Origin of the sequence: Corynebacterium sp. Marseille-P4611 (genome assembly GCF_916618765.1) — a bacterium.
Lineage (GTDB): Bacteria > Actinomycetota > Actinomycetes > Mycobacteriales > Mycobacteriaceae > Corynebacterium > Corynebacterium marquesiae.
In genome coordinates, this window is record NZ_CAKAKD010000001.1 from 1,364,759 (window position 1) to 1,421,877 (window position 57,119).

55 protein-coding genes (2 of these 55 running past the window's edge) are annotated in these 57,119 nt (G+C 61.2%); 35 read left to right on the top strand and 20 right to left on the bottom strand.

The annotated features are described in order from the left end of the window. The 6 genes from LG376_RS06640 to LG376_RS06665 form a co-directional block, all read left to right on the top strand. A protein-coding gene (locus LG376_RS06640) for a M20 family metallopeptidase (RefSeq protein WP_225746572.1) crosses the window boundary here: on the top strand, positions 1 to 314 show its 3' portion. It extends 1,063 nt beyond the left edge of the window; 314 of the gene's 1,377 nt are visible here — the last part of the coding sequence; its start codon lies beyond the left edge, outside the window; the stop codon is at positions 312 to 314. A 42-nt stretch (positions 315 to 356) separates the two neighbouring features. Continuing rightward, on the top strand, positions 357 to 1,604 hold the full coding sequence (locus LG376_RS06645) for a sensor histidine kinase (RefSeq protein WP_225746573.1): 1,248 nt from the start codon (positions 357 to 359) through the stop codon (positions 1,602 to 1,604). Further along, positions 1,601 to 2,212, top strand: a complete 612-nt coding sequence (locus LG376_RS06650; RefSeq protein WP_225746574.1) for a hypothetical protein — start codon at positions 1,601 to 1,603, stop codon at positions 2,210 to 2,212. The genes LG376_RS06645 and LG376_RS06650 overlap by 4 nt, the downstream gene beginning before the upstream one ends. Next, positions 2,209 to 2,874, top strand: a complete 666-nt coding sequence (locus LG376_RS06655) for a response regulator transcription factor (protein WP_225746575.1) — start codon at positions 2,209 to 2,211, stop codon at positions 2,872 to 2,874. The genes LG376_RS06650 and LG376_RS06655 overlap by 4 nt, the downstream gene beginning before the upstream one ends. Positions 2,875 to 2,940: 66 nt before the next feature. After that, on the top strand, positions 2,941 to 4,152 hold the full coding sequence (locus LG376_RS06660; RefSeq protein ID WP_225746576.1) for a sensor histidine kinase: 1,212 nt from the start codon (positions 2,941 to 2,943) through the stop codon (positions 4,150 to 4,152). Further along, positions 4,149 to 4,802 carry a response regulator transcription factor gene (locus LG376_RS06665; protein WP_225746577.1) on the top strand — a complete coding sequence of 218 codons (654 nt, stop codon included), beginning with the start codon at positions 4,149 to 4,151 and terminating at the stop codon, positions 4,800 to 4,802. The genes LG376_RS06660 and LG376_RS06665 overlap by 4 nt, the downstream gene beginning before the upstream one ends. 6 nt (positions 4,803 to 4,808) lie before the next feature. Here the strand turns inward: LG376_RS06665 and LG376_RS06670 are convergent, their stop codons facing one another. Next, positions 4,809 to 5,189, bottom strand: a complete 381-nt coding sequence (locus tag LG376_RS06670) for a hypothetical protein (protein WP_086588306.1) — start codon at positions 5,187 to 5,189, stop codon at positions 4,809 to 4,811. A 173-nt stretch (positions 5,190 to 5,362) separates the two neighbouring features. Here LG376_RS06670 and LG376_RS06675 point away from each other — a divergent pair, with 173 nt between their 5' ends. The 3 genes from LG376_RS06675 (at position 5,363) to thpR (ending at position 7,499) form a co-directional block, all read left to right on the top strand. Continuing rightward, positions 5,363 to 6,745: a YeeE/YedE thiosulfate transporter family protein gene (locus LG376_RS06675; RefSeq protein WP_225746578.1), complete on the top strand. Its 1,383-nt coding sequence runs from the start codon at positions 5,363 to 5,365 to the stop codon at positions 6,743 to 6,745. Between the two features lie 85 nt (positions 6,746 to 6,830). After that, positions 6,831 to 6,953 (top strand): hypothetical protein, encoded by a 123-nt coding sequence (locus tag LG376_RS12595; protein WP_005324145.1) that lies wholly within the window; start codon positions 6,831 to 6,833, stop codon positions 6,951 to 6,953. 3 nt (positions 6,954 to 6,956) lie between these two features. After that, positions 6,957 to 7,499 (top strand): RNA 2',3'-cyclic phosphodiesterase, encoded by a 543-nt coding sequence (thpR, locus tag LG376_RS06680; RefSeq protein ID WP_225746579.1) that lies wholly within the window; start codon positions 6,957 to 6,959, stop codon positions 7,497 to 7,499. Here the strand turns inward: thpR and LG376_RS06685 are convergent. The 6 genes from LG376_RS06685 to LG376_RS06710 all read right to left on the bottom strand — a co-directional run bounded on the left by LG376_RS06685 (position 7,496) and on the right by LG376_RS06710 (position 14,876). Then, complete coding sequence (locus tag LG376_RS06685) at positions 7,496 to 9,187, bottom strand: FUSC family protein (RefSeq protein WP_225746580.1); 1,692 nt, start codon at positions 9,185 to 9,187, stop codon at positions 7,496 to 7,498. The genes thpR and LG376_RS06685 overlap by 4 nt on opposite strands. A 67-nt stretch (positions 9,188 to 9,254) precedes the next feature. Continuing rightward, positions 9,255 to 10,709, bottom strand: a complete 1,455-nt coding sequence (locus LG376_RS06690) for an ABC transporter ATP-binding protein (protein WP_225746581.1) — start codon at positions 10,707 to 10,709, stop codon at positions 9,255 to 9,257. Continuing rightward, entirely contained in the window at positions 10,706 to 11,527 is an 822-nt protein-coding gene (locus LG376_RS06695; RefSeq protein ID WP_198491899.1) for an ABC transporter permease, read from the bottom strand. The genes LG376_RS06690 and LG376_RS06695 overlap by 4 nt, the downstream gene beginning before the upstream one ends. Next, entirely contained in the window at positions 11,527 to 12,495 is a 969-nt protein-coding gene (locus LG376_RS06700) for an ABC transporter permease (protein ID WP_225746582.1), read from the bottom strand. Before LG376_RS06700 ends, LG376_RS06695 begins: the two co-directional genes overlap by 1 nt. Then, positions 12,492 to 14,072 (bottom strand): ABC transporter substrate-binding protein, encoded by a 1,581-nt coding sequence (locus LG376_RS06705; protein ID WP_225746583.1) that lies wholly within the window; start codon positions 14,070 to 14,072, stop codon positions 12,492 to 12,494. Before LG376_RS06705 ends, LG376_RS06700 begins: the two co-directional genes overlap by 4 nt. Positions 14,073 to 14,111: 39 nt before the next feature. Beyond that, positions 14,112 to 14,876: a GntR family transcriptional regulator gene (locus tag LG376_RS06710; protein WP_049378517.1), complete on the bottom strand. Its 765-nt coding sequence runs from the start codon at positions 14,874 to 14,876 to the stop codon at positions 14,112 to 14,114. A gap of 202 nt (positions 14,877 to 15,078) precedes the next feature. Between LG376_RS06710 and LG376_RS06715 the strand changes: the two genes are divergently transcribed. Then, on the top strand, positions 15,079 to 15,615 hold the full coding sequence (locus tag LG376_RS06715; protein WP_225746584.1) for a hypothetical protein: 537 nt from the start codon (positions 15,079 to 15,081) through the stop codon (positions 15,613 to 15,615). Here the strand turns inward: LG376_RS06715 and LG376_RS06720 are convergent. From LG376_RS06720 to LG376_RS06735, 4 genes are all read right to left on the bottom strand, one after another. Continuing rightward, complete coding sequence (locus LG376_RS06720; RefSeq protein WP_225746585.1) at positions 15,612 to 16,631, bottom strand: LLM class flavin-dependent oxidoreductase; 1,020 nt, start codon at positions 16,629 to 16,631, stop codon at positions 15,612 to 15,614. The two genes, LG376_RS06715 and LG376_RS06720, sit on opposite strands and share 4 nt — an antisense overlap. Before the next feature lie 185 nt (positions 16,632 to 16,816). After that, on the bottom strand, positions 16,817 to 18,217 hold the full coding sequence (brnQ, locus tag LG376_RS06725) for a branched-chain amino acid transport system II carrier protein (RefSeq protein WP_225746586.1): 1,401 nt from the start codon (positions 18,215 to 18,217) through the stop codon (positions 16,817 to 16,819). Positions 18,218 to 18,419: 202 nt separating this feature from the next. Further along, entirely contained in the window at positions 18,420 to 19,550 is a 1,131-nt protein-coding gene (locus LG376_RS06730; protein ID WP_225746587.1) for a MalY/PatB family protein, read from the bottom strand. Between the two features lie 52 nt (positions 19,551 to 19,602). Further along, a complete protein-coding gene (locus LG376_RS06735) occupies positions 19,603 to 21,513 on the bottom strand; it encodes an ABC transporter ATP-binding protein (protein ID WP_225746588.1) in 1,911 nt (636 codons plus the stop codon). Positions 21,514 to 21,702: 189 nt separating this feature from the next. Between LG376_RS06735 and LG376_RS06740 the strand changes: the two genes are divergently transcribed. Continuing rightward, complete coding sequence (locus tag LG376_RS06740) at positions 21,703 to 22,251, top strand: hypothetical protein (protein ID WP_225746589.1); 549 nt, start codon at positions 21,703 to 21,705, stop codon at positions 22,249 to 22,251. After that, on the top strand, positions 22,248 to 22,784 hold the full coding sequence (gene idi, locus LG376_RS06745; RefSeq protein ID WP_225746590.1) for an isopentenyl-diphosphate Delta-isomerase: 537 nt from the start codon (positions 22,248 to 22,250) through the stop codon (positions 22,782 to 22,784). The genes LG376_RS06740 and idi overlap by 4 nt, the downstream gene beginning before the upstream one ends. On the opposite strand, the gene LG376_RS06750 is transcribed toward idi, so the two are convergent. Continuing rightward, entirely contained in the window at positions 22,785 to 24,083 is a 1,299-nt protein-coding gene (locus tag LG376_RS06750) for a carboxylesterase family protein (protein WP_225746591.1), read from the bottom strand. Positions 24,084 to 24,121: 38 nt separating this feature from the next. Between LG376_RS06750 and LG376_RS06755 the strand changes: the two genes are divergently transcribed. Both LG376_RS06755 and LG376_RS06760 read left to right on the top strand, forming a co-directional pair. Then, positions 24,122 to 24,337 carry a hypothetical protein gene (locus tag LG376_RS06755; protein WP_198491888.1) on the top strand — a complete coding sequence of 72 codons (216 nt, stop codon included), beginning with the start codon at positions 24,122 to 24,124 and terminating at the stop codon, positions 24,335 to 24,337. Then, complete coding sequence (locus LG376_RS06760; protein ID WP_198491887.1) at positions 24,330 to 24,569, top strand: hypothetical protein; 240 nt, start codon at positions 24,330 to 24,332, stop codon at positions 24,567 to 24,569. The genes LG376_RS06755 and LG376_RS06760 overlap by 8 nt, the downstream gene beginning before the upstream one ends. 37 nt (positions 24,570 to 24,606) lie before the next feature. On the opposite strand, the gene malQ is transcribed toward LG376_RS06760, so the two are convergent. Further along, entirely contained in the window at positions 24,607 to 26,730 is a 2,124-nt protein-coding gene (malQ, locus tag LG376_RS06765) for a 4-alpha-glucanotransferase (RefSeq protein ID WP_225746592.1), read from the bottom strand. A gap of 94 nt (positions 26,731 to 26,824) precedes the next feature. On the opposite strand from malQ, the gene LG376_RS06770 reads away from it, so the two are divergent. The 3 genes from LG376_RS06770 (at position 26,825) to LG376_RS06780 (ending at position 31,471) form a co-directional block, all read left to right on the top strand. Then, the gene (locus LG376_RS06770) at positions 26,825 to 28,657 is read left to right on the top strand and encodes a long-chain fatty acid--CoA ligase (RefSeq protein WP_225746593.1); all 1,833 of its coding nucleotides are present in this window, start codon (positions 26,825 to 26,827) and stop codon (positions 28,655 to 28,657) included. Between the two features lie 253 nt (positions 28,658 to 28,910). Continuing rightward, the gene (locus LG376_RS06775) at positions 28,911 to 29,591 is read left to right on the top strand and encodes a hypothetical protein (RefSeq protein ID WP_005324183.1); all 681 of its coding nucleotides are present in this window, start codon (positions 28,911 to 28,913) and stop codon (positions 29,589 to 29,591) included. Between the two features lie 344 nt (positions 29,592 to 29,935). Continuing rightward, positions 29,936 to 31,471 (top strand): hypothetical protein, encoded by a 1,536-nt coding sequence (locus tag LG376_RS06780; RefSeq protein WP_225746594.1) that lies wholly within the window; start codon positions 29,936 to 29,938, stop codon positions 31,469 to 31,471. A gap of 222 nt (positions 31,472 to 31,693) precedes the next feature. On the opposite strand, the gene LG376_RS06785 is transcribed toward LG376_RS06780, so the two are convergent. From LG376_RS06785 to LG376_RS06795, 3 genes are all read right to left on the bottom strand, one after another. Further along, entirely contained in the window at positions 31,694 to 32,566 is an 873-nt protein-coding gene (locus LG376_RS06785; RefSeq protein WP_225746595.1) for a hypothetical protein, read from the bottom strand. 228 nt (positions 32,567 to 32,794) lie between these two features. Continuing rightward, positions 32,795 to 33,853, bottom strand: coding sequence for a CNNM domain-containing protein (locus LG376_RS06790; protein ID WP_225746596.1), 1,059 nt, complete (start codon positions 33,851 to 33,853; stop codon positions 32,795 to 32,797). Further along, positions 33,853 to 35,247 carry a hemolysin family protein gene (locus LG376_RS06795; protein WP_225746597.1) on the bottom strand — a complete coding sequence of 465 codons (1,395 nt, stop codon included), beginning with the start codon at positions 35,245 to 35,247 and terminating at the stop codon, positions 33,853 to 33,855. Before LG376_RS06795 ends, LG376_RS06790 begins: the two co-directional genes overlap by 1 nt. A gap of 147 nt (positions 35,248 to 35,394) precedes the next feature. Between LG376_RS06795 and hemW the strand changes: the two genes are divergently transcribed. The 8 genes from hemW (at position 35,395) to LG376_RS06835 (ending at position 43,873) form a co-directional block, all read left to right on the top strand. After that, positions 35,395 to 36,534, top strand: a complete 1,140-nt coding sequence (hemW, locus tag LG376_RS06800) for a radical SAM family heme chaperone HemW (RefSeq protein ID WP_225746598.1) — start codon at positions 35,395 to 35,397, stop codon at positions 36,532 to 36,534. 398 nt (positions 36,535 to 36,932) lie between these two features. Then, the gene (gene hrcA, locus LG376_RS06805; RefSeq protein WP_023020999.1) at positions 36,933 to 37,982 is read left to right on the top strand and encodes a heat-inducible transcriptional repressor HrcA; all 1,050 of its coding nucleotides are present in this window, start codon (positions 36,933 to 36,935) and stop codon (positions 37,980 to 37,982) included. A gap of 69 nt (positions 37,983 to 38,051) precedes the next feature. Next, complete coding sequence (gene dnaJ / locus LG376_RS06810; RefSeq protein WP_225746599.1) at positions 38,052 to 39,206, top strand: molecular chaperone DnaJ; 1,155 nt, start codon at positions 38,052 to 38,054, stop codon at positions 39,204 to 39,206. Then, complete coding sequence (locus LG376_RS06815; protein WP_225746600.1) at positions 39,206 to 39,964, top strand: 16S rRNA (uracil(1498)-N(3))-methyltransferase; 759 nt, start codon at positions 39,206 to 39,208, stop codon at positions 39,962 to 39,964. Before dnaJ ends, LG376_RS06815 begins: the two co-directional genes overlap by 1 nt. A 23-nt stretch (positions 39,965 to 39,987) precedes the next feature. Next, complete coding sequence (locus LG376_RS06820) at positions 39,988 to 40,968, top strand: PhoH family protein (protein ID WP_225746601.1); 981 nt, start codon at positions 39,988 to 39,990, stop codon at positions 40,966 to 40,968. Continuing rightward, the gene (ybeY, locus tag LG376_RS06825; protein WP_005326445.1) at positions 40,965 to 41,582 is read left to right on the top strand and encodes an rRNA maturation RNase YbeY; all 618 of its coding nucleotides are present in this window, start codon (positions 40,965 to 40,967) and stop codon (positions 41,580 to 41,582) included. The genes LG376_RS06820 and ybeY overlap by 4 nt, the downstream gene beginning before the upstream one ends. A 51-nt stretch (positions 41,583 to 41,633) precedes the next feature. Next, positions 41,634 to 42,482, top strand: a complete 849-nt coding sequence (gene pdxY / locus LG376_RS06830; protein WP_225746602.1) for a pyridoxal kinase PdxY — start codon at positions 41,634 to 41,636, stop codon at positions 42,480 to 42,482. A gap of 374 nt (positions 42,483 to 42,856) precedes the next feature. Beyond that, positions 42,857 to 43,873: a formamidase gene (locus LG376_RS06835; RefSeq protein WP_225746603.1), complete on the top strand. Its 1,017-nt coding sequence runs from the start codon at positions 42,857 to 42,859 to the stop codon at positions 43,871 to 43,873. A gap of 84 nt (positions 43,874 to 43,957) precedes the next feature. Here the strand turns inward: LG376_RS06835 and LG376_RS06840 are convergent, their stop codons facing one another. After that, the gene (locus LG376_RS06840; RefSeq protein WP_225746604.1) at positions 43,958 to 44,347 is read right to left on the bottom strand and encodes a hypothetical protein; all 390 of its coding nucleotides are present in this window, start codon (positions 44,345 to 44,347) and stop codon (positions 43,958 to 43,960) included. Between LG376_RS06840 and LG376_RS06845 the strand changes: the two genes are divergently transcribed. The 4 genes from LG376_RS06845 to LG376_RS06860 all read left to right on the top strand — a co-directional run bounded on the left by LG376_RS06845 (position 44,346) and on the right by LG376_RS06860 (position 47,194). Next, on the top strand, positions 44,346 to 44,549 hold the full coding sequence (locus LG376_RS06845; RefSeq protein WP_225746605.1) for a hypothetical protein: 204 nt from the start codon (positions 44,346 to 44,348) through the stop codon (positions 44,547 to 44,549). The two genes, LG376_RS06840 and LG376_RS06845, sit on opposite strands and share 2 nt — an antisense overlap. A gap of 118 nt (positions 44,550 to 44,667) precedes the next feature. Further along, complete coding sequence (gene era, locus LG376_RS06850) at positions 44,668 to 45,705, top strand: GTPase Era (protein ID WP_225746606.1); 1,038 nt, start codon at positions 44,668 to 44,670, stop codon at positions 45,703 to 45,705. A 6-nt stretch (positions 45,706 to 45,711) separates the two neighbouring features. Further along, entirely contained in the window at positions 45,712 to 46,428 is a 717-nt protein-coding gene (gene recO / locus LG376_RS06855) for a DNA repair protein RecO (protein WP_225746607.1), read from the top strand. 10 nt (positions 46,429 to 46,438) lie between these two features. Beyond that, entirely contained in the window at positions 46,439 to 47,194 is a 756-nt protein-coding gene (locus tag LG376_RS06860; RefSeq protein ID WP_005324214.1) for an isoprenyl transferase, read from the top strand. 72 nt (positions 47,195 to 47,266) lie between these two features. On the opposite strand, the gene LG376_RS06865 is transcribed toward LG376_RS06860, so the two are convergent. Together LG376_RS06865 and LG376_RS06870 are read right to left on the bottom strand one after the other, a co-directional pair. Then, a complete protein-coding gene (locus LG376_RS06865; protein ID WP_049378544.1) occupies positions 47,267 to 47,686 on the bottom strand; it encodes a Fur family transcriptional regulator in 420 nt (139 codons plus the stop codon). 73 nt (positions 47,687 to 47,759) lie between these two features. Beyond that, a complete protein-coding gene (locus LG376_RS06870) occupies positions 47,760 to 48,050 on the bottom strand; it encodes a helix-turn-helix transcriptional regulator (protein ID WP_049378545.1) in 291 nt (96 codons plus the stop codon). A gap of 184 nt (positions 48,051 to 48,234) precedes the next feature. On the opposite strand from LG376_RS06870, the gene LG376_RS06875 reads away from it, so the two are divergent. The 3 genes from LG376_RS06875 to LG376_RS06885 are packed head-to-tail and all read left to right on the top strand — an operon-like array spanning position 48,235 to position 50,566. Next, entirely contained in the window at positions 48,235 to 49,614 is a 1,380-nt protein-coding gene (locus tag LG376_RS06875) for a glycine--tRNA ligase (protein WP_005326454.1), read from the top strand. Between the two features lie 2 nt (positions 49,615 to 49,616). Next, entirely contained in the window at positions 49,617 to 50,126 is a 510-nt protein-coding gene (locus tag LG376_RS06880; RefSeq protein ID WP_225746608.1) for a hypothetical protein, read from the top strand. Beyond that, positions 50,126 to 50,566, top strand: coding sequence for a hypothetical protein (locus tag LG376_RS06885; RefSeq protein WP_225746609.1), 441 nt, complete (start codon positions 50,126 to 50,128; stop codon positions 50,564 to 50,566). Before LG376_RS06880 ends, LG376_RS06885 begins: the two co-directional genes overlap by 1 nt. 103 nt (positions 50,567 to 50,669) lie before the next feature. On the opposite strand, the gene LG376_RS06890 is transcribed toward LG376_RS06885, so the two are convergent. Further along, positions 50,670 to 52,688, bottom strand: coding sequence for a TPM domain-containing protein (locus tag LG376_RS06890; protein ID WP_225746610.1), 2,019 nt, complete (start codon positions 52,686 to 52,688; stop codon positions 50,670 to 50,672). Positions 52,689 to 52,742: 54 nt separating this feature from the next. Between LG376_RS06890 and LG376_RS06895 the strand changes: the two genes are divergently transcribed. From LG376_RS06895 to LG376_RS06905, 3 genes are all read left to right on the top strand, one after another. Continuing rightward, the gene (locus LG376_RS06895) at positions 52,743 to 53,318 is read left to right on the top strand and encodes a YdcF family protein (protein WP_225746611.1); all 576 of its coding nucleotides are present in this window, start codon (positions 52,743 to 52,745) and stop codon (positions 53,316 to 53,318) included. 48 nt (positions 53,319 to 53,366) lie between these two features. Then, positions 53,367 to 54,659 carry a deoxyguanosinetriphosphate triphosphohydrolase gene (locus LG376_RS06900; RefSeq protein ID WP_225746612.1) on the top strand — a complete coding sequence of 431 codons (1,293 nt, stop codon included), beginning with the start codon at positions 53,367 to 53,369 and terminating at the stop codon, positions 54,657 to 54,659. A 347-nt stretch (positions 54,660 to 55,006) separates the two neighbouring features. Further along, a protein-coding gene (locus LG376_RS06905; RefSeq protein ID WP_225746613.1) for an immunoglobulin-like domain-containing protein crosses the window boundary here: on the top strand, positions 55,007 to 57,119 show its 5' portion. It continues 1,154 nt past the right edge of the window; only the first 2,113 of its 3,267 coding nucleotides appear in the window; it begins with the start codon at positions 55,007 to 55,009; the stop codon falls past the right edge of the window.

Sequence of the window (57,119 nt, forward strand, 5' to 3'; positions counted from 1 at the left end):
CCACCTTGTGGAGCCAGATGTTTGGCACTGAAAACGTCCAGCCGTTCGATGCCCCGATGATGGCCTCCGAGGACTTCGGCTATGTCCTCGCGCAGGTGCCGGGCACGTTTATGTGGATGGGCACGGCCAATCCGGACAAGCCCGAAAATCAGCGCGAGTGGAACCACTCACCGATGATGCGTTTCGATGACTCGGTGTTGGGAATGCAGTCCGCGGCGCTAGCGGCCGTGGCGTTTGAACGCTTGGCCACCGAAAATGAGCATCCGTCCGCGCAGACGAAGGCCATGCGCGATGCGGCCGGGGTGCAAAAATAATTCATCCCTAGGGACTATGGCCGCCGGCTTAAGCTTGAGGCCATGATCAGAACGAAGTGGAGCACGGCGGGCATTGTGGCTGCCTGCGCGGTGGCGAATTGGCTCATCGGCATGGTGCTGATGAACCTCGACATTGAGGAGTATTCGCCGTCGTTTGCGGAGTATGGACCCTATATCTGCACCGGGTTTGCGGTGGGCGTGCTGGGTATTATCGCCCTGCCCTTTGCCCTGGAGCACCAGCCGCGCGAGCTTTCCGACGTCGACTATGCCGGCTCCACCCGCAGCTTCATCGCTGGCTGCATCGTGCTGCTGGGGTCGAGCTCCTATTTTGGCGCGGCAAGTGGACTCGTGGCTTTTATTTCCATGGTCTCGCGCCGCTCGACCTCGCGCTCGGTGGCCGCAGTGGCGTGCTTCGTGGCGGCATTTGCGATTGATACCATCTTCAACCCCTATATGAACTGGCACGAGATCGGGTGGGTTGGTGCCATCTTCGTCGTGGTCGTGATGGTCGCGGGGTTATTGGTGGGCCAAAAGCGCGCCAATCTGCGCGAAAAGCGGTGGCGAGTGGAGCAACAAGCCCGGATGAATCGTGAAGAGATGCGCGTCAGGGTAGAACGCGCGCGGCAAGAGGAGCGCGAGAGTATCGCGCGGGATATGCACGATACACTCTCGCATCGGCTGAGCCTCGTGGCCATTCATGCGGGTGCGCTGAGCTACCCGCGTGAGGGCGTGCCGGCCGAGTTCACAGACGCAGCGCGCACCATCCGCACGGAGGCCCAGAACGCGGTCGAGGATTTGCGCACCGTCCTAAGCGCCTTGCGCGAAGACCTTTCCCAGGATCCACGCAGCGGCTTAGAGGAGCTGGTCGCGGCCGCGCGCGAGGCCGGCACGGAAGTGACGGTGACCTACGCTGACGGTGCCGGCCCGGATATTTTTACTGGGTTGTCCACGATGGCGCAGCACGCCGTGCACCGCGCAGTACAAGAAGGCCTGACGAACGCACGCAAGCACGCGCTCGGTCAGCCGGTAAGCATCACGGTGCGCGAGGCGGCCGGCGCGGTGGACATCGAGATGCGCAACCCAGTCCCGCGCGGGAAGGCAGGAGCCGACACGGACGGTGTCGAGGGAGGCGCAGGTGGCTACGGTCTAGTGGGCCTGCGCGAGCGTGTGGAGCTTTCCGGCGGGCGCATGAGCATCGCGGCTAACCAGGGAAGTCCGGAAGGAAAGGAAGGCGAGGAATTCAGATGGAGTATCCGGCTACCGCTAGCGCACAAGGAGGCTGCGCAATGAGCGAGATGAGTTGGCAACTGCGCCATCCCGAATACGGGCTCATGCGCATCGACCTAGAAGAAACCACAGCCCGCGAAGGATGGACGGGAAAGTACCTAGACTTTAAGCGCAGTCTTTTTACCTCCACCGTTGACGGAACTTCGCGCAAACTCAGCTATACCGATACCGATGACTCGGCCTATAGCCTGGAATTCCTGCGCGGACACTGCGATGATAATGCGCCCGAAGACGCCGACCGCATCGAGCTGGTGGAGCGCCGCGGTTATGTCGTGCCGGAGTTTCGCGGGCAAGGCGCGAGGGCGATGTTTGCGGCGGTGGGGAAGGTGGACGTCGATAAGCGCCTGCATCGGGTGAACTTATGGACGGTGCTCCTGCAGGCTGCGCTGACATTCATTGCGGCCACGCTAGTTATCGAATTTTTCCCCAAATTCTTCGAAAAGCTAAACGATATTCTCGTTCCCTCGTTCCTCAACGGCGTAGTGGTGGGCCACGCCAAGATAGTGCCGGTAGCACTGGCAATGTTCATGGCACTTACAGTGGCGTATACGCCCCTCGCGTCGCAACTGTGGCGCGCGCGGTGGAATCAACCAGTGGGAAAGGGAGCATGATGGCCGATGCCCTGCGCGTAGTGCTCGTTGATGACGAGGCTCTAGTCCGCAGCGGCCTGCGCCTGCTGCTATCCAACGCGCCGGATATCGAGGTCGTGGCCGAGGCGAGCAATGGCCGAGACGCGGTGGCTACCGTGCTCGACGCGCAGCCCGATGTGGTGCTAATGGATATTCGCATGCCGGTCATGGATGGCATCGCGGCTGTGGAGAAGATTCTGTCCGTCCAGACAGTGCCGATCATCATGCTCACGGCCTTCGATACCGATTCCTTCATCCTGCGGGCCCTGCGCGCCGGGGCGGCAGGGTTCTTGCTCAAGTCGACGCCGCCGGAATCGCTCATGGCGGCTGTGCGCGCGGCCGCGGCGGGGCAGCCGTTGTTGAGCCCGCAGGTCGTCGACAAGCTGGTGGGCATGCAAAGCCCCGCGCTTTCCGACGCCCATTCGCACCACGCCCGCACCGCCCGCAACCACCTAGGTAGGCTTAGCTCCCGCGAGCGCGAAATCGCCGAGCTGGTGGCCCAGGGCTTGAATAATCAGGAGATTGCCGACCGGCTCGTGGTGTCCATGGCCACGGTGAAGTCTCATATGCAGCACATTTTGAAAAAGATCGGCGGCACGAGCCGTGTGCATATTGCGATCATGGTCTTGGAAGCGCGCGGCTAGGGCCGAAGTATCCTCCCTGCGGGGGATACCGCGCGGGCGGCGGGTCGGCTTAAACTGGTGCGCGTTATGAAGTTATTCCGAAAGTCCGACGCGATGCTGCAGCGCCCGCTGTGGCAAAAGCTCGTCATCGCCGCGGTGGCAGTGATAGGCGATTTTATGGTCGTCGCCGCCCGGTTTAGCGAGACCGATGGCTCGTCCGGACGGCTGTTTATTCTTTTCGGGGTGATGATCGGCACGTGGATCTTATTGCCCTTTGCTCTCCGGCATGCTGCGCGGGAGCGTGACCCGCGCAGCACGCAGCCCGGCCCGCGCAGTGCGTTGGTAGCCGCAACCATTATTTCGGCGACGGTGACGATTGCTGAGTTCCGGCCTTCGGTATTTATAGCGGCGTTTTCTGCGGCCTCGCGCCGCAGCCGGTTGTGGATGGCGCTGGTATGCACGGCCATGGTGCTCTCGGAGTTGGTCGATTTTGATATATCTCGAAGCGAAGGGCTTAGTGCGCCCGGGAAGTTGGGATTTTTCTCTGGCATCATCCTCCCAGCAGTAGTGGTTTTAGTTGTCGGGCTGGTTCGCTCGAACCAAAAAGAGCGCACGATTGCGCTGCAGGCGCAGGCGGAGCTCACGCATGAGGAAATGACCACCCGGGAGAATTTTGCGCGGCAGGAAGAACGCGACCGGATCGCGCGGGATATGCACGATACACTCTCGCATCGGCTGAGCATGATTGCGGTCTACGCCGGCGGGTTGGCCTACCGCAAGGACCTAGATCCGGAAGAGACGCGGCAATCCGCGCGCACGATTCGCGATGAAGCCGAGGCCGCCGTGGGGGATCTGCGTGAGGCGCTGCACTCGCTGCGCAGTGAGGGACGTATTGATCCGCGCGAGGGCGTGGAATCTCTGGTGGAGCGTTCCCGCCAGGCGGGCATGAAAGTGGAGGTGCGCTACCAGGCGGGCGCGGGGCCGCAATCGCTGGAGGAGCTGAGCACCATGGCCGGCCACGCGCTCAACCGCGCGGTCCAGGAGGGCCTGACCAACGCCCGCAAGCATGCACCGGGCGCGCCGGTGACCATCACCATCGCCGCGCTTGCCGACGCCCTGTCTATCACCATGTCCAACCCCGTCACCCGGGCCGAGAAGAAGAGCAGCATGCACAGTGGTGGGTATGGGATCGTCGGCATGCGCGAGCGCGCTAGTGTGGTGGGCGGATCGCTGCAGGTAAACAATGAGGAAGGACGCTTCTCGTGGACGCTGCGCCTGCCCAGGAAGGAAATACAGTGAGTGAGATTCGGGTGGTGCTCGTCGATGATGAGCCGCTGCTGCGCCACGGCCTGCGCATGATCTTGGAAGGCGCGCCGGGCATCAGCGTCATCGGCGAGGCCGGCAACGGCAAGGAAGGCATCGAACTTATCCTGGGCGAGGAACCGGATGTGGTGCTGATGGATATCCGCATGCCGGTCATGGACGGCATCGAGGCGACGGCGCAACTGCATTCGCTCGCCGGCGCGCGCGATATCCCGGTGGTGATGCTCACCGCCTTTGATACCGACGAATTTATCCTGCACGCCCTGCGCGCTGGGGCGGTGGGCTTCTTGTTGAAGACGACGGCGCCGGAGGCGCTGGTGGCGTCGGTAAGAGCGGCGGCCCAAGGCCAGCAGCAGCTTAGCCCGAAGGTATTAGAAAACCTGGTGGGGCTAGCGGCCACGCCGCCGCAGCCGGAGCAGGAGATGATTCAGCCGAGCAAATTGGCCGAGCTGAGCGAGCGCGAAAATGAAATTGCCCAGCTGGTGGCCCAAGGACTGAGCAACGCCGAGATTGCCGAGCAGCTATTCATCTCCCTGACCACGGTCAAGACGCACATGAAGCACATCCTGGCCAAGATCGATGGCACCAACCGGGTGCACATCGCCATTGCGGTGCTCGGCGGTTAGGCGTGGCTAGGGCCGGCGGAAAATGGCGGAGGCTAGGCCCACCAGCGCGATGACGCCGACGATAAGGGACGCCACCGGCCAGTACTGCGGGAAGTACTTGAGCGTGTAGCCGAATACTTGGCCGTCATCGAACTGCTGCCATAGCGCGAAGGGCATCCACCAGAGCTTGGTTAGCGTGAGGATGGCACCCACCAGGCCGGTGGCAACCCGCGCGCCACCGCGCAAGAAGAAGCTCGCCGCAACCAGCAGTACGCCCGCAATGGTCAGGGCGAAGAGGAGGGGAGTTTCGGTGCCCAGCGGAGAGCCGCGCAGCAGGAACTCGTGGTCGATTGCGTGTTGTTCGATGAGGGTATATCCATCGAGTACTACGTCATCTGGGATTCCCATAGGTTAATTCTCCTTATTTGTGCCCGGAGCGGCTGGGGTGCCTGAGGTGGCAAAGGGAAGGCCGACGGAAACGCGGAAATCTACCACCTTAAAACCGGGTTGTACGTCAATTATAGACAATTCTGTCTTAGAGGGCGTAGTCTGAAGCCCTTGATTCGAAACAAGGAGAAATAGTGATTATTACCGGACTTCTCACTGGCATCGTCTTCGGTGCCGTGCTGCAGCGCGGGCGCTTCTGCGTAACCGGTATGCTGCGCGATATTTTCCTCAATAAGTCGTGGCGCGGCTTTACCGCCCTGCTCATTTTGATTTCGGTGCATGCCTTTGGCCTGACGCTATTGACTGGCACGGGCGTGCTTTCGCCGGAAATTAGCGATTTCAAACCGGTAGCCGTCATCGTCGGCGGCTTCATCTTCGGCTTGGGCATCATCTTGTCCGGTGGTTGCGCTTCCGGCACGTGGTACCGCTCGGCCGAGGGCCTGGTCGGCTCGTGGATTGCCTTGCTGTTTTACGGACTTTCCGCCGCCGCGATGAAATCGGGCCCGCTGGCCGGGGCGAATGATTGGTTCAAGCAGTGGAGCTTGCCGGTAACCACCATCCACGGCGCGCTGCATATCTCGCCGTGGATCCTGGTGGCGGTCTTGTGGGTCGTGACCTTCCTGCTGTGGCGCCACTACCGCGCTAAGGATGCCAGCAGCCCGAAGGTAGACCTGGGCCAAGCGTGGTACGCCAAGCCGCTGAATATGAACATCGCGGCCGTGCTCGTTGGCATCATTGGCACGGTGGGCTTTGTGCTTTCGGCCAACGCTGGCCGCAACGGCGGCCTCGGCATCACCACGCCGACCGCGGACATCGTCCGCTGGACCGCCACCGGTGATTCCGCGCGCATGAACTGGGGCACCCTGTTGGTCATCGGCCTATTGGTGGGCGCGTTTATCGCTGCAAAGACCGCAGGTGAGTTCCGCGTGCGCGTTCCAGATGCGCAGACCGCGACCCGCGCTATTTGGGGCGGCATCATGATGGGCGTGGGTGCGTCGCTGGCCGGCGGCTGCACCGTGGGCAATGGCATGGTGGAGACCTCCCTGTTTAGCTTCCAGGGCTGGGTATCGCTGTTCTTTATGGCCCTGGGCGTAGGCGCGGGCGCGCGCCTGTGGCTGAAACCCAAGAGTGAGCCGCAGCAGCCGCAGACCTACTCCACCGAGGAATCCGTGGATAACTCGGTGGTCTCCGCCGAGGATAAGGTGCTGCCGAGCTTTGCCACTGCCACCGGGGCAGTAGCTCTCAAGACCAAACCGCAGGCGAAGGACAAGGCCCGCGCGCTGGGCGGCGGGCGCTATGCGCTCGATACCCTTGGCGCGGTGTGCCCATTCCCGCTGATTGAGGCCAAGCAGGTCATGGCGGAGCTGGAGCCGGGCGAGGCGCTGGTTATTGACTTTGACTGCACCCAGGCCACCGAATCCATTCCGCAGTGGGCGGCCGATGAGGGCCATGAGATTCGTGATTTCCATCGCTCGGGCGATGCTGGTTGGCAGGTCACGGTGGTCAAGGGCGGATAATTACATCATTGTCAGCTACTATGTGGAGGCAGAAGAATCGAGCGTGATTCTTGTGCCTCCTTTGTGGTTTGAAAGAAGATATCGCATGCCCGAGTTTGATGATAATTCCACCGCTGTTGCGGATATTTTGCATGCCTTCGCCGTCTTTGAGCGCGAGGAAGAACACGTGCTGGACGCGGAACTGCGCCTCAATGTCTATGCCAGCTAGGCCATGATCCGCGTCTTTGCTGCGTTATTGCCCTCGGCCGCCGCGCGTGAGCATTTGGTGCATACGCTGCGGCCCATCCACGCGGCAACTACTAATGAGCTGCGCTGGACAGATCCGGATAATTGGCATGTGACCATGGCGTTTTATGGCGAGCAGCCCAATGATGCCGCGGCGGTGCGCGAGCACCTAGCCCACGCGGTGGCAGGGCGCGCGGCGTTGGATGTGCGTTTAAGCGGGGCGGGGAGTTTTGAGCAGCGCACGCTGTGGGTGGGCGTCGGCGGGCAGGCGCGCGGTGTGCGGGAGTTGATGGCGGAGTGCCAGCTTGCCGACGTCCCCTTTAACCACCACCGCCCCCACCTCACCGTCGCGCGTGCCGGCCGGCGGACACGTGAGCCGTGGGCGCTGGCGGATTATGTGCGCGCGTTATCGGTGTATCGGGGACCGGAATTTTGCGCGGACCGGGTCTGCCTTATGCAATCCCACCTCGGCGAGGGCCGTGGTGGGGGCCCACGCTACGAGGTGATGGAGGAGTATCCCCTGTTTTAGGCGGCACGGGCCGCACGGACTTCGTGCACCAGGGAATCGAGCTCCGCGCGGGTAGCGGTGCGGTCTGGGTGGGTGGTGCAGAAATCTAGCAGGAAGTAGCCGGCGTGTTGTACGGCAATGTGCCGTGCCCAGAATTGGCGCACAGTATCGGGGTTATCCACGGCGAGGGACTGGATGGCGCGGCGCTCCGAGAGCAGCTCGTATTGCAGGTCGCGGCGCGCGGACAGCACGGCATCTGGGGTATTAACAAAGAGCAGGCCGAGCAGGGTGGCCATGGACTCCATCGCGCGGACCTGCAGGCGGGCCTGATTGCGCACGGGGGCGCTGCGCTGCCACAGCCACAGCACCGCGGTGGCGATGAGGATGGACAAGAGGATCTCGCCGCAGCGAGCCTGGATGGTGGGCCACAGGGGCCGGGTGGCGGAGTTGCCCATGAGGAGGGCGAGCGGGGTGGAGAAGATAACGCAGATGGCGTAGTTCTTGGCAACGAAGATTTCGGCACAGAATTGGCACGCGGCCAGCGCGAGCAGGAGCGTCCAGCCGCTGATGCCAAAGTAATGGAGGATAGAAAACAGCAGTACGCCAACGACAGAGCCGAGCATGCGGTGGATGCCGCGGACAGTACCCGGCACATGGTCGGGTCCCCATTGCAGCATGAGGAAAGCAGAGACCACGCCCCAGTCCGGGCGGTCGAAGCCGAGGGAGAGGCCCACCAGCACGATAATGGCCGCCGAGAGGACAATCTTTTGGGTGGTGACCATGGCGTGCGAATCCCGGACCGCGGCGCGATACAAGCGGTAGCGGCCGGTGGGGCGGGTGTGCGGGATGGCGGTGCGATCCGGATCGACGTCGGTGACACTATCGGTGAGCTGATCCGAATCGGAGCCGAGGTCGAGGGCGCGGTTATGCGCCACGATGGTGTGCTGGGCTGCGAGGGCGCGCTCCACTAGGTGGGCGCCTTGGGGGTCGATGATGCGGCCGCCGCGGATAATGTGGGCGTCGGAAAGCGCCTGCCAGGCAGCAAAGAGCGCGGTCTGCGCCTGGTGGTGGCGGGCCAAGGAATCGTCGCGGTCATCCTTGAAGGCGGCCGCGGCCTTTTCGAGCGCGGCAACCGCGCGGCGCTCGGGGCCGTGGGCGTCAATAAGGGCCGGCGCCATGCCGAGCACGAGGCTGGCTACCATGCCGGTCAGCGCCCAAAAGAGCAGCTGGCCCACGGTGACATCGGTGCGCGCAAGCATCACCGAACCGCCGCCGACCATGACCAAGAAGAAGGTGCCCGGCGGCGGCAAGCGCAGGGCATTTTGGGCAAAGCCGCACACGGCAGCCAATGCCGTGGTGTACAGGCCCGCCAGCAGCAGCCACCAATGGCCGTGGCCAGGCGCAAAGATGAGGTGGCCTACCAGCACGCCCACGGCCGCGACGGTAATGAGTGCGGTGCCGGCGGTGAGCATAACGCGCGGGCGGGTGCGATAAGGGTGGCCCTCGCCAAAGATGACGGTGAACGCGCCAGTGGAAATGAGCAGGATGGCGTAGTCGTGGCCGGTCAGCAGCGCGATGGCGCCGGGCAAGAGAATCGCCAAGCCCGCGCGCAGCGCACCGGGCCAGCGCACCGAGGCGCTATTAAACGCGGTGAGCAACTGGGTGGTGCTGGGGCGCTGCGGGATGGGATAGTCAAGCTGGGTGGCCACGGAGCGGCAGGATCCTTTCTCGGCGGAGTTATCTGACCCGACTACCTTACGCCCGAAGCCACCCGCTTTACATCTCGGCGGCCGCGATGAGCCGGCGCGTGTAGTCCGTGCTGGGCGAGGCCCACACGGAGTCGGTCGCGCCGTGCTCGATGAGCCGGCCGCGTTCAAGGACCGCAACGCTCTCGCACAGGTGGCGCACCACCGCGAGATCGTGGGTGACAAAGAGCAGGGTGAGCTTGCGCTTGGCGATGACCCCCGCCAATAACTCCAGCACCTGTGCGCGCACCGACATATCGAGGGCAGAGACGGCTTCATCGGCCAGCAAGATATCCGGCTCGCCGCACAGCGCGCGGGCGATGGAAATGCGTTGGCGCTGGCCACCGGAGAACTCGTGCGGGAAGCGATCGAGGCTCTCGGATGGCAGCCCGACCTCCTCGAGCGCGGCCGCCGCGCGAGCGCGCTTGTCGGCCTTGCCGGGATTGCCAGGGATGGCCTCTGCGATGGATTTCCAGATTTTCAGGCGCGGGTTGAGCGAGCCTTGTGGGTCTTGGAAGACCATCTGCACACGACCGCGGACGTCGATGTCACCGCTCGTGGGCTGGTCGAGCCTGGCGATGAGTTTGAGCAGGCTGGTCTTGCCTGAACCGGATCCGCCCACGATGCCCAGACGCTCGCCGTGGTGCACACGCAGATCGATGGCGTCGAGCGCGGCGTGTTCGCCGTGGACCTTGCTGACCCCGCGTAGCGTCACCAACGCATCTTCCGCCGTGGCCGGAGAAAGGCTAAGTTCCGGCGGCCGGGAGGCGGCGATGAGCGTGCGGGTATAGGGATGCTCGGGTTGGGCAAGCACGCGCTCGGTGGGGCCGGATTCCACCACCGCGCCCTGGTGCATGACTAGGACGTTGGGGCACATACGGCGAATGACGCCCAGGTCATGGGTGATGAAGACTAGCGCGGTGCCGCGAGCCTTGGTTACGCGCTCGATGACGCGCAACACGCCATCTTGCGTGGTGGCATCCAGCGCGGTGGTTGGTTCATCGCAGATGAGCAGATCGGGGTGGCCGGCCATGGCCATGGCAATGAGCACGCGCTGGCGCTGGCCGCCGGAGAGCTGATGTGGGAATCGGGAGGCAATGTCGGCATCAAGCTCCACCTCTTCGAGAGCGGTTGCGGCATCGCGCACCCCGGCTTGAGCCAGCTGCTTGCCCACGCGCATAAGCGGATCCAGCGCGCTCATCGGTTCTTGGAAGACCATGGCCATGGTCTTCCCGCGCAGGGGGCGGATGCGGGCATCGCGTGCGCCGACTACTTCGTAGCCATCCACGGTGACGGAGCCGCTCGCGCGTACCCCATCGGGTAAAAGCCCCATGATGGATAGCGCAGTGAGCGATTTTCCGGAGCCGGATTCACCAATAATGCCGAGTTTTTCACCGGCCGCGAGCTCGAAGTTAAGCGGCCCCACAAGGGCAGTGGTGGACCCGGGGGCGGTGACGGTCAGGTTATCTACGTGGAGCAGGCTCATCGCGCGGATCCTTTCAGGCGGGGATCGAGGAGGTCACGGAGGGCGTCGCCAAGCAGGTTAAAGCCCAGCACCGTCGCCGCAATGGCCAGTCCCGGCCAGAAGGCCTGCAGGGGAGCGGTGCCTAGCAGCGACTGGGAATCTTGCAGCATCCGGCCCCACGAGGCCGCCGGTGGGGCAGTGCCCAGGCCGAGGTAGGACAGGCCGGCTTCAGCCAGGATGGCGAGGGCGAAGTAGACGGAGGCCTGTACGATGAGCAGTCCGGCAATATTAGGCAGGATATGGCGCCACGCTACCTTCCAGCCGGGCACTGCGGAGATGCGCGCGGAGGAAATATAGTCCTGCGTGATAACCTGCAGCGTGCCCGAACGCGCCACGCGGGCAAAGGAGGGAATGCCGGCGATGCCGATGGCAATCATGGCCGTGAGCGTCGATGGGCCCCAGACCGCGCCAGCAATAATCGCCAACAGCAGGGCGGGGAAGGCAAGCAGCAAATCCGCGCCGCGCATCACCAGCGCATCGACCCACCTGCCGCGACGCATGCCGGCGAGGATGCCCAATGGAACGCCCACGAGGGCGGCGATACCCACCGCAATGAGCCCGACAAAGACCGTAATCTGGGCTCCCGCCATGATGCGGGAGGCGGTATCGCGCCCAAAGCGGTCCGTGCCCAGGAGGTGCTCGGCGCTGGGACCGGCAAGGCGCACATCCGGGTGCGCCAGCGTCGGGTCATAGGGCGTCCACACCAGCGAAAGTAGCGCCACCAGCACCGTGGCGGCGACGAGGATGGCTCCCAGCCAGCCAGAAAAACGCAGCTTCATTATTTCTCACCTGCCGTGATGCGCGGATCGATGAATCGGTAGGCCACATCCGTTAAGGCATTGACTACCAAGGCGAAGGCAACGAGCAGCATGACCAGGGTTTGTACCGTGGTCAGATCGCGCACCGATACCGCGTCCAAGAGCATGGAACCAATACCGGGGATGACAAAGACGGACTCAATTACTACAGCGCCTACGACCATCGTGGTCAGCTGCACGCCGGCCACGGTAAGCACCGGCAGCGCCGCATTGCGCAGGCCATGACGCTTTAGCGCTTCCCACGGGGACTGGCCGAGCGCACGGGCGGTGCGGATATAGTCTTGATTCAGCACATCAAGCACCGCCGAGCGCACGTAGCGCGTCAGCATTGCGCCCTGCACCACGGCCAGCGCAATGACCGGCAAAATAAGGTGGCGGATAAACTCACCCGCGCCCTGGTTCGGCGGCACCCACCCATTGGCCGGCAGCCAGCCTAGGTGAACGGCAAAGATGGCCACCAGAATGATGCCGAGGAGGAAGCTTGGCACCGCAATGCCCAGCTGCGTGCCGGCCGAAACTACATCCGCACCGCGGGTACGGTTGCGCAGTGCCAGCCACATGCCCACCGGGATAGCCCCGGCCAGCGCAAGCAGCATCGCCAGGCCAATGAGGATGAGCGTGACCTGGACGCGGTCCAGCACCAGCGGCGTAATATCCTGCTGCGAGGACAAAGACTGTCCAAAACTGCCGGTAAATAGGCCTTTTATCCACTCCCAATATTGCGTGAGCAGCGGGCGGTCCAGTCCCAGCTCAGAGCTGAGCTCGTCGACGGCCTCTTCGGTCGCATTCACTCCCAGCGCAACCCGCGCCGGGTTGCCTGGCACCGCGCGCATGAGCGCGAAGATGATGATGGAGGCGGCAAAGAGTGTTAACGCAAAGCGCAGCAGCGGGCGCACGATGGCGCGCCCAGTATTGCGAAGGGAACTCATCGGGCCTCCTTTTCGGTGTTATCTGCGGCGGCAGCTTTGGCGTCGACGTCCGCGTCGGCAGAAGTCAGGTCGCGCAGGATGAGCGCGTCGGTGACCTGATCCGGATGCAATCCGCGCACGCCGGCGCGGGTGAGCACGATATTGGGCATATTCATCAAAGTCAGCGCGCCGGCATCCGCCATGATCTGATCCACAGCCTGCGCCATGAGCTTGGGGTAGTCCTTCTCGGGTGCGGAATCGGCCTGAGCCAAAAGCTCGCGGGTGCGCGGGGAATCGTAGTTGAGGTAATAATCCGGATCGCCGAACAAGGTGGGTACATCGCGCGGCTCCACGTGGGAGATGAGCGACATCTGATAGTCCTTTGCTCCCATCACCTGGCCTAGCCACACGGCCGGGAATTCGGCGGATTCCAGCGTCACCTTAAAACCAACCTCAGTAAGCTGCGAGTACAGCAGCTCAGCGACGGTCTGGGCGTAGGGCAGCGTCGGCGTGGTCAGTGTAATTTCGGCGCCTTCCGCGCCGGCCTCCGTGAGCAGCTGGCGGGCCTTATCTGGGTCGTAGTTGTAGTAGTGCTTGCCCTCGAACCACGGATCCGTAGGCGGGATCGGTGCGCCGCCGGTGTCCTTGGCCATGCCATTCCACAAAATGTCATTGGCTGCCTTGCGGTCTACGGCATAGGCGACTGCCTGGCGCACGCGCGGATCGTTGAATGGGGCGCGGGCATTATTCATGGACAACAACACCTCACCATTGGTGGTGCCGACCTCGGTAGCGATGCCGTCCTTGACGTCATCGAGAAGCTCCGGGTTTTGCACGCCCCAGACCACGTCCACGCCGCCGGCCTGCAGCGCATTGACCGAGGAGATGGTGTCTGGGAAATAGCGCACCGTCACATCCTGTGCCGCAGGCCTTCCCCAATAACCGTCGCGAACGTGCAGCTCAACGAATTCCGAGGGCGCAAAGCGGGAAACCTCATAGGGGCCGGTACCCACCGGCTGGGCGGCGAGGTTATCCATGCCATTAGGCGTCATCATCGCGCCGGTGGCTGTGCCCATGGACCAGAGCCAGCCATTTGACGGCTGCTTGAGGCGCACCTTGAGTGTGTGATCATCGGTGGCCGTAACCTTGTCTACCGGATCCATGGCGGCGGCGATGCCGTTGGTCCACTTCTCGCGCACATAATTAATGGAAAAGACCGCGGTCTCGGCGGTAAAAGCATCGCCATTGGAAAAGGTGACGCCTTTGCGCAGGTGGAAGGTATAGCTGCGGGCATCGTCGCTGATCTCCCACGAGGTGGCGAGCCCCGGGGTGATAGAACCGTCCTCATCGATGCGCACGAGAGTTTCGTAGACATTGTCCATGAGTACGGCGGGGATGGCGGCACCACCGGTAGTGGTGAAATCCAGCGAGGTGGCCGCCGAGGTGGAGGCTACGGTAAGGGAAGTAGAAGCGGAGTCGCTAGCTGCCTGGGAGGTATCAACCACCGCGGTATGACCTGCCGAGCACGCTGATACGGTTCCGACAGCGGCCGCCATGGCGAGGCTGCCCAGCGCCCTGCCGGCGCAAAATTTTCTCATAGAAAGCAGGGTAGCCGCTGGGAATAGCTGCCGTGAAAATTATGCAAAATTTCCTGGTGTGGGGATAACTTCTAGGGGTGAAACGCCCCCACGTACGCTATTCATAGCCAGCTTCATGCGGTCCGCGCGGTAGAGGTAGACCGCCAATTCCACAGGCTCGCCGGAGTGATTGGAAATCTCCATCTGCAGCCGCCACAGTGGGGTGCCAGTGGCTACTCCAAGCGCCTCAGCATCCTCGGCGCTGGCTTTTTCCAAGGTGAGTTCGCGGCGCACATTATCAAAGTCCACGCCGCAGTCGCGCAGGCGCGCATGAATAGATCCGGCATCCGCGTCGAAGTCTAGGATGTGCTTTCCCACCACCATGGGGAAATACATGCGCTCGATGGCAATGGGGTGGTCTTCGGTATAGCGCACGCGGTGGACGAAGACGACATTTTGTTCTGGGTCTACGCGCAGAAAGCGGGTGATATCCCGCGGCGCGCGGCGGCGAGCCAGCCACAGGGTGTGCTGTTGTGGATCCACGTCATATTCGCTGAGCCAGCTGGAGATGGAATAGATGGATTCAAAAAGCTCTGCCTGGGTAGAGGCTAAAACGGTGGAGCGGCGCCCGCGGCCGGAGGAAACTAGCCCTTTGGCCCGCAAAGCCGCAACTGCTTGGCGCACGGGTCCGCGGGAAGAAGAAAACTTCTCGCATAAATCTGCTTCACTAGGCAGAAAATCGCCTGGTTGCAGCACGCCAGAGCTGATCTGCTCTCGCAGGTAGTCAGCGATCTTTCTATGCTGCTGTTTATCGCGTGGGCTCATTCAACCTTTGTCCTTAGTCTCTCCGGGGCTTTTCGCAGCGGAGCGAAACACAGTAATGCTATTCCATTTTGCAAAGGCACGCTAATGCAATGAAGCTACCGAGCATGCGTGCCTCGCCCGGTCGAGGGGAAGGCAAAGGAAAAGGCCACGCGCCGTCCGACCAGCGCCGAGTTAGTAGGCGAGCACGCTAGGCTAAGTGACCGTGGATGAGAGCACCGAAACGATTGAAGTACGCGCGGCCAGCGGCAGCGTGCGCCTAGGCAAGGCGGTAACGGTGGCGGTCATCATCGCCGTCGCCCTGCTTGTAATCGGTGGGGTGCTTATTTACTCGGCGCTGCAGGAACCGGCTGGTACGCGCCTGCACTTCGTTTATCTCATTGCCGCGCTCATGCCACTAGGCGGGGCGCTATGCGCCATGTTGGCGGTGGTGGTCTCAGGGCGGCGCAGGACGCGTCCGGTGCTGTGCATTGGCGAGGAAGTTTCCTTACCTCGCCAGCGGACCAGTTTCGCCGCCTCCGAGCTAGAGCGCATGCAGTTCTATTCGCTCGAGCCGAGCCAAAATTTCCTTGTCCTGATTCCGCGTGGGGTACGCGTTTCTACCTTGGACGAAGCGCAGCAGTATTCGGCGCGATTGCCGGAGCAGGCGAATCTGGGCCCGCGGGAACTCGAGGAAAAACTCCGGGAACGATTCCCCGAGGTGCCCATCGATCACTTAGGCCAGGTGCGGGCCGAAGACTAGCTCGGGGTGCCGGCTACGCGTGCCGGATCGAGCTGCCAGCCCTGCGCGAGCAGCTGCATATTCTTGATTACTCCCTCGTGCGAGCTGGACTGCAGCGAGACCATGAGCTCATCGGCCTTGGCGTGCTCCTGGAAGGTATCGAGGTAGCTGGCCACCTCATCGGCAGTGCCGACGGCGGAGTACTTCAGCATGTCTAGGATCTGTTGGCCCTGGTACGAGCCGATGATCTGCTCTACTTGCTCATCGGTGAGGTGCTTGCCGCGGCCGGCGAAGGCCTTGACACGGTTGAAGCACACGCGCTCATATTCTTCCTGCGCCTCTTGGGTGGTATCGGCGGCGGTGACGTTGACGCCGGCGATGACATAGGGCTTGCTAAAGCGCTCGGAAGGCTGGAATTGCTCGCGGTAGTAGGAGGTAGCTTGCTCGAGGTGCTGCGGAGCAAAGTGAGAAGCAAAGGCATAAGGCAGGCCGAGCTTGGCGGCTAGCGAGGCGCCGAACATGGATGAGCCCAAAATATAGATCGGCACGTTGGTATTGGCACCTGGAACGGCGCTGACCCCCGGAATATAGGACTTGCCCTCGAGGTAGGAGTTGAGCTCTTTGACGTCTTCGGGGAAGCGTTCGGCAGAGTGGGCGTCGCGGCGCAGGGCGCGGCCGAGGGTATTCATGTCCGTACCGGGGGCGCGGCCCACGCCCAAGTCAATGCGCTCGGGGTACATCTCCTCCAAAGTGCCGAATTGCTCCGCAATGACATAAGGGGAGTGGTTGGGCAGCATCACTCCGCCGGAGCCTAAGCGAATGCGCTCGGTCTTTGCGCCGATATGGGCGATAAGCACGGCCGGGGAAGAAGACATGATGGACTTCATATTGTGGTGCTCGGTGTACCACATGCGAGAATAGCCCAGCTTTTCTGCTTCCTGTGCCAATTCCACAGAGCGGGCGATGGATTGTGCTGGGGTTTCGCCCTCATAGATGGTGCAGAAGTCCAAGACGGAAAGATGCGCGCGTTCGGTCACGGGGGAGCCTTCCTTTTGCTTTCGGAAAATTCTGTCTAAGTTCTCTTCTTCCAACGGTACGCGCCGCCTGACTATTCCGGGCGAGGCGATACCGCATCGCCGCCGGGACCTGTTGACATAAAAATCCCCTCCGCCTCGGCACCGTGGTTATGTGCGGAGGGGAGGGGTAAGGCAGGACTAAGAGACTAAGCCTCAGCGAGGGCATCGGCCTCCGCCGACTCTGCCGCCGGCGGGTTGGCAGCGGCGTGCTTCTCGCCGGCCTTGGTGGCGATATCGACAACGAGGCCTATGACTGCCGCGATGGCGGTAGGAACAATCCAGCCCAAGTCCACGGCCTGGCCAGGAGCCAGGCTCAAGAGGAGATCGAGCGCGTCGGCGCCCCAGCCCTGGGCGGCGATGACGGACAGAGCCGACCACAGCACCGATACCCACAGCGCCAGGCGGTAGGTCCAGTAGAAGACAACGGACTTCTTTACCACCGGCTGGATCAGGGTGAGGACGATAAGGGAGATAGCCGGCGGATACAGGAAAGTAATGAAGGGGACTGCAATGGACAGCACTGTATCCAGGCCTTGGAAGGCAAAGAGGATGGACAGTGCGGTAAATAGGCAGGCCCAGACGTGGTACTTCACCTTGGGCACAAGCATTTCGAAGAAGGCTGAGGTGGAGGTGATAAGGCCCACTGCGGTGGTCATGCAGGCCAAGATGACGATGGCAGAAAAGACGGCTTGGCCGATGGTGCCCATGGTGAGATTTGCGGCGTCGGCAAGCAGGGGCGCTCCTGACTCATAGGACTGGCCATTAGGAATGGTTTGGCCTACCCACGCCAAGCCCAGATAGATAGCGGCCAGCAAAGCGCCAGCAACCAGAGCGGCGGTGATAGTGCCGTTAACCAAGGACTTTTTGGTCTTAAACCCCTTGGAGCGCAAAGAGCCAACAATCACGATGGAAAAGGCCAAGCCCGCAATGGCATCCATGGTGTTATAGCCCTCAAAAAGGCCGGTGACCATGGGGGAAGAAGCATAGTCCGTGGTAGGGGCCTGGGGATCGCGGGGATTGTTGAAAGCTGCCAAGGCGATGAGGATAACCAACAGCGCCACCAAAGCCGGGGTGAGGAATTTACCCAAGGTATCGATAATGGAATTCGGCTTCCAGGACAGCGCTAGGGCGATGAGGAAAAAGACCACATTGAAGATGCCATTGGCCATGGTTCCTTCCCAGCCCAGCAGTGGGGTGATGGCGGTTTCCATAGAAACGGCGCCGGTGCGCGGCAGGGCGTAAAAGGCGCCGATGGCAAGGTAGGCCATCACAGAAAAAACGAGGCCGAAAAGCGCGCCGCCGTTGGAGCTCAGGTCGCGCACGGAGCGGCCAGAAATGGAGACGGCGACAATGGCTAGGACCGGAAGGAGCACGCCGGCGGCGAGGAAGCCGAGGACAGCGGGCCAAAAATTGGTGCCGGCCGAAACACCCACCATGGGTGGGAAGATGAGGTTGCCGGCGCCGAAGAACATCGAAAACAGCATCAACGAGGCAATTACGATGGTGGCGCCGGGCTTAGAGGTGCGTGACGCAACTGGGGTAGCCATGGTGGCTCCTTAATTTTCCATGTACAGCTAGTATGCGATGAGGATCCCGTTCCGCCGAGGGGTGGTGGCGGGGTGGGGATCATCCTCGCGGTCCGAGGTGGCGGGTCGCGCCTGTTCGTGTAATGAGACATTACTGACCACATGGTGAGAAATCAAAGTGTGGGGGTGATGCAGGCTACATGGTTGCCCCAGCCGCGCCAGATTAATCGAGAGCCGCGAAGGCACGCTCCATGCGGTCGAGTGCCTCTTCTAAGATCTCGCGTGAGGTAGAGAAATTCAACCGCGCATGGCCCGGCCCGCCGGTGCCAAAGGTATCGCCCTCATTAAGCGCTACCTTCGCATTCTCCCGCAACCACTTGGCCGGCTGCGGGTTGCCGCCGATAGCGGTATCGGCAAAATCCAACCACAGCAGGTAGGTGGCGTCCGGCTTGCTGGTCTTTAAGCCGGGGATGCGCTGAGGCAGCACCTCCACCAACCAATCGCGGGTCTGCCGCAGGTACTCTATTTCTTCATCGAGGAAGTCGCCGCACTCGCGGTAGGCAGTCTCCGCAGCAAGCACGCCCAAGGTGCCCGTGCCATCCTTGGCCACGCCTGTGAGGCCATTCCACGTGTGTACATCGGCCGTGTTGGAGAAAATGATCTGCGCGCACTTCAGGCCGGCAGTATTAAAAGCCTTGGACGTCGCGGTTACCGTGATGGTGCGCTCCGCGGCCGCCGCGCTAAGCGAGGCCACCGGGATATGCCGGCCCTCATAGACCAACGGGGCATGGATTTCATCGGCCAGGATGCGCGCATCATATTTTTCTGCCAGTTCTACCAGGCCGGTGAGGTAGTCCTCGTCCAACACACGGCCGAGCGGATTATAGGGATTGGCCAGCAAAATAGAGCCCGCGCCCGACTGGAAGGCGCGCTCAATATCGTCCAGTTCCAAGCTGGTCTCGATCTTTTCGCGGCCAGCGGTCTGTGGCAGCTCCAGCAGTGGAGGGTAGGAAGGCACGGGCACGATGACCGGGGAGCCTTCGCGGGTAAAATACTGCACTCCTAGCAAAAGACCCCGCACTACGTCCCCGATCCAGAAAATCTGGTCCGAGTTGGGGCGCCAGCCATAGCGCGTGTCATAGAAATCGGCCACAGCTTCGCGCAGCCCCGAAGCCTTGGGTGCTGGGGTATAGCCAAAGGTTTCCTTATCCACCAAGTCTTCCAGCGCCTTCTTTATGGCGGGCGCGGTGGGGAAGTCGGATTCCGCAATCCAGAGCGGCAGCACGTCTTCTTCGAAGACGGTCCACTTGCGGGTTCCGCGGGCTTGCAACTCTTCTAGGTTAGGAAACTCCATGGCCATAACCATAACGTGAAGCCCGCGGCCACCCCAGCGCTTTTATGCGCTTTTATTCATCTGCGTTGTCGGCCCAGCGGGAGTCCTCCTCCGCGTCTTCGGATTCGGAGGCAGAGCCGGAGACAAAGCCAAATTTCTTCAACCTGCGGCGGTCCGCGGCCGAGGTGGATTGGGTGAGCTTGAGCAGTTCGGCATAAATGCCACCGGATTGCGCCAGCTCGGCCGGCGAGCCCATCTCATCAATGCGGCCGCGATCCAGGGTGATGATGGTATCCACGTCCGCAATGGTGGATAGGCGGTGGGCAATAATCAGCGTGGTGCGGTCCTTCATTAGTTCATCCAGGCCGGCCTGCACGGCGCGCTCGGACTTGGTGTCTAGCGCCGAAGTAGCCTCGTCCAATACCAAGATGGGCGCGTCTTTAAGCATGGCGCGGGCAACGGAGACGCGCTGCTTTTGTCCACCGGAAAGCTTGAGGCCGCGCTCGCCAATAACGGTGTCGTAGCCATCCGGGAAAGCCTGGATAAACTCATGGGCATTGGCCCGCTTGGCGACGTCTATGATTTCCTCCTCCGTGGCACCTGGCTTGCCGTAGGCGATATTTTCGCGAATGGTGCCGGAGAAGAGATAAGACTCCTGGAAGACCACGCCTACCGAGGCGCGCAGGCGCGAGGCAGTGAGATCGTCTACCCGGTGGCCCAGTACATCGAGGTGCCCGGCAGATGGATGGTAAAGGCCTAGCAGGAGGTTGACCAACGTGGACTTGCCGCCGCCGGACTCGCCCACGAGTGCCACCTTGTGGCCCTCAGAGGCGGCAAAGGAAATATCCTCTACTACGGGCTTGCCTTCCTCATAGGCGAAGGAGACGTGGTCAAAGGAGAAGACCGGCGCGCCGGGGGTGGGCTCCAGCGGGCGTACCGGGGTGAGGTCGAGCTGCGGGGTATGCGAACCGGTGGTGGCAGCAACCAATTCGCGCGGGGCCGTGGGCTCGAGCTCTTCTTCCATGACTTTGAAGTAGTCCTTGGAGCCGGCGATGGCGCGCTGGGCGGTATCGACAATCCAGCTCATCATAAAGACCGGCTGCTTCGCACTGGAGACCATCTGCAGCAACATGACCATATCGCCCAAGGAGAAATGTCCCTCGAGCGTGCGCCAGAAAATTACGCCGTAAATGCCGAGGAAGATAACAGCCATGGCCAGGCCGCGGAAGGTATCCATCATGTGCCACCAGCGCGATTGTGGCTTGGTGGTATCGACCACGGTACGGTAGCGCTGAGCAAAGTGGGAGAGCTCGCGAGTTTCGCTCACGAAGGACTTGGCCACCTTGACCTGGCCGATGACCTCGGCGAAGCGGCCGTTGGCGAGGTCGATATTTTCGTTTTTGACTGCCTCAAACTTTTGCCAGCGCTTCGAGGTCAGCGCGGTAAGCCACATGTAGACCGGAAAGAGCAGCGCGAGCAGGACGGCCAGCGGCCAGTAATACCACGCGGTAATGGCCAGCACCGCGAGGGTCTGGATGATCATCGTGAAGAAGTTATTGGCAAAGGACTGCACGAACTGCGTGATATTGGCAATCGAGCGATCCAGCCGGGCGATGATCGTGCCGGTGACCTGGTTATCGTAATAGCCCTGCGGGAGGGCCAGCAGCTTGGCAAAGTAGCGCGTGGACAAAATCTCGCGCAGGCGCGAGACCATGACATCGCCGATGTAGCCGCCGATATTGCGGAAGAGGGCATTGGCGGCGTCGGCAAGAAAAAGCGCCACTGCCAGCAACAGCACCGTGCGCAGCGCATCGCCCAGTGGGGCGTCGTTCTGCAGGGCCTCCACGATGGTATCGGTGGCTTCGCGCGTCAAAAACGGCGAGACCAGTGCAACGACCGCAGTGATCGTGGCGGTCAGCAGCACGCCTAGATAAAAGGGCCACAGGGCAGAGGCACTGCGGGTAATGCGCAAAATGGAATTCATAAGTAGACCACACTCACTTCGAAACGGCGGTTTGTGCGCGGAATTAGGGAAAGTGGGGAGAGATTTAAGCGACTGCCCAGTATGCCATATGCGGCGTTAACGAGCGTAAATACTTAAGTTCAGGGAGGTTTAGGCTAAGGTACTTGTGCAGAAATACAACAATCTTCGCGTGCAAAGGATCCATCCACGGTGAAAATTTCCCACACACTCGGCGCGGGCGTGGTCAGCGTACTCGCCGTGACCCTGACCGGATGCAGCGTTCTCCAGCCGGAAGAAACAGGGCTCGGGGACAATATCACCGTCTCCAGCTCCGAAGAGGCCCCGTACGAGGCCAAGGACACCGATGATAAAGAGGTCACCTCTAATCTTGCCGAGCCAGTAAAGGATAAGGGCTTGGGCGTGAGCTGGGAACTACAGGGAGTGTATTCCGATAACAACTCCGGTGGCTCCGTGGTGACCATCCTGCTGAAGAATGAAAACGACGTGCCCTTGCCGGTCGACGCCTTTGAAGATCCCACCCTTGAGCGCGCCGACGGCAACGGCGGCTGGGCCAAGATCAACTCCTTGCCCTATGACAAGGAATCTGTCCCAGACGTGGAGCCACCGGGGCTCGATCACCCGCTGGGCGCGGGCGCCTCGGTAAACCTGCAGTACCGCTTTGACGTGACGCCCGGCAACCTGTGGAATGCGCGCTTGCACATTGGCAACGTAACCTGGGTGGGAGACCTTAATCTATGACAGAACTTGTAGTCTTGGCCTCTGCCGCAGGTGAACCCATCGGCACCGCTCCCAAGGCCGAAGTTCATACCACCGATACTCCGCTGCACTTTGCCTTCTCCGCCTGGTTGACCTGCGGCGGCAAGGTGTTGGTCACCCGCCGCGCGCTGGGTAAGCTCACCTGGCCCGGGGTGTGGACCAATGCCTTTTGCGGCCACCCCGCCCCCGGCGAGGAAACCGCCGATGCGGTGCTGCGCCGCGCTACCTTTGAGTTGGGTATTGCGCCTGAAGACCTGTCTACCCCGCAGCTTATCCTGCCGGACTTTTCTTATCGCGCGGTGGATTCCTCGGGCACGGTAGAAAATGAAATCTGCCCGGTATATACCGTCGAGCTTGCTGCCGACGCCGCCTGGGAGCCCAACCCCGAAGAAGTAGATTCTTACCAGTGGGTCGAGCCGGATCGGCTCTTCGCCGCCGCCGATGCCATGCCTGGCGTCTTTAGCCCGTGGATGATTGATGAGCTAGCGGACGAAAAGCTACGTGCTGCGCTGTAATTAAAGCTCGTCGTCGTTGTAGAAGGCTGCGGCCACGTAGTCCAAGGTGGCATAGGCTAGGCGGCGCTCGCCTGTATCTAGGTCAAATTCCAGCACCCGGTGGTCATCGCCATAGTTGGGGAATCCGGGCTCACCCGTGGTGGCAAACTGGCGTAGCCACTCGTTGAGCTCTTCGGCGGGGGTTTCCTCGCCGGCCTCGTTCCCGCTTCCGCCAAACAGCGGGCCCAATTCCGCACAATGCACCGCAGGGGAATCGGTGCGCGTAAACTCCATCATCCACGTCGGGCCCGGGGAATGCGCAGCTACCTGGGCGGTCCAACGGCGCACTGCGGCATCACCGATGAGTCGGCCCATCGGCCGCTGCGGGTCCACATAGTGCGCCAATTGCCGCCACTGCTTGAAGCGCCCCTGCGAAATCCCAAACTTGGGTGAAAGGTAGCTGGTAATAAAACCCGCCAGCGCCATCTTGTCGATGCGCTGGGCTTGGGGCATGTCATAGAACTCATCGCGGGTAGACGTCACCACGATAGGGATATCCGCCAATTCTTCGGCGCGCAGTGGCGCAGGGCCCAAGGCGACATCGAAGCGATATTTCTTGCGGAATTTGGCATACCCCTTGGCCAGCGATTCCGGGTCCATTTTTTCCAAAGCCTCGCGCGTTACCGGCACGCCGAGGGCCTTGCGCAGGTCGGTGACGCGGTGCTCAAAGCGGTCGCGCGGGAAGGCCGGCGAGAGCGCCAGCACGCGGCGAAAACCGCCCCGGAAATGATCGCGGCGTGCGAGCCACAGGCTTATCGCCGCCCCGGCGGATTGGCCCACCAAGGTGATATTGGTTTTATCGCCACCAAAGGCCTCGATATTGTCCTGTAGCCACTCCAAGGCCAAGAGGCAATCATCGATGCCGCGGTAGCGGTCCGCCTCGTCGCCGTCGAAGCGCGCAAAGCCGGCCAAGCCCACCCGGTAACCCACGTTGACCTGGATTACCCCGTGGCGGGCATTCTTTTCCCCAGACAGCCGCGGATCCTCGTGCGATCCGTGCTCAAAGCGCCCGCCGTGAATATAGACCACGACGGGGCAGTCGTTGGCATCGGCAGGAGTGGTAATGGACAAAGCGATATCTGCTGGGTGCGGCTCGCGGGCATCCTGATCGACGCTGCGATCAAACGGCTCGGCAGGCGAGTAGGGGCTGGGGATGGTGCTATAGCGCACCGAATGGAAATAGTGCAGGCCATCGCGGCGCACGCCGGTGATCCGGCCGGAAGCGGTGGCGACGGTAACAGGAATCTGGGCGCTTGACATGTCAGCCAGACTACCGCGAGCAAGTAGGATAAGTAGCCATGGAGTGGTTGACGAGCTTGGGCAGCACGCTATCGCAATTGTTGGTGCAAGCGCCCGTGTGGATTCAAATGGTCATCGTGGTGGCCATCGCCGTGCCACTCATGGTGGTTGTAGCGTGGTGCCTGATGTGGGGTGTCGATTACGTAGCCAACCGAGGCAAACGCATGATTTCCCAGCAACGCAGCCGCAGCACTAAAGTAGACCACCATGGCTGAGGAAAATAACGAGCGCGCACGACAAGAGCGCGCTGAGCTGCGCGCTAACCCCCGCGAGGGTCTTTGGGACCCCGAAGCAAAGCGCGCCGGCCAGTCATCCGCCTCGGCGGCTACGCCAGGTGCACAGCCCGTAAAGCGCAAGCGCGCCCTGCCCAAATCCCGCGTCTCTCTCACACTGTGGACGATGATCGCGCTGGTTATCGTCGTCGCCCTCATCGGCCTGTGGACCTAAGCCCGCTCCACCGCCGCACCAGTGCCTAGGCCCAGCGTTAGGCCTTCCGGCTGGTGGCTGCTAAGCGCTGGAAGAATTCCAGACTAGGAAGATCCTCAATGAGCAGGGGAGCGCCGTTGGTATCACATAGCGGCACGCACCAATTGGGATAAAGATCGTTCGTGGTACCTGGCTGATTTTGTGCGCGCACATCACCCACCATGTCCACCAAGCTGGTGCACGCGAGAGCCGAAGGTGTACCTGCGATATAGCGATGCAGCGCTACGCTTATATCCTCCTCCACGCCGCGGGAGGCGCGTTCGTCCGGATCTACGAGGTAATCGCGCTGCGGCAAGAGGCCGCGATCCGCCACGGTGCCGAGTACACGGGCCTGCCACTCGATGTCATCGCGCCGCTCGTCCTCCACCGATCGGGTCAGCACGCCTAAGCGCGCGCGGAGCGAAATATGATCGCCGCGCAGGTAGGCCAAGGTCGGCGGCAGATCGTGCGTATTGACCGAGGACAGCGCCAGCTGGCGGTACTTTTCCTGTGGCAGCGGGGAGTAGTTATCATCGTCGCGTTCAAACCACACGATGGAGGTACCCAGCACCGCCTTCTGCGCGAGCACGTCTTGTACCCACGGCTCGACGGTGCCGAGGTCCTCACCGATGACCACCGCACCGGCGCGCTGCGCCTCTAGCGCCAAGATGCCCACCATGGCCTCAAAATCATAGGAGACATAGGTACCCGTCAGCGGGCTGGCCATGCGCGGGATCCAATACAGGCGGAAAAGACCCAAGATGTGGTCCACGCGCACCCCGCCGGCATGGCGCAGCACGGTGGAGAGCATCTCGCGCCACGGAGCGTAGCCCGCCGCCGCAAGGCGCTGCGGGTGCCAAGGTGGCTGCGACCAATCCTGGCCCTGCTGGTTATAGTCATCCGGCGGGGCGCCTACCGAGCACTGCGGCGCCAAATACTCTGTGAGGTTTACGGCATCGGCGCCGCCCGGGTGCACACCCACGGCAAGGTCAGTCACCAGGCCCAGGCGCATGCCGGCATCGAGTGCGCGCTGCTGCGCGGCGGCCAGCTGCTCATCGCACAGGAACTGCAGCCAGGAATAAAAGCGCGTGAGCTTGTCCATGTCCAGGCCTTCGGCATGGCGCTGGCCCGACTGCGCGGCGGCGTCTTGTTGCGCGCACCAATACGCGAAATCGCGCAGGCCACGGCCCTCCTCACGGGCGTAGCGCACGAAGGCCTCTTCGCGTTCCGGGGAGGGCTGGTAGTTAAAGAGCTCGCGCAGCACCTGCAGTTTGGCCTCAAAAATGGTGTCGCGCTCTATTTCTTCGGCGCTGCGGTTGCGCTGGCGAAACTCCTCCGCCAGTTCGCGTACATCATCCTGTAAGTCCTCCGGTAGGAGCTTGAGCTCCGGGATGGATTCGATGTGCAAGTAGAGCGGGTTGATAAAGCGCCGCGTGGTGGGCAGGTACGGCGAGTCCTCGACCGGTGGTAGCGGCTCGGCGGCATGTAGCGGGTTGACCAGCAAAAAGTCCGCGTGCGGGGCCAGCGTCTCTGCTAGCTGCCCCAAATCCTGAAAATCGCCGATACCCCAAGAGGACTTTGAGCGCACCGAATACAGCTGCGCCATTACGCCGCTAATCGGGTGCTCGATAAACTCATCGGCCGTAGAAAGGCGCGCCGGGGTGATAATTAGCGGGCAGGCATGCTTGCCGATGCCCCCGGACTCCAACACCAGCTCGTGGTATCCCATGGGCAGATCGCCTGGGATGTGGAAGCTCGCCTCGCCCCAAAGCGTGCCATCGACGTTCGCGTCCGGGGCATCATTGAGATCCTGGTAGACCTCGCGGGTGCCTCCTTCCTCCAACTCAATGTGTACGTTGGCGGCATCGCCCGCGTGCACGTGAACCACGAAACCGCGCTCTTGGCCTTGGGGCGCGACAACGCAGTGGGGTAGGGGCTGGGAGGAGCGGTCCAGGTAGTCGTCGTAAAGCAGCTGCGTTAGCGCCGCATCGTCCGGATTGTCATCGATGGCCACGCCCAAGGCACGCAGGGTATAGGCAATAGTGTCATCAGCGACGTGGACGGGGAAACCAGACTGGGAGGTATAGCTGGTGGCCACACCGTGGCGCTGGGCGAGTTCTTCAAGCAAGGCGCGGGTAGTCACAGGCCACATTGTGCCACGGGTGCAACGCGCCCGCTGGGGAACAGATTGGTACAGTAGGCGGAGATTAATAATTAGCTGTTCGAAAGGACACCGCGTGACCCTGCAAGAAGTCCACACCCCAGCCCAATTTACTATCGAGCCGGGCGAAACCTGCCTGACCGCCCTGATGGACACCGCGAAGAAGCGCCCTAATGGCGTCATGTTCACCCGCCCGGCTAACTACGAGTGGGTTAATGTCACGGGCAAAGAATTCATCGATGAGGTCTTTGAAGTAGCCCAGGGACTTATCGCCCTTGGCGTGCAGCAGGGGGACCGCGTCGCTCTCATCTCTGCTACCCGCTATGAGTGGTCCCTGCTGGACTTTGCCATCTGGGCTGCGGGTGCCGCCTCGGTGCCGGTTTATCCATCTTCGTCGGCTTCCCAGGTGCGCTGGATTATTGAAGACTCTGGTGCCGTGCTCGCCATTACCGAAACCCGCGAGCACTCCGAGCTGGTGGAAAACCTGGTCTTGCAAGAAGACGGCGAGCCCAATCTCAAGGGCTCTCCCTCCCAGCTGCGCCGCGTCCTAGAAATCAACTCCTCCGCCATTGACACCCTCAAGCTCGAGGGCCGCGGCGTGGCCGTCGAGGAGGTCTACGCCCGCATCAAGGCCACCTCCACCGATGATCTGGCTTCCTTGGTCTATACCTCGGGTACCACCGGACGCCCCAAGGGTTGCATCCTCACCCACCGCAACTGGCTAGCCCAGACGCGCGGCCTGTGCACCAATCCCATTGGTATCTTTGCCGTCCCGGGCAGCCATACCCTGACCTTCCTGCCGCTGGCGCACGTCTTTGCCCGCGCGGTATCCATTGCGGTAGCCATGCGCGGTGCCTCCCAGAATCACTGGTCAGACTTTTCCACCATTTCCATCGAGTTTGCCCGCTCCCGCCCGAACGTCATTTTGGGTGTGCCACGCGTCTTTGAAAAGGTGCGCAATTCTGCTGCTGCTAAGGCGGCTGATTCTGGCATCAAGACCCTGCTCTTTGAGCAGTCCGAGAAGATCGCCATCGAGTACTCCAAGGCTTTGGATAAGCCGGAGGGCCCGGACCGCCTGCTGAAAGCCAAGCACAAGGTCTTTGACAAGCTGGTGTACTCCACCATCCGCAATGGCGTGGGGGGCAACGTGAGCTACTGCATTACCGGTGGATCGGCCATGGGCCATGACCTGCTGCACTGGTACCGCGGTATCGGCATCCCGGTCTATGAGGGCTATGGCTTGACCGAGGTCGCCGCCGCGGCCGCGGTGGACTTTGTGGACCAGTCCATCGGCACCGTCGGCCCGCCGATGGGTGGCGTGACCTTCCGCATCAACGATGAAGGCGAAATCTGCATCAAGGGAGATATCGTCTTCCACGGTTACTGGAATAATCCGGAAGCCACGGCCGAGGCCCTCGAGGATGGCTGGTACAACACCGGCGACCTGGGCGAGATTGATGAAGACGGCAAGCTTGTTATCACTGGCCGCAAGAAGGACCTCATTGTCACGGCCGGCGGCAAGAATGTCTCGCCTGGCCCGATGGAGGATATCCTGCGCGGGCACCCGCTTATCTCCCAGGCCATGGTGGTAGGCGATGGCAAGCCTTTCGTTGGCGTGCTGCTGACCCTGGATCCGGACATTTTGAAGCGCTGGAAGCTGGACCACAACATTCCGGAGAATCGCTCCATGCGCGAGCTGGCCACCGATCCGACCCTGCGCGCAGAGCTGCAGGACGCCATCAACCAGGTCAATGCCACCGTCTCCCATGCGGAGGGCATCAAGAAGTTCTACATCCTCGAATCTGACCTTACCGAGGAAGAAAACGAGCTGACCCCCACCATGAAGGTCAAGCGCAACGTGGTTTCGCAGCGCTACGCCGCAGCCATCGAGCACCTGTACAAGCGCTAGGCTGCGCGACGGGTACACCCGAGGGAATTCCCTCGGGTGTTTCTTTATGCCCTGCTTGCCGACGCCCCCTTCTGCAGCTCACCCCCACCATCCTCACCCCAGTGCGGGCGAACCTGCCATAAACCTGTGAATGGTTTCGGAGTGTCGCGCGCTCGCGGCGGCGGATCTCGCATAAAGTCATGAGGCGTTACAGCAAACCTCAACCTCTACTAGAGGTTAGAAATGAGACCGTGGAAGGAGTGGCTCGAAGCCAATGCACAAAATCGCCGCCGAGCTGCGCCACCGCGAGCTTACGCAAGAGATTTACAATATCGGCGACGAAGTCGCAGAGTACCTCGAGCACCTCATTGAAGCCATCGAGGATTGGGACGAAGAGTTGTGCATGGATTGCCTGGCTGAGCTAGGCGATATCGTTGAAGACGCCCGCGTTGACTCCGGCCGTTGTGTAGGCGAGCTGATGGGCCTGCGCCAAGCCCTGGTCTCCGGCGTGCGCTCCGGCACCATTTCCGCCGCCTCTTCCGGCGTGAACGACGTGGAAGAGCCGGAACAACTTACCCCGCGCCTATTGGACGAGCGATTCCCCATCTCTAAGCCCATCGTGGTGCACGAGCTGGCCGAGTCCCTGCGCTCTCGCACCCAGGCCGTGGCGGATTACCTCCGCGAGGTAGTCGAGTACGTGCTCGCGCAAACCGACGCCGTGGCCCGCAACCTCGACATGGTCTCGCTGCCGCACTTGTACAAGCGCACGGGCGAGTCCGCCCTCATTGCGGTTCAAGCGTGGAAGCACACGGTGCTTGATACTCACCCGGCCTATGTCCGCACGATGCGCGGGCATAACCCACCGCAGTTCCTAGAAGAGCGCGCCCGGGTTGCCGCGGTGGTGGAAAAGGTCCGCGCTAAGCGCGAGGCAGCCCGCCGGGCTACAACTGCATAACCCACATAGACTTCCTTGTTTCACGCAAGGGGATGTTCACGGCCACCGAGATTCCCTCTCTCGGTGGCCGTTGAAGTTTTCTGCGCTAGGGTGCCCCAATTCGGGGAAGCATTTAGGGAAACTTTAGGTTAACAGCCGTTCCATATAACTTTTGTTATGCCTGTTCAGCGGCTTGGGTGCTATATCCAGCGGTATTGTTGCTGAATCAACCTTAAAATCTAAGTAGAAAATACTCTCAACGCGCTATAGGGTAATCCCCGTCCCAGCGAGCGCCACAGCCTAGCACCATCCACACCCGGCGCGCGTAATTAATTTCTTCAACCACATCTACAGGGAGTCAATCCATGGGCGCACGCCGAACTTCTCGCCTCATTGCCAGCGCAGTGGCCGTAGCCACCTTCTCTTCCATTACCGTTGTTCCTACCGCCGTCGCAGCCGATGACACCACCTTCGTCGAAGAAAAGACCACCGACGATACCGTAAGCCTCAACGGCATCGAATTCGATGAGGACGGCAACCTGCTGGAGGAAAACAACGCCGGCGATAAGGCGATGGAAGAACTCGACGCAGAAGAAGACGCCGCCGAGTCCATCACCCCGTACGCCGTAGACGGCGCGGAGGAGACCGCCGAGGCTCCGGCTTCCAAGGAGTCTGCAAAGCCAACCACCCTCGAGGAACTCGCACAGACTGAGGCCTCCAACGGCGACGTCAACGTCAAGGTGGTCAAGGATGAGCAGAAGGACAAGCTCGTCTGTGAGGTCACTGATGCCCCTGACAAGGAAGGCAACATGCTCGACCTCAAACTTGCCTTGGCTAAGGCCTTCTACGATGGCGGCGAAAAGATCCTCAAGACTGTCTGGGAAATCATCCCGGTCGTCGGTGACCTGGTTCCGTCTGACTTCATTGACAAGATTTCCGGCAAGACCTGGGACGGCATTGCCAAGCTGGTCAAGGAAGGCGAAAAGGACAAGACGGTTACCTGGGACCTCTCCCGCGCCCAGGGCATGGCCATCGGCCGCATCGACAACGCCGATGCCGACGTTGATATGAACAACCCGGATGCCGCTAAGAAGACCGTCTCCGGCCTGCTTAAGTTCGCCGACGGCGTCTTTGGTAAGGGCACCACGGTAGTCCTGAAGCTCTTCAATGCAGCCGTTACCATCGCAGGCCTGGTTCCTGGCGCGGGCGTAGCAGGCGACCTGAAGCTGAGCAAGGACCAGCAGAAGAGCATCGAAGACTCCCTGAACAACATCTCCACCGCAGCTTCCGATCTCGCGGCCGTAAACGCCCCGGCTGGCCAGCTGTGCTCCGATATGCTCAACGGTAAGAAGGCCAAGGACCAGCCGTCTGAGGAGCCTTCCTCCGAGGAGACCACTTCCGAGGAAGCTACTTCTGAAGAGACCACTTCCGAGGCTCCGGCTTCTGAGGATGCTACCTCTGAAGAGACCACCCCATCCGAGTCCGTAGAAGAGACTTCCACCGAGGAGACCTCTACAGAAGAAACTGCCACCGAAGAGCCGACCTCTGAGGAATCCACCGAGCCTTCCACTACCGAAGCCGCAGTTGTTCCAGGCAAAGACGGCCAGGACGGTAAGGACGGCCGCGATGGCCGCGATGGCAAGGATGGCCAAGATGGTAAGGACGGCCGCGACGGCGAAGACGGCCAGGATGGTCGCGATGGTCGCGACGGACGTGACGGCCGCGATGGCATCAACGGTAAGGACGGCAAGGACGCAGATATGTCTTCCGTCGCAGGGTTCTCCTTCCTGGCTGCGCTCGTAGGCGGCGGCACGGTGCTGGGCATCCTGTCCACCATTGACTACCTCTACACCCACGGCATGCTGCCGAAGAACAGCGTCCCATGGCGCATCAACCAGTAAGACCTTCCTGTTGAGGCATGAGCTGGAAACAGAAGAGCCTCCGCGAGCATATGCTCGTGGAGGCTCTTCCTTATTGCGAGCGAAGTTTCGGTGGATTCTCTTGCGAGGCATTCGCCATCGCCCTCCCTTCGCGCTCACCGGCGCAGCGGATTCCGCGGCGAAAGCGCCGCTGGTGAGCGCGAAGGGAGGGGTAGAGGAAGGTGGGAGGCAGGAAGCGTGGATTTAGGCAGAACGCGCGGCCTTTTGTCTGGCGGAGATGGTGGAAACGAGGTCGCTCAGGAAGCGAGTGGGGTGGTCGATGAGCTGCCGAGGGGTATAGCAGAGAACGGTGAAGCCGGCCTCGCGCAGACGTCGGTGACGCTCATGCTGATGGGCAAGCGCCTTCGCGGGGATTATGTCGATGAGGTAGGCGTTGTTGATGCATAGGGCGGTCGTGATGCCGGGCAACGCGGTGAACGGCGCCTCGAAGAACATGGGCCAGGGGAAATCGGCCTCAATGAGGAGGGCGCGGGCGAAAGACTCGTAGGGAGAGCGGGAAAGAGGTGAGGCGTGGTGGATTACGGCGCGGACGATGCGGCTATTGCGCACCCGGCCCATGCGGGCAAACTCTTCCTTGAGGTCTTCCCGGCTGACGCCGGAACGCAAAGCCGAGTCGGCGGCGATGAGGCCGTCGGTGAAGCCGTGGTAGCGGGCGACATCGATAACCGCGCGGGCCTTGGAAACGCAGCGGGTGCCGTCCACGAGGACGGGCTCGGGAAGGGAAGCCTTGCGATAAATGCGCTCGGGATGGCGGCGGTCCTTGTGAGGAAGCGTATTGGTGGGAAGGGCCATTTCAATCTTTTCCTCGGCTGTGGCGATGACCCACAGTCCGTGCACGCGGGCGGCGGACTTGGAGATGAGCACCGCGGTATAGGCGCTGTGGGCGGCGGCGATGGCGCGCAGGCGCAGCTGGGAGGGGAAGTCGAGGCAATGGTAGTGATCGCGCCGGACCGCGATGCGCGGTGCGAGTTTGAGGTAGGTGCCGTTTTTCAGGTCGGTCCAGAAGGTGGGGTGGTTGGCGCGGATGGAGTCGATATTGGTCAGTGATGGTGTCATGCCTCCTAGGAAAGGGCACGTTGCCGGCCGGCGCGCGGAGGTGGCGGCCGGGCCTGTGGATAACAAGGCCGCAGAGAAAGGCGAGTGAGCGAAGTGGCGGCTGGGAAAGTTACGGCCACAGTTATCCACAATCGGGGGCAACAGCCCTTGCGCGCGGGTGCGAAAACGGCAAAGCCCGCGCCGAGCACAATGAAGCGGGCACGGGCGCGGGCGAGGACGCGGCAGGAACTAGACGGCCGGGGGAGGGGTGACCTTGTCTAGCTGCTCGGTAATCTGCGGCCATAGCTGGCCCATGATGTCATCCCAGGTAAGGATCCATACGGCATTGTCCTTATCGGCCTTGCCCACCATGACAAGCTGCTCGTTGCGAGCGCGCATATGGTCCAGAGTCTTCTGGACGGTGGTGGAAGAAGACACGGACAGGGCAGGGCGGGAGAACTCGAGTACCGGAGTCTCCGGCTCGGCCAGCAGGGTATCGCGCACGTGGACCACGCGCGGGACGCGGGAATCCTTAGGAAAGACCAGCACGCGCATGATGTTCTTGCGCACAACGAGGTCTTGGAGGTCTTCCACGGTGGCGTCGGAAGGCAGGGGCACTACCTCAGAGCCATGCTCGCGAGCCATGGCACCAACGGTGGAGTTTTCCAACTCGATGACATCAGAAATCTGGTTAGCAGACTCATCGTCCAACGCACCGGTCTCGCGGGAGTGCTCGACCAAGGTGCGCAGGGTTTCGGCGTCGTAGCCGGCCGCACCGGCGCGGTCGACGGGCTCTTCGCCAGCCAGGGACACCATTTTGTTGGCCATGACGTTGATCCACTTCAGCAGCGGGCGGAAGATCCACACGAAGCCACGTGCGGGGACCGCGATGAACTGCAGGGCGGTCTCCGGGTGGGTAATCGCCCAGGACTTCGGCGCCATCTCACCTAGAACAAGGTGGAGGAAGGTAACTACGAAGAGTGCGAGGAGGAAGCTAACGACGTCGACAATGCCCAGCGGCAGGCCCGCGGCCTCCAGAGGTGCCATGAGCAGGTGGTGCACCCAAGGCTTGGTCACAGCGCCTAGCACAAAGGTGGCGGCGGTAATGCCCAGCTGCGCGCCGGCGAGCATGATGGTCAGCTCATTGAGCGAGCGCAGACCAGCACGCGCGGTGCGGGAGTTTTCCGCATCCTCTTCCAAGCGGTTGCGGCGAGCGCCCATCAAGGAGAACTCGATAATCACAAAGAAGCCGGAAGCGGCGATGATAAGCAGGGTAACGAGGAGGTTAAACCACCAAGACTCGGTCATTATGCATCCTCCTTCTCATCGTCATCATCGGAGTGGTCGGAGTAATCCTCCACCAGCTCGATGGCAAGGACGGACGGCACGTGGCGGTCCACCTCTTGCACCCGCAGGCGGATGGAGCGAACGGGCGCCTCATCGTGGTCCACCCAGTCATCGGGCTCGGCTTCGAGCTGGATGGTGTGTTCCTCGCCTACCTCGGGCAGCGCACCGGAGTGGGCGATGATGAGGCCGGCGACGGTCTCGAAGTCGCCCTCAGGCAGGTCGTGGCCGATGGCGCGCTCGATCTCATCAATCGGCGTATCGCCGTCGACTAACCAGTGGGAATCGTCCTGTTCGGTGATTTCCTCGGTTTCTTCGATATCGTGCTCATCGGTGACATCGCCCAAGATTTCCTCGGCCAAGTCCTCCATGGTCACGATGCCCACGAAGCCACCGTATTCATCGATGACACAGGCCATCTTCTGGTCACTATCGCGCAGCTCGTCCACCACATCCGGAAGCGGCATCAGCTCAGGGACCACCACGGGTTCCTGCATGATACTGGTGGCCTTGGTGGCGGCGGGAAGGTCGCTTCCCAGGACGTCGATAAGATGCACCACGCCCACCGGGTTATGTTCGTCATCGATGACGGGGTAGCGCGTGTGGTCGGTAGACATCATCTCGCGAACCTCACCAAGGGTGGTGTCCGGATCAATGACGTCCACGCGGGAGCGCGGGATCATGGCGTGCTCAACGTCGTGCTCAGGGAAGTCTAGCAGGCGGTCGAGCACCATGTAGGTATTTTCATCCAGATCGCCAGCCTCGTGGGAGGAATCCACGATGGATTCCAAGTCATCGGCGGTGGCGGAGGAATCGACGTCTTCCACCGGCTCGATGCCAAAGATCTTGAGGATGGCATTGGAAGAATACTCAAAGAAGTGGATGAGCCAGCCGAAAATCCGCAGGTAGATTTGCGTGGATGCGGCCAGCCAGCGCGCCGTCTTCATGGGGGCGGCGATGGTGTAGTTCTTGGGGAAAAGCTCCGCGAAGAGCATGGTTGCAATCGTGGAGATGAAAAGCGCCGCGATGGTGCCCACGGTGACAGACACCGCGGACGGAACACCGACTCCGCCGAGTAACGTACCTAGTCCCTGGCCTACGAGCGGCTCCGCGACATAGCCGATGAGCAGGCCGGTAATCGTAATACCAAGCTGCGCGCCGGAGAGCATGAAGGAGGTCTGCTGGGTAATAGCCAGCGCGCGCTGTGCCGTTTTATCCCCCTCAGCAGCCTGGGTCCGCAGCTGTGTGCGGTCCACGGACATGAAAGAAAATTCCTGGGCCACGAAGTATGCATTCGCGACGATGATGAGGCCGATGACTACGAAGCCGGCCAGGATCATCACAATAGCCGATAACATGATTTACTCCCCACCGCCTAGAAGGAGGTAGGGACATCGACTCGGAGGTTCCACTGAGGGTGCCTTTCTACTTGGGAAGATGGAAACATACTACATGCTTAACCCTGCTTTCGGCCATTTTGTTCCCTCCCTATTAGGGTTTTATCCATGACTGAACCCTTCGGGCTTTATATTCACGTTCCCTTCTGCGCCACTCGCTGTGGCTATTGCGATTTCAATACCTATACTCCGGGCGAGTTGGGCAGCCCGCGCGATCTCACCGGACCTTATCTGGATGCCTTGGAGCGCGAGCTGGAGTTGGCGGCCGCGCGCGTAGGCCGCCCGGCCGAGACCGTCTTCATCGGCGGCGGCACGCCTTCCTTGCTGGGCGGGCAGGGGCTGACCCGGATCCTCAATACCGTCCGCTCCACCTTCGGATTGGCGCCAGGGGCGGAGGTCACCACCGAATCCAACCCGGAGTCCACCTCACCGGAGTATTTTGCCCAGCTTGCCGACGCCGGCTATACCCGCATCAGCCTCGGCATGCAGTCCGCATCCCCGGGCGTTCTCCAAGTCCTGGAACGCGCCCACACCCCCGGCCGCGCCTTCGCCGCTGCTCGCGAGGCCCGCGCCGCCGGCTTCGAGCACGTCAACCTGGACATGATCTATGGCACGCCCACCGAAACCGATGACAATGTGCGCGAGACGCTAGACCGCGTATTAGAGACCGGTGTGGACCACGTCAGTGCTTATTCGCTCATCGTGGAAGACGGCACCCGCATGGCTCGCAAGGTTAATAAAGGTATCCTGCCCGCACCGGACGAGGACGTGCTGGCACGGCGCTATGAGATGATTTCCTCCACCCTCGAGTCTGAAGGCTTCGAGTGGTACGAGGTCTCCAACTGGTCCAAGCCCGGCGGCGAGTGCGAGCACAATCGCATCTACTGGGTAGATGGCAACTGGTGGGGCGCAGGCCCCGGTGCCCACTCGCACTTGGGCAACGAGCGTTTCTTTAACGTCAAGCACCCCTCGCGCTATATCGACGCCCTCGGCCGCGGAGAGCTGCCCATTAAGGAAACCGAAACGCTCACTGAGGCCGACCGCCACATGGAGAAAATCATGCTCGGCCTGCGCCTGCGCGAGGGCATCCCGGAGGCCTGGCTCGATGCCCACGCTGCCCCGGCCCTCGAGCGCTTCATCGGCCGCGGTCTGCTCGAGCGCGCCGGCGATCGCGTGCGCATCACCAAGGCCGGCCGCCTGCTGGCCGATGGAATCATTACCGATCTCCTCGTCGCCGAAGAAACCTAATTCTCGTTTCCAGACCTTTAGACTTAGTTCAGTAGAAACCAAACCCGTTAGTTTTGACTCAGTCGATGAGAAACCTGTTATTCCGCCATTTTCTTGTTAGTCTTTTGCCGTGACTGGTGGACTGGTTCCTTCAGGCGCAAGCTTCTTCCAAGCTCGCTGGGATCGAGCTACGCCAGCTGAAAGGGACTAGCTCAGTGCCATGGCAGCCTTAGGCGATGGTTCAGCGGAAACAAAAGAAATCGGTGAACGCCTGGGGAAGGATAATAAGGCTCTTGGTCCGGTTCGGGCTAAGCTCATAAACAAAGGTCTCATTTATTCCCCTGAGCACGGTAAAGTCCGGTACACCGTCCCGAATTTTAAAGAATTTATCATTCGCCGAAGCGAATAGGAGCGCCATAGTGTCTACCTCAACCGATGCCCGCCGCAAGGAAGTCCTGCGCGCCATCGTGGCGGACTATATTGCCTCCCAGGAGCCCGTTGGCTCTAAGTCGCTCTTGGAGCGCTACCAATTGGGCGTCTCCTCGGCCACCATCCGCAATGACATGGCCGTGCTCGAATCCCAGGGCCTTATCTCCCAGCAGCACGCTAGTTCCGGCCGCGTGCCCACCCAGCAGGGCTACCGCCACTTTGTCGACTCGCTGCATGAGGTTAAGCCGCTGTCGGCCCCAGAGCGCCGCGCGATGCTCAACTTCTTGGAAGGCGGCGTCGACTTGGAGGACGTGCTGCGCCGTTCGGTGCAGTTATTGGCGCAGGTGACGAAGCAAGCGGCCGTCGTCCAGCTGCCCAACCTCAAGGTCTCGCGTGTTAAGCACTGCGAGGTCGTGGCGCTGTCCCCAGTGCGCCTGCTGCTGGTGCTTATCACCGATAACGGGCGCGTGGACCAGCGCAATGTGGAGCTCGATGAAATCATCGACCAGGATCAGACCTTCCGCCTGCGCGACATCGTCAATAGCGCGCTGGTAGGCAAGACGCTTAGCGACGCCTCCGTGGAACTTGCCCACCTTGTCGATGACGCCCCCTTGGATATCCGCCACCACGTGCTCAAGGTGGCCACCACGCTCATCGAGACCCTAGTGGAACAACCCTCCGACCGGCTGATTATGGCCGGTGCCTCCAACCTGACGCGCGTGGCCCGCGAGTTCCCGGAAGGCTTGCCCAAGATTATCGAGGCGTTAGAAGAACAGGTCGTCGTCCTCAAGCTGCTCGCCCGCGTGCCGGATCTCGGCAACGTCTCCGTGGTTATCGGCGAGGAAAACGAGGAAGACCAGCTGCGCCAAGCCTCCGTGGTAGCTACGGGCTATGGCCTCGGCACCGGCGATGAGGTGGCCACACTCGGCGGCCTTGGCGTGGTGGGGCCTACCTTTATGGATTACTCGGGAACAATTTCTAAGGTCTCTGCCGTTGCACGGTATGTGAGCGAAATTTTGGCCGGCGAGCAGTGCGAGTAAACTAGCTGGCCGCGCATAATTTTTTCAAGTTAACCCCAACAAGACGAATTAGAAGGAATATCTCTTACAGTGGCTCGTGACTATTACGGCATCCTCGGTGTTGATAAAAACGCAACTGACCAGGAGATTAAGAAGGCCTACCGCAAAATGGCCCGCAAGTATCACCCGGATCTAAACCCGGATGATGACGCTGCCGCGGAGAAGTTCCGCGATGCCGCGCTGGCCCAGGAGGTCCTGCTGGATCCGCAAAAGCGCCAAATCGTGGACATGGGCGGCGACCCCATGGAGCAGGGCGGCGGCGCCGGTGCCGGCGCCGGTGGCTTTAGCGGCTTCGGTGGCGGCGGCCTAGGCGATATCTTCGCCGAGTTCTTTGGCGGCGGGGCCGGCGGCTCCCGCGGCCCTAAGTCCCGCGTCCAGCCGGGCAACGATGCCCTGCTGCGCACCCGCATCACCTTGGAGGAGGCCTACACCGGCCTGAAGAAAAAGGTCACCGTGGATACCGCGGTGCTGTGCGATAGCTGCGGTGGTACCGGTTCCGAGTCCAAGGCCAAGGCGGTTACCTGCGATAACTGCAATGGCATGGGTGAAATCCAGGAGATGCAGCGCAGCTTCCTGGGCAACGTCATGACCACCCGTCCGTGCCCGAAGTGCCAGGGCTTTGGCGAGGTCATCACCGATCCGTGCAATCACTGCGCCGGTGACGGCCGCGTGAAGAAGCGTCGCGATATCACCGTTAATATCCCGGCCGGCATCAATGACGGTATGCGTATCCGCATGGCCTCCCAGGGCGAGGTAGGCCACGGCGGCGGCCCGGCCGGCGACCTGTACGTTGAGGTCCACACAGAGGAGCACCCCGTCTTCCAGCGCAATGCTGATGACTTGAACCTCACCGTGCGCGTGCCGATGATCGATGCCGCACTGGGCACCAACTTCACCATCGACCAGCTAAGTGGCGAAGAGCTCACCATCGATATCGAGCCGGGCACCCAGCCGGGCGAGTCCATCAAGATCGAAGGCGCCGGCATGCCGCGCCTGCGCACCGATGGCTACGGTAACCTCTTTGCCCACGTGGACGTCGTTGTGCCGAAGGACCTCGACCGCAAGACCCGCGAGTCCCTGGAGAAGATCCGCAACTCCCGCGACGAGGGCGCGCGCGTGCGTACCACCGGCGATGGTCAGGAGGAATCCTTCTTCAGCCGCATTCGCGATAAGTTCCGCCGCTAATGTCGCTGCCCGTCTTCATCCACCCGGACCTTTCCGCCGCGCGCACCGGTGAGGCCTTCAGCTTTTCCGGCCCAGAGGCCCGCCACGCCGTGACGGTCAAGCGCATGAGGGAGGGCGAGCGCCTCGAGCTTATCGACGGCACCGGTACCCGCCTTACCCTCACCATCACCGCTACCTCGGGCAAGGACTCCTTGGAAGGCACGGTCGAGTCCATTGTGACCACGCCCGAGCCCACCCCGCGCGTGACCGTGGTGCAGGCCATCCCGAAATCCGAGCGTGCCGAGCTCGCCGTGGATCTCGCCACCCAAGCCGGCGCGGATGAGATTATCGCCTGGCAGGCGGACCGCTGCGTGGCCAAATGGGACGGCAAGAAGGCACCCAAAGCAGTGGCTAAGTGGCAGGCGGCCGCGGATTCCGCGGCTAAGCAATCCCGCCGCGCCCGCATCCCCCAGGTGCGCGGTCCGCTGACCACCCCGCAGCTCGTCCAAAAGCTCACCGGTGGCCGCGACGGCGCTTCCTCCAACGCCCCCACTGTGCTCGTGTTGCACGAGGAAGCAACCGTCTCCATCAAGGACGTGCCACTGACGGACGATGTCGTCCTGCTCGTCGGCCCCGAGGGCGGCATCGGCGACGCCGAGCTCGATCGCCTCAAAGAAGCCGGCGCCATGCCCATCAAGCTTGGCCCGGAAGTGCTGCGTACAGCGAGTGCAGCAATGGTGGCGCTAGCGGCAATCGGCATGCGCACCGAGCGTTGGTAGGCGGCGCTGGTAGCCTAAAGCACGTGCCTATCATCACGAAGAAATGTGAGCTAGATTCCGCCTACGTCAGCAGCGTGCTGGGTAGTGCGGACGATAACCTGCGCGTGCTCAATAACCGCCTGGATGCGGACCTTTTTGCCCGCGGCAATGTCGTCACCGTCACCGGTCCTGATTATGAGGTGGCCCGTGCCGCCAAGATCCTCGATGAGCTCGAGGCCATCGCCCGCCGCGGCCACGCCGTGTCTACCGATACGGTCAAGCACACCATGGACATGGTGGCCGTGGAGGCGCCGCAGTCGGTCTCGGCGGCGCTGGCGGCGGACATCGTCAAGCGCCGCGGCAAGGCCGTCCGCCCAAAGACAGTGGGCCAGTCTGAATACGTGCAGGCCATCGACGATAATACGGTGGTCTTTGGTATCGGCCCGGCCGGTTCCGGCAAGACCTACCTGGCGGTGGCCAAGGCCGTGCAGGCCCTGCAGACCAAGCAGGTCTCGCGCATCATTCTCACCCGCCCGGCCGTGGAAGCAGGGGAGAAGCTGGGCTTTTTGCCGGGCACGCTCAATGACAAGATTGATCCTTACCTGCGCCCGCTATATGACGCTCTGCGAGACATGCTCGACCCAGAGATGATCCCCAAGCTCATGGAGGCCGGCATCATCGAGGTCGCCCCGCTGGCCTATATGCGCGGCCGCACGTTGAACGATGCCTTTGTCATTCTTGACGAGGCCCAAAACACCACACCCGCGCAGATGAAGATGTTCCTCACGCGCCTGGGCTTTGGCACCAAGATTGTGGTTACCGGCGATATCTCGCAGGTAGACCTCCCGCATGGTCAGGTCTCCGGCCTGCGCATCGTGCGCCGCATCCTGCGCAACGTGGAAGATATTCACTTCGCGGACTTGGGTTCCAAAGACGTGGTGCGCCACCAGCTAGTCGGGCGCATCGTCAATGCCTATGAGACCTTTGATAATAAGAAAGCCGCTGAATACGAGGGAATGGAATGAGTATCGAATTTCTCAATGAATCCGGCTTCGAAGGCGTCAACGAGGAGATGCTGATTGACGTCGCCTCTTATGCCTTCGGTGCTATGGACATCAATCCCGATGCCGAGTGCACTATCACTTGTGTGGATTTGAAGACCATCGAGGATCTCCACGTGCGCTGGATGGATCTGGAAGGCCCCACCGATGTCATGAGCTTCCCCATGGACGAGCTCACCCCCGGTGCGATTGCGGGTGGCGGCCGCCCCGATGCCGCCGATCCCGGCCCTGCCATGCTCGGCGATATCGTGCTGTGCCCCGAGTTTGCCCTGCGCCAAGCAGAGGCCGCCGGCCATTCCCTGGGCCACGAGCTTGCCCTGCTTACCGTCCATGGCTGCCTGCACCTGCTGGGCTATGACCACTCCACTCCGGCCGAGGAAAAGGAAATGTTCGGCCGGCAAAACGAGCTGCTCGCGGATTGGTACGACGATGCGGCCGAGCGCGGAGTTTCCTATCAGCCCAAGCCCTCCGGACCGAAGGCTTTTCCCGACGCCGCCGAGCGCGCCAACCTAGACAAGCAGGTTCCTGGTGGGGGCATCCCTGCGGTGGGAGAACCACAAGATCGCCCGGAAGAATAATTTTCCGGTTTCTTTTGTGAGCGCGTGCGCCGCGTAGCACAATGGAAACCTATGACTATCCTTTCCATCCAGTCCCACGTCACCTACGGCCACGTTGGCAACTCCGCGGCCGTCTTTCCCCTGCAGCGCGCCGGCCATGAGGTATGGCCGGTCCACACGGTGAATTTTTCCAACCACACCGGCTACGGCGACTGGGGCGGACCGATGATTCCGGCCAGCGATGTCACCTCCATCATCGATGGCATTGAAAAGCGCGGCGCCTTCCCACAGATCGATGCCATCCTTTCCGGCTACCAGGGCGGCGCCGACATTGCCGACGCCATCGTGGAAACCGTCCGCCGCATCAAGGCCGCCAACCCCAAGGCCCTTTACGCCTGTGATCCGGTGATGGGCAATGCTAAGTCCGGCTGCTTTGTCTCCGATGAGATCCCGCCGCTCTTGCGCGACCGCGTCGTTCCCGTCGCCGATATCATTACCCCCAACCAATTTGAGCTGGGTTACCTCACCGATTCCGAGGTTGGCACCCTCGATCAAACCCTTGCCGCGGTGAAGAAGGCACAGGAAATCGGTCCGAAGACCGTGCTGGTTACCTCCGTTAAGCGCCCCGAGACTGCCGACGACCAGATTGAGATGCTTGCCGTCGACGGCGACCGCGCTTTCTTGGTGTCCACTCCGCTGCTGCCGTTCAAGCGCAACGGCTCCGGCGACGTCACCGCCGCCTTGTTTACCGGCCACTACACCGAGACCAGCGACGTCAAGGAGTCCCTGCGTCGCACCGCCTCTTCCGTGTATGACCTGCTGGAAAACACCTATGAAGCCGAGTCTGCTGAGCTCCGCCTCATTCAGGCGCAGGACGTCTTCGCTCACCCGCGCATGCAGTTCGACGCCGAGGAGCTTTAGGCCTGGGCGGCCCCGTTCGCGCGCGTGGGAACCCGTGAAGTTTGGCCTCCTAAAGTTAGGTCCATTCTGATCGAGCCGATCTGAGGAAAACTTCCCCTCAGATCGGCCTTTTCGCCCTCAATTCGGCCCGATCACCTTGGACTTTTCTCCTCTGCTCCCTTAAGAACCCGCACCTACGCCCACCCCAAGGTCTATCGAGTGTCGGCCGAGCTGAGTAAACTTTCCCTTCAGCTCGGCTCTCTTATTTCATCAAAGGCGGCTTACGACGAGTCTCTCATACGAGACTACTTCTCTGGATGAATAGTGTGGCGTACTACCACAACATCAGTAATATGGCTCCCGTCACATCATCTACTTTGCGATAGGAGCCCACCATGTCCAGCACCGGCAGCATCAGCGCATCCCCCGACGGCCTGTTGATGGCCCTCATGCAGTACCCCGTTCCCGTGGTCAATACCCCGGAAGACGTCCAAGCCAGCGTGGACGAAATTTGCCGCATGGTGGGTTCCACCAAGGCGGGCTACCCGGACCTCGACCTTATTGTCTTCCCGGAATATTCATCCTCCGGTCTCAATACCAAGATTTGGTCCTATGATGAATTCCTCATCGGCCTCGATGACCCAAAGGTGGACCAGTTCAAGCAGGCCTGCAAGGACAATGATGTCTGGGGCGTCTTTTCCATCATGGAGCCAAACCATGAGGAAGGAAAGCCGCCCTTTAATACCGCCATCATCATCAACTCCGACGGTGAAATCGCCCTGCACTACCGTAAGCTGCAGCCATGGACTCCCATCGAGCCTTGGTACCCAGGCGATTTGGGCATGCCGGTTTGCGACGGCCCGAAGGGCTCCAAGCTCGCTGTAAACATTTGCCACGACGGCATGTTCCCTGAGCTCGCACGCGAGGCTGCGTACAAGGGCGCCAACGTCTATATCCGCATCTCTGGCTACTCCACGCAAACCCAGGATCAGTGGATCATGACCAATAAGACGAATGCCTTCCAAAACCTGATGTACACCGCATCCGTAAACCTGGCTGGCTATGACAACACCTTCTACTACTTCGGTGAAGGCAACGTCTGCAATTACGATGGCCACATGATTTCTGAGGGCCACCGCAATCCCGGCGAAATCGTCACCGCCGAAATCTTCTCTGAGCTGGCTGACAAGGCCCGCATCAACTGGGGCCTAGAAAACAACATCTTCAACCTAGGCAACCGCGGGTACGTTGGCTACCCCGGTGGCAAGACTGACAACTATCTCACCTGGGTCGAGGACTTGGCCAAGGGCGAGTACAAACTGCCTTGGGCTGACGACGTCCGCATCAAGGACGGCTGGAAGTACTACCCGGACGGCCCGCAGCTCGGCCCACTGCCGGACGAGTTTAAATAAGCCCTGCTAATCCACCACCAAGGCCCTGCACCCGTTTGACGGGTGCAGGGCCTTGACGTTGCTTAACGCTCTGCCTCTTTTCTGTTAATACTCGTAGCCTTCAACCGCACCCGTATCCGAATCGGCTGGCGCATCCGTAACCGCGCCAGACTCTGGTGCGTAACCTGCATCTATATCGCCGTAGCTATCGGGATAGTCCGAATCGGAAGGTGGAAGACCTCCATTGCACAGTTCGGCCCATTCCTCGGGGTACTTGTATCGTCCTTCTAAACCGCCACAGACTGCTTCAGCGCGTACGGAACGCCGGTGGGACGGCGTATCGCATAGTTCTGTAGGTCTTTCGGTGCCGTCAGAAAATGTGCCGATGATGGTCAAGTTTCCCGGATCGCAATACAGGAGCTCCGGCTCGGCAGCCACGGCTTGGGGTTGGGTCTCCGGCTCGGGAGCGACACTTTCTGCAGGTTCTTCAGTCATGCTCTCTTCACTGCTGGTGGTAGAAGAAGTGGTGGTTGAAGAATTGGAGGTGCTGGAAGAAGAGGTTGCGGAGGAACTCGTGCTCGTCTCTGGGGACGGTTCAGAATCTGGAGAGGAGCATGCGGAGAGGAAGAGAGTAAGTGCAGCGCCCAGAATTAAGGCAGGAGACTTGCGGGACATGAAGGGACCTTTCGGAGAGTAAGCACGGTTTGTGCTGGGGAGAGAGGTTTCTCCATAGATTAGCCCTATGCCGCTTCACCGGTGCGAATTGGCCATGAACTAATCGGAGATCTTGACTCTGTGGGCTATTATTGCGGGTAATGAGTTCTGATTTTGATGCACAGTTTGATGCGGCATTCGAGGGCCTGCCAGAAGACCCCGATGATGCCGTGTCGGAAGGCGCCGAGAATACGGCAGCCCCGCTTGATTATTCGCAATACACCGATACCCCGGAGGGTTTCCGCTCGGGCTTCGTATCCTTTGTCGGGCGCCCGAATACCGGCAAGTCCACGCTGACTAATGCCCTGGTGGGGCAAAAGATTGCGATTACCGCTGACCAGCCGGAGACCACCCGCCATACCATCCGGGGCTTGGTACACCGCGAAGACGCTCAAGTTATCGTCGTGGATACGCCGGGTCTGCACCGTCCGCGCACCTTGTTGGGCGAGCGCCTCAACGAGGTGGTCAAGGATACCTACGCTGATGTGGACGTTATTGGCCTGACCATCCCGGCCGATGAAAAAATTGGCCCGGGTGACCGCTGGATCCTGGAAAACGTGCGCAGCATCGCGCCAAAGACCCCGATCATCGGCATCGTCACCAAGCTGGATAAGGCCAGCAAGGACCAGGTAGGCGCCCAGCTTCTGGCCCTGCACGAACTGCTTACCCAGGAGGATCCGAATGCGGTAGTCATACCGGTGTCCTCCAAGGAGGGCGTGCAGCTTGATGAGCTGGTGCAGGTCATCGTGGACCACCTGCCAGAAGGCCCGAAATTCTACCCGGATGACCACATCACCGATGAGGGCCAGGAAAAGCGCATCGAGGAACTCATTCGTGAAGCCGCCCTGTCCGGCTTGAAGGCGGAGCTGCCACACTCGGTGGCGGTGCAGGTTGATGAGATGCTGCCATCGCGCACCCGGGAGGGCGTGCTGGATATCCACGCCATTTTGTACTTGGAACGCCCCGGCCAAAAGCGCATTATCGAGGGCAAGGATGGCCTGCGCTTCCGTCGCATTGTGGGCAACGCCCGCAAGGAGATTATGAAGCTGCTGGGCCAAAACGTGTACTTGGACCTGCGCATCAAGGTGTTGAAAAATTGGCAGTCTGACCCGAAGTCGCTGGGCAGGCTCGGGTTTTAAACCACTATGCGCGAGAACTATCGTGACCGCGCAGTGGTCATCCGCACCTATGATTTTGGCGAGGCCGATCGCGTCATAGTCCTGCTTACCCGCGATCATGGCCTCGTGCGCGCGGTGGCCAAGGGCGTGCGCCGTGCCAAGTCGCGCTTTGGTTCGCGCCTGCAGCTCTTTGTCAACCTCGATGTCCAGCTGTATGTGGGAAAAAATCTAGCCACCATTTCCCAAGCGGATACGGTGGATTACTTTGGCGCGCGCCTCATTGAGGATTATGAGCGCTACACAGCCGCGTGCGCAGTGCTGGAATCGGCAGAGCACCTTGCGTTTGCCGACGCCGCCCATGACCCCTACCTCTACGAATCCGTCACCGCGACCTTGGAGCAGCTGCAAACCTCAGACCCGACCATGGCGCTGGATGCATTTTTGCTGCAGGCGATGTCGCATGCCGGCTGGGCACCGAGCCTTTTCAACTGCGCCCAGTGCAACCGGCCCGGCCCGCACCACGCCTTTCACCCGGCGGTTGGTGGGGCGGCGTGCCACGAATGCCGGCCGCCGGGTGCGGCCGAGGTAGACCCCGAAACCCTGCACCACCTGTGGCTTTTAGCGCATAACTATCCGACGAATCCAACGAATGCGCAAAAGCAGGAGGGGCACCGCCTAGCGCGGGCGCACCTGCAGTGGCACATGGAGCGCAATGTTTCCGCATTGCAGGTAATGGAGCAGTAGAATATAGCCCGTGATTACGCCAGACCCGAACCGCACTTTGACCCCGCCGAATATCCCGGACGAGTTCATGCCGCGCCATATTGCGCTGGTTATGGATGGCAATGGCCGCTGGGCCCAGGAAAAAGGCATGAAGCGCACCGAGGGACATAGGCGCGGCGAAGCCGTGCTTCTTGACGTCGTCGATGCCTGCCTTGCCGCCGGCGTTCCTTATCTTTCGGCCTATGCCTTCTCCACGGAGAATTGGCGCCGCAGCCCCGAGGAGGTCCGCTTCCTTATGGGCTTTAACCGCGATGTGCTGCGCCGCCAGCGCGAGTGGCTCAATGAGCGCGGTGTGCGCGTAGTGTGGGCCGGCCGCCGCCCGCGCCTATGGCGCTCAGTGATTAAGGAGCTCGAGGCTGCCCAGGAGCTGACCAAGGATAATACCAAGATGACCTTGGCCATGTGTGTGAACTACGGCGGTAGGGCAGAGTTGGTGGATGGCTTTAGGGACATCGCCAAGCAAGTTGCAGCCGGCGAGCTCAACCCACGCGATATTAAGGAAGAAACCATCGCGCAGCATCTCTATGATCCGGACATGCCGGATGTGGATCTCTTCCTGCGCCCGTCCGGGGAGAAGCGCACCTCCAACTTCCTACTGTGGCAGTCCGCGTATGCGGAGATGATTTACCAGGATAAGCTCTTCCCGGATTTCACCCCGGAGGACCTGTTTGCCGCCATCGAGGAGTACGCGCGGCGCGACCGCCGCTTCGGTGGCGTTAAAAAGTAGCGCGCACCACAAATAAAACCTCAGGCTCCGGGGTGGAGACTGAGGTTAGGGGAGGGGGCGGCGGGTGGCCGTTTAGGCGGAAGCGGCGCAGTCGCTGCAGATGCCAAAGACCTCGGCATCGTGGCCGGTGAGCTCGAAGCCATAGTCCTTCGCTACGGAGGTGGCCCACTTTTCAATGGGGCCGCCGTCGATCTCCTCGGTGCGGCCACACTTAGTGCATACCAAGTGGTGGTGATGGGCGTCGGTCTCGCAATGGCGATAGAGGGTTTCGCCATTGGGCATGTGGAGCGCGTCTACCGCATCGATATCGGTTAGGGACTGCAGGGTGCGGTACACGGTGGTCAGGCCCACCTTCTCCTCGCGCTCTTGAAGCTCGTGGTAGATCTCCTTAGCGGAGGAGAATTTCTCCATTTCCCGGAGCACCTCGACGACTGCGGTGCGCTGCTTGGTATTGCGCGCTCCTAGTTTGGGAATACTGTCGTGTAAAGCCATGACCGCAATATTATCAATTCTTTTTCAACAACTGCATGCTCAGGCGGCTTTATATGCACGGAAGAGGGGTGGGCTAGGAGGCGATCCTGGCGGCGTCGGCAAGCAGGTCCAAAACCTGCGGCGCAATGAGCGAGTAGGTTACCTCGCGGCCGCTGCGCTCGGAGTCCACGATACCTGCCTGCTTGAGCACGCGCAGGTGCTGGCTGATAAGGGGCTGGGACTTGCCGGTGGCCTTGACCAGCTCGTGCACGAAGTGATCGCGCTCGGCCAAGCGAGAGATAATTGCGATGCGTAGGGGCGAATCGAGGGCGGCGATAACGCCGGCAGCCGCAGAAGTATTTGGGGCCTTGTAAGTGGTCGTCATAGGGAATGTCACCTTCAATTAAATACCTATTACCTGTCGGTCACCCTTATATTACCCGATACGTGCAATACGTTGTATTTATTTCAGATTAAATTCATGCCCCAATCCCACCGCCGGGAAGTGCTTCGGGTTAGACTGAACGAGATTGTCAAGACTGTCCCCTACCAGAGGAGTCCGAAAACTAATGGCATCCGTCATCGATACCGTTGTAAACCTGTGTAAGCGCCGCGGCTTGGTCTACCAGGCAGGTGAAATTTACGGCGGTTCCCGCTCCGCGTGGGACTACGGCCCTCTTGGTGTAGAGCTCAAGGAAAACATCAAGCGCCAGTGGTGGCGCCACATGGTTCAGTCCCGCGCAGACGTCGTGGGCGTAGATACCTCCGTCATCCAGCCGCGTCAGGTCTGGGTATCCTCCGGTCACGTCGAGGTCTTTTCTGACCCGCTGGTGGAATCCCGCCATACCGGCAAGCGCTACCGTGCCGACGACCTCATTGAAGCTTATGAGGAAAAGCACGGCCACGAGCCAGAAAACGGCCTGGCAGATATCAATGACCCGGAGACTGGCCAGCCGGGTGACTGGACCGAACCAAAGGCCTTCTCTGGTCTGCTCAAGACCTTCCTGGGGCCAGTCGATGATGAGCAGGGCCTGCACTACCTGCGCCCGGAGACCGCACAGGGTATCTTCGTCAACTTCAAGAATGTGATGACCTCTTCGCGCATGAAGCCGCCATTTGGCATCGCGAACATCGGCAAGTCTTTCCGCAACGAGATCACCCCGGGCAACTTCATCTTCCGCACCCGCGAGTTCGAGCAGATGGAGATGGAATTCTTCGTCAAGCCGGGCGAGGACGAAGAGTGGCACCAGTACTGGATTGATGACCGCTACAACTGGTACGTGGACCTGGGCATCAAGGAAGAAAACCTGCGCCTGTACGAGCACCCGAAGGAAAAGCTCTCCCACTACTCCAAGCGCACCGTGGACGTGGAGTACGCCTTTGGCTTCAAGGGCTCCAAGTGGGGCGAGCTGGAGGGCGTGGCCAACCGTACGGACTATGACCTGTCCGTACACGCCAAGGGCTCGGGCGAGGACCTGTCCTACTATGACCAGGCCAATGACGAGCGCTGGATCCCGTACGTTATCGAGCCGGCCGCCGGCCTGGGCCGTTCCATGATGGCCTTCCTGGTGGATGCCTACGATGAGGAAGAGGCTCCGAACGCCAAGGGCGGCACCGATAAGCGCGTGGTCCTGCGCTTGGACCGCCGCCTGGCACCGATCAAGGTGGCCGTACTGCCGCTGTCCAAGAAGGAAGAGCTCTCCGAGCCGGCCCGCAAGCTAGCCGATAAGCTGCGCGCCCACTGGAACGTGGACTTTGACGTCTCCGGTGCTATCGGCCGCCGCTACCGCCGCCAGGATGAGATCGGCACCCCGTTCTGCGTCACCTTCGACTTCGACACCCTCGAAGACGATGCCGTGACCGTGCGTGAGCGCGACACCATGGAGCAGGAGCGCGTGAAGCTCGATGACCTCGAGGCTTACCTCGCCGCCCGCCTGATTGGGTGCTAGGGATGCATTACACCAGCTGGGATCGCTCCGATCGCACAAAGCCCGTGCTCTTGGCCGAGGAAGGCCCGGAGCAGTTGGGCGTATTCTCGGAGCATTCCGCGGAGGTGGACGGCCACTTCTGGCGCACCGAGGTCAGTGACCTTGGCGCCTCTGCCACACTTGCCGACGGCTCCATTTACCGCCTCGCCGGCCGCCCCGGCCGCGACAAGCGCCTAGAGGCATCGCTCAATGGCCGTACCTTCACCTTCATCAACGAAAACAGCGGCGACTGGATCATCGATGACGTCGATGACGAAAAGGTAGGGCAGTTTACCGCGCGCAATTCCGGCGTGCGCAAGGCCATCCTCGAATTCGAGCACGATGCCGAGGGCCTGACCGCCGCGGAAATCGCCGGCTTGAGCTGGTTTACCCGCGTCATCCTGGATGCCAATACCCAGGGCAAGGCCTGGGCCTGGATCATTACCTTGGTCCTGGCATCCATCGTCGCCCTCGTCGCGCTATTCGTCCTCTAATGACTGCACAGTGGACCTGGCGCGCGGGCGCTCTCACCAACGCCGAGGGGCACGAGCTTGCCTCCGTGCGCGACGGCGTGCTTGCCACCGCGGCCGGCGAGCGCCTCACAGTAGAATCCTCGCTGGATTCTTCCTCCCCGCGGTTCTTCCTGCGCGCGCAGACCGCCGCGGGCGAGGATTTCTCGGTCACCCAGGCCGGGATGACTGTCACCCGCTTGCGCGCGATCTGCGCTGACCGCGAGTACCTGCTGGAGCGCCGCAACCCCTTCCGCCGCGAGCGCCGCATCGTGGCCCGCGGCACGGGCAACGAGGTTGCCAGCACCGCGCCGGCCGGCGGCGGCCTGCGCGTGAGCGTGGGCGAGCTGCCGGAGCTCGACGCCATCTTCTTGAGCTACGCCTGCTTGCTTCTCGACGCCACCCCGCGCACCCTGCGCACCTAGCCCTGCGCCGGTGAGATCCGGGAGTCGGGCCACCCGCGCGCGAGCCCAGGGCAGGGCTGCCGGGCCGTGGGGCGGAGTGGGCAGGCTAGGCGGAATGGGCGGGTTAGAAGGAGCCGCCGCGGAAGCCGCCTCCGCCGCCACCGCCGAAGTCCCCGCCGCCAAAGCTTCCCCCGCCGAAGCCGCCGCCTCCGAAACCACCGCCGAAGCCGCGGCCGCCGCCGAGCATTTGGCCAAGGACCATACCGGTCACGACATTGCCGGCGGCGTTGCCCATCTGCTGGCGCTGCTGGCGGCGACGGTGCTCGTCGATGTCATCCTTAGCGCGTTGCAGCGCCGCCTGGGCTGCGGCCACCGCCTCGCGGGAGGACTGGAGAGCGGCGCGGATATCGCTGCGCTCGGTGTGGAGGGCTTGGGCGTGGAGGCGTTTGGCGTCGGCAAGCGCGGTGCGCGCACCCGAGCCGATGATGCGCCCGCGGGAGGAAATGAGGTCCTCTGCAGCCTGAATATTGGATTCCGCTACGGAAATCTGCTGGCGGAAGAGATCCAGCTGGCGCGCGTGCGTGGAGGTCTTCTCGCGCACGCGGTCGAGTGCTTCATCTAGTTGGGTATCGATAGAGGTCAGCGCGGTGTGCTGGCCTAGCGGATCCTGCTGGCCGTGGGTCTTGGTCTCGTTGACGGCGGTGCCGGCGCGGCCGATCAGATCCTCGAGCTTGTCCCAATCCGCGGTGGTTCCCTGGGCCTTGCCTTGGCGCTCGAGTTCGCGAGCCTCGTCGATTTCGCCCTCGACCTCGGCAATGAGGGACTCGAGGTTGCCACGGGCGGTGGCAATATTCTCCTCAGCGTTTTCCACACCGGTCAGCAGGCGATCCGTCATCTCACAGGAGTGCTCGATATCGCGAATAAGTCCCACGAGCGGGCCTTGTTGGCCGGCCGGCTGCTCTTGGACCTTCCGGGCCTTGTCTAGCAACTTTTCGGCCTCATCGAGGGAAGCGGCGGCAAGCTCGGGATTATCGGCAATGGAGGAGAGCACGTGCTCGTCATAGTTGGACTTCAGGCCGGTCAGCGTGGACTCGGCTTCCGGCAGGCGGGCGCGCAGGCCCACGGTGCGCTGGGTGAGCTCATCTAGCTTTTCATCGGAGTGGATGAGCAGATCGCGCATCTTGGCAAACTCCTCGGCCTGTGCATCGAGGGCATCATCGGCCTGGCCGCAGGAGGAGACGATTTCTACCAGCATCTGGCGCCGCTCGGCCGGGGACTCCGGCACGGCATCATCCAAGCGCTGGCGCAGGTGGAAGGCCTTTTGCAGGGTAGAGGTGGAGTGGTTCATCGCCTTGGTAAATGGGCGCACGCGCTCTGGACCGAACTCGGAAAGCGCGATATTAAGCTCCTCCTTACCGCGGCGGATGGACTCATCGGTAGAGACCAACTCCTCCTGGGCCAGCTGGTCCAAAGTCTCCAGCGGCAGGCGGCCCAGCTGATCGGTATCGCCCGGGGCGATTTCGCGGGCCGACTCGAGCGTCTGCGCCTTATTCTTCTTAGTATTGCGGCGGGAGTAGTACATGATTCCGCCACCGGCGGCGACGATGGCGGCCGCACCCCCGCCCAGCCACGCTAGGCCGGAAGAATCGGAGGAGCTGGAGGAACTGGAGTTGCCCAAGGCGGCGTCGGCAAGCGCGAGGGCCGACGCACCGTACTCGTCACTGGCCAGCTTGTCATAGGCGGCGTCATACATCTGATCCAGCCGGCCCTTAGGCCAAGCATCGCCGGTCTGTACGCCCATCTTGCGGTCATTGATGGATAGCGCATAGACCGCGGAGTTCGGCCCCTTGTCCTTGACTGCCTGGGCGGCCAAGCTTTCCGGATCCGTGCCCAACTCATCAGTGATGTAGACAAAGAGCGTTAAGTGCTCCTCTTTTTGCAGCTGGCCGATCTTCTCCCTGAGCTCGGCCTTTTCTTGCGTGCTTAATACCCCGGCCTCATCGGTGACCTTGTCCTGGAGGGTGGCAGTGCCCTGCGCCACGGTGGTGGTCTCGGCGGCAAAGGCAGACCCCGCACCGATAGAGGTGCAGCCCAAAATGAAAGCGGCGATGGCCGCGCGGCCCAAACGTGCACTCAAATTCATGCCCACCACTTTACCGGCCACCCTTCGCCCTCGGGCAGGTAGTGTAGTGGGGCAGTGAAGTACGCAATTGTTTTAGGAACCGCCCAATACGATGGCCGCCCTTCCCGGATCTTGGCCGGCCGCCTGCGCCATGCTGGTGAGCTCGCCACCGCCGAGGGACTGGAGGTCATTACCGTAGGCGGCAAGCTGCCCGGGGATAGGTTTACTGAGGCCGGTGTCGGCCGCACCTTTTTGCGCGAGCACTTCCCACACCTGACCGTGCATGCGGTGGAGGAGGGGATGGATACCCGCAGCTCCCTGTGCGCGGTCAAGGAAGCCTTCGCGCTTTCTAGCGCCACCATCATCACCGATCCCCTCCACCGCCCGCGCACCGCCCTCATCGCCCGCCAAGAGGGCATCAAGGCCACCGTCTCCGGCACGCCGTATTACCCGGCCGCGCGCTTTTCTAAGCCGTGGTGGCGCTACCTTGCCCATGAAACCGGTGGCGTGGCCTACGCGCTGGTGGCCGGCCTTTTGCCGCCGCGCGGCGCCGCGGCACTGCGCAATGGTTTCTACCGCGTGGAACAAGTGCTGCGGCCCAATCAAAAGCTGCGGCATCAGACGATTCAGCAGGAAGACGACCGCGCTTAAGCCACGTTGCTCACCCACAAGGCCTGTTGGCGGAATAAACTTTAGGCCGTGTCCTATTCTTATTCCGCCGCTGACTTTGCCCGCCTGGCCGATGAAAAGCCGAAGGGCTCAGCCTTCCACCCCGTGGAAGAGCACCGCGGGCTCTTCGCCCGCGATCGCGCCCGCGTGCTGCACTCGGCCGCGCTGCGCCGGCTAGCGGATAAAACGCAGGTCGTCGGACCACGCGACGGCGATACCCCGCGCACTCGGCTGACCCACTCCCTGGAGGTCGGCCAAATCGCGCGCAGCATCGGCTCCGGGCTCGGCCTCGATCCCGATCTCTGCGATATGGCCGGTCTGACCCATGACATCGGCCATCCGCCCTATGGCCACAACGGGGAGAATGCCCTCAATGAGGTTGCCCTCAACGGCTTTGAGGGCAACGCCCAAACTCTGCGTATCCTCACCCGCCTGGAGCCGAAAGTCATTGTGGACGATGCCCACGGCCAGCCCCAGAGCTTTGGTCTCAACCTCACCCGCGCGGCCCTTGACGGCGCCTGCAAATACCCCTGGACCAAGACCAACCCGGACGGCACCACCAACCGCAAGTACGGCGCCTACGACGAGGATGCGCACCTTTTGGACTGGCTGCGCGAGGGCCATGCCGATAACCGCAAGTGCATCGAGGCCCAGGTCATGGACTGGTCCGATGACATCGCCTACTCCGTGCATGACGTGGAAGATGGCATCATCTCCCGGCGCATCTCCCTTAACGTCCTTTGGGATCTAGTTGAGCTAGCCCAGCTGGCAGAAAAGGGCGCTAAAGCCTTTGGCGGCACCGCCGATGAGCTCTTGGAGGCGGCCGATAGCCTGCGCAACTTAAGCGTCATCAACGCCATCGGTGACTTTGACTATTCTTTACGCGACTACGCCAACCTCAAAAAGATGACCTCGGAGCTCGTCGGACGCTATGTGGGCGCGACCGTTGGCGCTACCAGCGAGGCCAATGCCGATCTCATCGCCTCCACTACCCTTGGCCGCATGCACGGCGACCTCGTTGTGCCCAAGCAAGCCGAAGCCGAAGTCAAGCTGCTGAAAACCATCGCGGTTCTCTATGTCATGGATGAACCCGCCCATCTTGCACGCCAAGACCGCCAGCGCGAGCGCATCTACCGCGTCTACGACTACCTCGTAGCCGGCGCCCCCGGCTCGCTCGATGCCACCTTCCGGCTGTGGTGGGAGCAGGCCGATTCTGATGCCGCCCGTGACCGCGCCATCATCGACCAGATTGCGTCCATGACCGAGTCCCGCCTGGAGCGCTTGGCCCGCCGGAGTGCGGAGCTGTCGGGGTTTTTGAGTTAGAACAAGCTTGGATTGTCCTAAGCCTGCGAGGCTCACAGTGTTCTATCGCGCTTGAAGGATCGTACTGGAGAGCCACCGTTTCAGCTCGGGCAAATTTCTATGACCTAAACAATGCGTGGCTCGTTAAGCCTGAATGTTCTGCTTTCCCTTTTCTCTGTATTTAGACGCGACCTAACTTGGAAAGAGGAAGGGAAATAATTCCTAGCCAAAACATTTGAATCGCGTTCATTTTGGCGTAACTATTCCGACAACTTCGCGTAAATCGGGCGGCCTACTCTTAGTCCCATTCGCTTCCACTATGACTGGACGCGAACTCTCTCCCATTTACTAAGTATCAAGGAATTCTCGTGTCTCAACGACGTTTTTATAAGGCCGCTCTGATCACCTCCATCAGCCTGGCCGGTTCGAGCCTAATGGCTCCCGCTTTCGCTTCCGCTCAATCCCTTCCTAAAGCAGATATCTTCGATATGGCCCTCGACAATGGGGTTATCACCAACTCTGCCTCCGAAACCGAGCCGCTAACCATCGGTGCGCCCTCGGTGGAGCAAGACAGCGTGCTCGAGCGCCCCGTTGCTCAGTTCGACGGACGCAAAGATGCTGTCGGCTTCGATATCGGAGATAAGTTTGACCAAGTAAAAGACGGCTTCACCGTCGAGTGTGTCTTCCGCTATGACGGCGACTTTGACGGCAACGAAAAGAGCCTGTGTGCCAATAAGGAAGCTGGCGGTTGGGCAATGGTCATCTATGGTGACCAGCTAACCTTTACCGTCAATGCCAACGGTGGATACAAGAAGGCGCAGCAAAAGATGGAGCCGGGCCAGTGGTACCACGCGGTCGGCGTTTTCGATGGCACCAAGAATGAGCTCTACGTCAACGGCGAGAAGGTCGCCGAGAACACCGGTGCCACCGGTGAGATTAAAAAGCCAAAGAGCAACTCGACCGCTGTGATGATCGGTGCGGATTCTGGCCCAAACAATGGAGCCCAGTTCTACTCTGACGTGGCAGTCAGTGAAGCACGCGTCTTCTCCGAGCCGATCAGCGCACAAGACGTGACGGCGCTGTATGAGGATTCGAACCTGAGCACGGACAAGAAGGCGGAAATCACCAGCTCCACCCCAAGCGCAGGTGACCACCTGACCAGTCCGGTGACTTTCGACGTCGAGGTCAATGATGAAGCTCTTATCTCCCGTGAGCTCACCTACACCCTAGACGGTGAGGAGATTGAGCGTGGGCAGGAGATCGGCACTGGTCTGAAGGAAGGCAACCACGTCATCGAGGTTGAAGGCCACGATGTTTTTGGCAACCAAATCTCGCAGTCCATCGATTTCACTTCCGGCAACCTACCGGGTGCTGCCGGAACCGATTCCACTCCTACCGGAAACGGCGCTACCATTTCCGCCCGCGCCGAAAACCCGAGCGGCGGGGACGTGGAAACCACCTTTACTGAAGCAGATGTCAGCGTAGCGGAAAAGGGCTTCCAAGGAACCTTTGATGAAATCCCGGAAGAGCTGGATTTTGAATATCAGGATGGCGAGGACTTTGAGAAGTCTTTGAACCCGTCAAACGAAGAGGCACAGAAGTCCGCTTCTACCGAGAACATGCCATTCCAACGCTTTGACCTGTCCCTCAAGGACGCAGATAAGGAAACCCACGACCTTGCCTGGTCCGGAGCGGTGGATCCCAAGCGCGCCGTTCGCCTCATGGCGTGGAATACCAAGACCTCTGCGTGGGAAAAGCTCGCGGAGTCTCGCGGTGTATCCGAGGATCAGGTAAGCCTGAGCGCGCAGGTCAATAGCGATTTTGTGGATGGCGATACTATCCACACCATGGTGGTGGGCTATGACGTCTTTGCCGATGATCTCAATGAGCCGGTCAACGAGAAATTCGCAGATGCTAACGACTATGACTTCGCCATCGCGCACCACACCGATACGCAGTACCTCTCCGAAGGTGCGGTAGAGAAGGCCACTGCCGAGGAACGCAAGAAGTGGGAGGAAGGCTATACCGCCGCCACTAAGTGGATTGCTGACAACGCTGAAAAGCGCAAGATCGCGTACTCTGCACACACCGGTGACCTCATTGAAAATTGGCGTGTAGCAGGCTCTGACCGTGCCAACGCCAAGAAGGAGTTTGAGGTCGCGTCCAAGGCCCAGAAGAACTTGGAGGATGCAGGTGTGGTCAACGGCGTACTTCCGGGCAACCACGACAACATCAGTGGTGAAGATGTTGGTGCGGGCAACCTGTACAACGAGTACTTCGGCCCAGATCGCTACGAGGCACAGCAGGGCAAGGGCAATTGGGCCAAGGAAGATGCTTCGTATCACCCTTATGCTGAGGGCGATAACGACAACCACTATGACCTCTTTACTACCAACGGAATGGACTTCATCGCCCTGCACTTGGGCTATGACGTCACTGAAGAAGAGGCAGCCTGGGCCGATAAGGTGCTCAAACAGTACC

Bases quoted from the DNA above. Each gene is read 5' to 3' on its own strand.
- LG376_RS06645 (WP_225746573.1), top strand. From the start codon at position 357: ATGATCAGAACGAAGTGGAGCACGGCGGGCATTGTGGCTGCCTGCGCG.
- LG376_RS06650 (WP_225746574.1), top strand. From the start codon at position 1,601: ATGAGCGAGATGAGTTGGCAACTGCGCCATCCCGAATACGGGCTCATG.
- LG376_RS06655 (WP_225746575.1), top strand. From the start codon at position 2,209: ATGATGGCCGATGCCCTGCGCGTAGTGCTCGTTGATGACGAGGCTCTA.
- LG376_RS06660 (WP_225746576.1), top strand. From the start codon at position 2,941: ATGAAGTTATTCCGAAAGTCCGACGCGATGCTGCAGCGCCCGCTGTGG.
- LG376_RS06670 (WP_086588306.1), bottom strand. From the start codon at position 5,189: ATGGGAATCCCAGATGACGTAGTACTCGATGGATATACCCTCATCGAA.
- LG376_RS12595 (WP_005324145.1), top strand. From the start codon at position 6,831: ATGCCCGAGTTTGATGATAATTCCACCGCTGTTGCGGATATTTTGCAT.
- thpR (WP_225746579.1), top strand. From the start codon at position 6,957: ATGATCCGCGTCTTTGCTGCGTTATTGCCCTCGGCCGCCGCGCGTGAG.
- LG376_RS06690 (WP_225746581.1), bottom strand. From the start codon at position 10,709: ATGAGCCTGCTCCACGTAGATAACCTGACCGTCACCGCCCCCGGGTCC.
- LG376_RS06695 (WP_198491899.1), bottom strand. From the start codon at position 11,527: ATGAAGCTGCGTTTTTCTGGCTGGCTGGGAGCCATCCTCGTCGCCGCC.
- LG376_RS06700 (WP_225746582.1), bottom strand. From the start codon at position 12,495: ATGAGTTCCCTTCGCAATACTGGGCGCGCCATCGTGCGCCCGCTGCTG.
- LG376_RS06705 (WP_225746583.1), bottom strand. From the start codon at position 14,072: ATGAGAAAATTTTGCGCCGGCAGGGCGCTGGGCAGCCTCGCCATGGCG.
- LG376_RS06710 (WP_049378517.1), bottom strand. From the start codon at position 14,876: ATGAGCCCACGCGATAAACAGCAGCATAGAAAGATCGCTGACTACCTG.
- brnQ (WP_225746586.1), bottom strand. From the start codon at position 18,217: ATGGCTACCCCAGTTGCGTCACGCACCTCTAAGCCCGGCGCCACCATC.
- LG376_RS06730 (WP_225746587.1), bottom strand. From the start codon at position 19,550: ATGGAGTTTCCTAACCTAGAAGAGTTGCAAGCCCGCGGAACCCGCAAG.
- LG376_RS06735 (WP_225746588.1), bottom strand. From the start codon at position 21,513: ATGAATTCCATTTTGCGCATTACCCGCAGTGCCTCTGCCCTGTGGCCC.
- idi (WP_225746590.1), top strand. From the start codon at position 22,248: ATGACAGAACTTGTAGTCTTGGCCTCTGCCGCAGGTGAACCCATCGGC.
- LG376_RS06750 (WP_225746591.1), bottom strand. From the start codon at position 24,083: ATGTCAAGCGCCCAGATTCCTGTTACCGTCGCCACCGCTTCCGGCCGG.
- LG376_RS06755 (WP_198491888.1), top strand. From the start codon at position 24,122: ATGGAGTGGTTGACGAGCTTGGGCAGCACGCTATCGCAATTGTTGGTG.
- LG376_RS06760 (WP_198491887.1), top strand. From the start codon at position 24,330: ATGGCTGAGGAAAATAACGAGCGCGCACGACAAGAGCGCGCTGAGCTG.
- LG376_RS06775 (WP_005324183.1), top strand. From the start codon at position 28,911: ATGCACAAAATCGCCGCCGAGCTGCGCCACCGCGAGCTTACGCAAGAG.
- LG376_RS06780 (WP_225746594.1), top strand. From the start codon at position 29,936: ATGGGCGCACGCCGAACTTCTCGCCTCATTGCCAGCGCAGTGGCCGTA.
- LG376_RS06785 (WP_225746595.1), bottom strand. From the start codon at position 32,566: ATGACACCATCACTGACCAATATCGACTCCATCCGCGCCAACCACCCC.
- LG376_RS06790 (WP_225746596.1), bottom strand. From the start codon at position 33,853: ATGACCGAGTCTTGGTGGTTTAACCTCCTCGTTACCCTGCTTATCATC.
- LG376_RS06795 (WP_225746597.1), bottom strand. From the start codon at position 35,247: ATGTTATCGGCTATTGTGATGATCCTGGCCGGCTTCGTAGTCATCGGC.
- hemW (WP_225746598.1), top strand. From the start codon at position 35,395: ATGACTGAACCCTTCGGGCTTTATATTCACGTTCCCTTCTGCGCCACT.
- LG376_RS06815 (WP_225746600.1), top strand. From the start codon at position 39,206: ATGTCGCTGCCCGTCTTCATCCACCCGGACCTTTCCGCCGCGCGCACC.
- ybeY (WP_005326445.1), top strand. From the start codon at position 40,965: ATGAGTATCGAATTTCTCAATGAATCCGGCTTCGAAGGCGTCAACGAG.
- pdxY (WP_225746602.1), top strand. From the start codon at position 41,634: ATGACTATCCTTTCCATCCAGTCCCACGTCACCTACGGCCACGTTGGC.
- LG376_RS06835 (WP_225746603.1), top strand. From the start codon at position 42,857: ATGTCCAGCACCGGCAGCATCAGCGCATCCCCCGACGGCCTGTTGATG.
- LG376_RS06845 (WP_225746605.1), top strand. From the start codon at position 44,346: ATGCTCTCTTCACTGCTGGTGGTAGAAGAAGTGGTGGTTGAAGAATTG.
- LG376_RS06840 (WP_225746604.1), bottom strand. From the start codon at position 44,347: ATGACTGAAGAACCTGCAGAAAGTGTCGCTCCCGAGCCGGAGACCCAA.
- era (WP_225746606.1), top strand. From the start codon at position 44,668: ATGAGTTCTGATTTTGATGCACAGTTTGATGCGGCATTCGAGGGCCTG.
- recO (WP_225746607.1), top strand. From the start codon at position 45,712: ATGCGCGAGAACTATCGTGACCGCGCAGTGGTCATCCGCACCTATGAT.
- LG376_RS06865 (WP_049378544.1), bottom strand. From the start codon at position 47,686: ATGGCTTTACACGACAGTATTCCCAAACTAGGAGCGCGCAATACCAAG.
- LG376_RS06870 (WP_049378545.1), bottom strand. From the start codon at position 48,050: ATGACGACCACTTACAAGGCCCCAAATACTTCTGCGGCTGCCGGCGTT.
- LG376_RS06875 (WP_005326454.1), top strand. From the start codon at position 48,235: ATGGCATCCGTCATCGATACCGTTGTAAACCTGTGTAAGCGCCGCGGC.
- LG376_RS06880 (WP_225746608.1), top strand. From the start codon at position 49,617: ATGCATTACACCAGCTGGGATCGCTCCGATCGCACAAAGCCCGTGCTC.
- LG376_RS06885 (WP_225746609.1), top strand. From the start codon at position 50,126: ATGACTGCACAGTGGACCTGGCGCGCGGGCGCTCTCACCAACGCCGAG.
- LG376_RS06890 (WP_225746610.1), bottom strand. From the start codon at position 52,688: ATGAATTTGAGTGCACGTTTGGGCCGCGCGGCCATCGCCGCTTTCATT.